Genomic DNA, 42231 nt, shown 5'->3' on the forward strand with positions numbered 1-42231 from the left:
CCCGCCAGGACCGGAAGGTAGCAACGGTAGTAGATCTATGATGTGCCGGAGCTTTGCTGGTAGGGTTGCCACCAGATTTATAATTATAAAATTTATCTATTCTCTCTTTATTTTTCAATCTTAATTTCTATTGTTTTCTATTCCTTTTAATCTTTACTTTACTTTCAATCTTCTATTCAGAGCTGCTTTCGTGGATGCCTATATTGTTTGGAATATTGAAATTCAATCATAAAAATAAACTATCTTAATTTGAGCTTTTGAAAGCTTTTTGCTGTTTGAGATTAATTGTAATAAGAGAAACTATTTAAGTAGAATGGCAAAGAGGGAAATAAAAATAGCCTAAGCATATTTTTTCACAAATACAAAGGAATTAATCTTCGGCCTTGCGGCTAATCGCTTTCATGATCGCATCCATTTCAAAACCACGATACATCAGAAAACGGATCTGCTTGGCTTTAAGCTTTGGATCTTTCGTCACTTCTGGACCATATTTTCTAAGTTTCAGTTCATAAGCCTGTTGAACCCAGTCCGTTTCTTTCAGTTCTTCACTGATCAGGGCAGTATCGATCTTTTTGCTTTTCAGCTTCATTTTAATCTGATTAGGGCCTTTGCCTTTACGCTTTTGGCTCGACAACATGATTTCAGCGACACGCTGGTCACTTTGATAGTTTTCTCTAGATAGCTCTTCAACCAAAGTGACCACTTCATTTCGATCTTCTGCATAAAGCGCCAGTTTCTCAATGAGTTCAGCTTTGGAATATTCCTTGCGAGTCAGTACAGCAAAGGCATAAGAACGCAAACGGGTGCCGGTTAGACCGGGTTTCTTTTGCTCTTTATCGGAGTTACCAAATAAGCTGTCTTCCGGATCAAATTCTGGCAAAGCCTGTGACTCAACAGGTGCAGGAGTGACTGAATCTTCAGCATCACCAAACTGCTGTTTAATCGCGTCATAGTCCAAAAGTTTGCTGAATTTTGCGTCTGACATATTGATCTCGATTAAAATATCCACTCCATAATAACAAAAACGCCCCGTAGGGCGCTCTGTTATGACGTTCAAGGATTATGCATCCAGAAAGTCTGCTGGTTCTTCTTCGTCTTTATCTTCGACTACTTTGCCTGTAGTAAGCAGTTGCTCACGGATCAGTTTTTCAATAGTATCCGCCAGCTCTTTGTGTTCTTCAAGATAACGGATGGTATTATTCTTACCTTGGCCAATCTTGTCGCCTTGATATGAATACCAAGCACCCGCTTTTTGAACGATTTCTTGCTGTACTGCAAGGTCAATCAGTTCACCAAGATGGTTAACACCTTTGCCATACAGAATCTGGAACAGAGCTTCTCTGAATGGAGGTGCCATTTTGTTTTTCACAACTTTGACTTTAGTTTCAGAACCTACAATCTCGTCGCCTTCTTTTACCTGACCAATACGGCGGATATCCAGACGTACAGAAGCGTAGAATTTAAGTGCATTACCACCAGTAGTCGTTTCTGGGCTACCGAACATTACACCAATCTTCATACGGATCTGGTTAATGAAAATCACCATACAGTTTGAACGCTTGGCATTACCGGTAATTTTACGCAGTGCCTGGCTCATCAAACGTGCTTGCAGACCCATATGTGAGTCACCCATTTCGCCTTCAATCTCGGCGCGAGGCGTCAATGCAGCAACAGAGTCGACTACGATCAGGTCAATCGCACCAGAGCGTACCAGCATGTCAGCGATTTCAAGTGCCTGTTCACCATTGTCTGGCTGAGAAACCAGCAGGTTATCAATATCTACACCGAGTTTACGGGCATATTGAGGATCAAGCGCGTGCTCGGCATCGATGAATGCACATGTACCGCCAGCTTTTTGACATTCAGCAATCGCTTGCAATGTCATTGTGGTCTTACCTGAAGATTCAGGACCATAAATCTCGATAATACGGCCTTTCGGTAAACCACCAATACCGAGTGCGATATCAAGCGTTAAAGAACCTGTAGATACAGCTTCAACTGCTTGCACGGTATTGTCACCAAGACGCATCACTGTGTTTTTACCAAACTGTTTTTCAATCTGGCTTAAGGCAGCGTTGAGCGCCTTGTTTTTATTCTCATCCATCTTACAACCTCAATACGATGTCACAAACTTAGTACTCAAGTGGATGTCTTACATTAGAGCTTCGTTCCACAGGAATATAGTGACAGAAATTTCCCTTGTGTTCTATAAAATCCAGCAGTGTTACGACACATGCTGACGCTTAAATTTAATCATCATTATATGACCAATGTTGATCAAAGTTCTGACTATTTTCATTCTTGAATCGACTGATGTCTCGACGATCTTTTTTGCTTGGCCGATGATCGGGACGCGCTAGATTATGCAACTTTCTTTGTGATGCAATCAATTCCCGGCGAGCGATACTGACTTCAGTTTCTTCATACAGTTTCTGTGCCACAGGTGCAGGACCACGAACATCAGAAAGTTCTTTTACAACTACGGTTTTTTTGTCGATACCTTGCTGAATCGTCAACTCCATACCCACACGGACTTCGCGAGATACTTTTACACGCTCACCATTATGATGGACTTTACCGCCCTCAATAGCATTCTTGGCAATGGAACGGGTTTTAAAAAAACGTGCCGCCCACAGCCATTTATCTATACGCATGCCTACCGCATCTTCGGGTAAAGACGATTTACGCATATTGCTTGTTTACCTCAGACTGATTTAAATGAGTGATTAAATCTGTTAATTGGTGCAGCATCGGGTAATTGCAAGTCTGGCGTGCAACTTTACTGGAAGAAGGTTGCTGGATGCAGAACAGGTTCTGGATGCCATAAGCCTTGGCGCCATTCAGGACTTTTTCGGTATCATCAATAAAATAGACCTGCTCAGGATCAAAGGGGTGCAAAGCATTCAGACCTTGCCAGAATTCTACAAATTCCTTGGCATGTCCAATGCTTTCCGAGCTGACAATGACATTGAAATAATCTTTGAGATTCAGATGATCCAGTTTGAAGGCCAGGCCGGCACAGTCGGCATTGGTGGCAAGCCAGATCGGATAGCCATTATTTTTAAGATAATCGAGTAATTCCAGGCAATAAGGGCGTAAGCTAACTTTATCTTTATGCTCAATTTGCATGGCCAGAACATCGACTTCGACTTTAGCCGTCCAGAAGCGAGAAGAGTACCAGTTTAGGGTATGATTATGTTGCTGATAGAATGCATAAAGCGTTTCGCGGCTCTGTTCCAGACTACAGCCATGTGTTTCAGCATAGCGGACCGGTAATAACTCGTTCCAGATGAAATCATCGTAGGCAAGATCAAGTAAAGTTCCGTCCATATCAAAAATGACAGGCGGTTTTTCTGAGCAATTCGACATATAAGGTTTTCTATGTTTAAAGCGACAATAGCACCACAAGATCCGATGATTTTGCAGTTTGTACCCATTTTGACACAGGCCTGTGAAATTTTGCGAGAAGAATATCAGCGTTATTGTTCGGGTGCTGCGTTTGATATTGTCAAGAAAAGTGATGATTCTCCTGTGACCCAGGCAGACTATCGGGTGAATAGTTATTTGACCCAGGCTTTGGCGGAAATTTCAGAATTACCTTTATTGTCAGAAGAGGGGCAGCAGGATCAGCGTCATGCCTGGACAGACTTCTGGTTGCTTGACCCTCTGGATGGCACCAAAGAGTTTCTGCACCAGCGTCCAGAATTCACGATTAACCTGAGTCTGGTCAGAGGTAGTCTGACAACTTTTGCGATTCTGGCGATTCCTGCACAGCAGCTAATTTATTTCTGTCCTGAAGAAGGCTTACCTATTAAATGCGATATTCAGAATCAGGCATGGTTTGGCTATGAAGCAGCTACCGATCATCAGGATGTCTTTGTCGGTCTGAGTCAGAGCAGTCAGCAAAAACCAAAATATGTCGAGTATCTACAAAGTCTGGCTAAACTTAGCGCGTACACCGAGTTCAAGGCAGGAAGTGCTTATAAATTCTGCATGATTCTTGAAGACCGGGTAGATATTTATCCTCGTTTCCATCCAACCTCTGAGTGGGATACCAGTGCCGGTCAATGCATGCTTGAGCGGATTGGTGGAGGGTTGATTGATCTCGAAGGCCGGCCATTCATCTATAACCAACGCAAGACCTTACTGAATGGCGGGTTTATCGCCTATAAGAATGAGGCCATGAAACTATTGGCTTTACAGGCATTGGCAGACATGCAAGACAATGATTGAGCTCATAGCCGTTCATGGTATAGTGAGGAAGATTCCGTTGATAGATCAGTTGGCAAGATTGTGGCATTAAAACTGCTTCCACTAAGTATGCTCAGTGCAATAGATTTATTGCCTGATACCAAGACACCTGTGACTCTGTTTACGCGGCATTCTCTGCGTGAAGATGTCGCTGGTCAGGGGCTGGCAGGTTATGATTTGCAGTTGACGCCGCAAGGACGTGATCTGGCACAGGAATGGGGCGCTTATCTGGTCAATCAGACAGATCGGCATATTCAGCATTGTATATCGAGTCCGATTCAGCGCTGCGTAGATACCGCAGCATTGATGATCGAAGGGGCAGATGCAACGGATAAAGCACCGCATACCCATAAGATTGAAATCGTGGAACAGGGTTTGCTAGTTGAGCCAGGCAGCTTTGTACTGGATATTCAAAAAGCAGGGCCATATTTCAAAAAGCAGGGGGCATTGGGCTTTATTAATAGCTTCGTCAACAATGCCTTGCCCGGAATGAAACATCCAATTAATGGTGTAGTGGATGTACTGGAATTGATTTATAACACTCATCCGAAAACGCCGTATGGACTCAGTCTGGCGGTCAGTCATGACACCATTCTGGCAGCGATGATTGCAGTGATGTCTGGGCATCAGGAAGTCAGCCGTGAAGACTGGCCGAAAATGATGGAAGGTCTGTTTGTCTGGTTTGAGGGCGATGTATTTGAGGAATCTAAACTAAAATGGATCTGGCGGGGCAAAGTGCATGAGCTGGATATTTCCCAATTTCAGAATGCCGAATTAAAGGTAAATAAATAATTCAAAGGCTCAATCATTTAGGTTGAGCTTTTTTACATTTATCGTATGAAAGTGAAATAGAGTAACGATGAAATATCACTATGCTGATATTTAAACCAATTTGGGAAGCATAGGAGTCATCATGAAAATAATCACAATTTTAAGTCTGGTCGTTATGCTGGGATTAACTGCCTGTCAGCGTGATACAGACAATGCGCAGCAAGATCAGACCACAACACCTCATTCTATGGATAAGGATGAATAATGTATTCTATTTTTATTTAAGTAAAAGATTTCTATAACTAGGATTGGAAAAAATTCTGGTATTTATCATTCTTTATTGTTGAATTGGTATTAAATTTCAGGCACAAAAAAAGCCCTAAAAGGGCTTCTTTTGATTTGCGATTAGTTAGAAGCTAATGCTTTAACTTGCGCGTTCAAACGGCTCTTATGACGAGCTGCTTTATTTTTATGGATGATACCTTTGTCAGCCATACGGTCGATTACTGGAACAGCTTTTTTGTAAGCTTCAGTAGCAACAGCATAGTCGCCAGCAGCAATAGCAGCTACTGTACGTTTAAGATATGTACGAACCATAGAACGCAAGCTTGCGTTGTGTTTGCGTGCTTTAACGTTTTGACGAGCACGTTTTTTTGCTTGAGCAGAGTTTGCCACTCGTGCACTCCTTGAAATAGATTGGTCTGGGCGGGCTGAAACTCAACTGAAAACCACATCAGAAGAACTATCACCAGCCCGTAAACAAGTGCCATATTTTGAGGAAACTATGGGCTTAAGTCAAGTCTTGACATGCTTTGACAACATTTTAGTTGCAGAAAAATTATAAAGAAAACGTTAGATTAGTATCTAAGCAGGGAGATCGTACAAAAAATGACTAAAACCATTACATATCCTATCGTGATTGGCGCTACAGGCTTGGTCGGAAAGACTTTGGTACAACAGCTGGTAAATGAACCAAGTTGTAAGCGTATTAGCGTCATCGTGCGTAAACATCAACCAGAATTTGAACAATGGCACAAGGTCAAACAGGTGGTCGTTGAGGACTTTTTAATGCTCAATGATCAGGATGTCAGTGGCCATACCCATGCCTTTAGCTGTCTGGGTACCACGCTAAAGAAAGCCGGCTCCAAAGAAGCTTTTTATAATACCGATTACACCATCAACGCCCATTTTGCCGAACTGGTGCAGCAAACGGATGCTCATTATCTGTTGATTAGTGCGATGGGTGCCAATTCAAAATCCAGACTGTTCTATAACCGGGTAAAGGGTGAATTAGAGGATTATATCCAGACCTTGTCTCTGGAGCGTATCAGCTTGTTCCGACCCTCTTTGTTGATTGGTGAGCGAGATCATCAGCGTTTACTGGAAGACGCGGCACAGAACCTGTTTGACAAGTTTTCGCATTTCATCCCCGATTCTTTTAAATACAAGCCAGTGACAGCAGAGCAGGTGGCTCATACTATGGTATATGCAGCGCTGAATCAGACTGTGAAATTTGAAATTTATGATAATTTAGCCATACAAAAAATGAAATGAGGGTAAAAAATCGTGTCCAGCGTACCATTTGTAACTTGTGACCTGCTTGATGATAATCCGGATAAAAACCTGCAGGTGGTCACCCCATGCCTGGATGGCAAATTCTTTAGAAGCTATGGTGCACGTAAAAGCTTTGGCGGCCAGATTGTGACCGTAAAATGCTTTGAAGATAACTCTCGCGTTAAAGAGTTATTAGCGACAGATGGTACCGGCAAGGTTCTGGTCGTAGATGGTGGCGCTTCTATGCGCTGCGCATTAATGGGTGACCTGATTGCTGAATCTGCGGTGAAAAACCACTGGAATGGTGTGATTATTTACGGCTGTGTCCGTGATGTCGATGCGATTGCTGAGCTTGATCTTGGTGTACATGCTTTGGCTTCTATTCCTCAAAAGAGCAACCGCAAGGGAATTGGTGAAGTTGATGTGCCGCTTTATTTTGGTGGCGTGACCTTTAAATCAGGTGAATACGTTTATGCCGATAACAACGGCATTATCTTGTCCAAAGAACAACTGGTGGACTAATTCCGGTTATTGAAAATATACAAAAACAAGCTATACCATGGAAGTCAGGCAGTTTAGATTGCTGCTTTCACGGTTTGAAAATAATAAAGAGGACAGACGATATGTTAGGCCATCAGATTAAAGTAGCACAGGCATTGGCATCCGCATTTCTGGAAGGTGGACGTGGTACCACTGGAACACCATTTCCGAATCAGCCTGAAAAGCCTCTCAAGCTTTATGAATATGAAGGATCGCCATTCTGTCGTCGTGTCCGTGAGGTCATGACTTTACTGAATCTCGATTATGAAGTGTATCCGTGCCCACGAGGCGGTAAACGCTTTCGTCCTGAAGTGAAACAGCAGGGTGGCAAACTTCAGTTTCCATTTTTAGTAGATGAAAATACCGGAGATAAGCTATACGAATCTCAGGATATTATTCATCACCTGTTTAAGCATTATGGCAAGACAGGTAAGACTCCAGCCAAATATTCAAATTATCCAAAAGTGCCGGTTGCTGCCATTGCAGGTACGATGGTGAATGGTCTACGTGGTGGCATGGCTAAACCGTTGTCGAAGAATAGCCCTGCGCCTGAACAGCTTCTTGAGCTGTGGGGCTTTGAAGCCAGTCCATATACCCGTATTGTCCGTGGCGTATTGTCTGAACTGGAAATCCCTTACATCTATCATAATGTGGCAAAAGAACGTTGGCAGGATCAAGGTCTGGCAAAACTGCGTTTAAAACCGGGGAAATATGAACCTTTACCGGGTGGTAAGCGTGAACAGGTCTTAAAAGTAATGGGAGATAATATTCAGGTTCCTTATCTCGTTGACCCAAATACCAATACAAAAATGTTTGAGTCCAAAGATATTGTGGGGTATTTGAAGCAGCAATATGGTCCTGAGAAGAAAAGCAAAAAATAAACTGCTCCTAATATTTGGAAGATAAAAAATTGCCATCTGAAAATAGATGGCATTTTTATGGTTTATAAATTTAAATTTTCCAAGAACAAGAACTCTGCTTTCAAAATTATTCATACTTAGAGCTACTCACAATAAAGTTAAAAAAACTCATGATTTTTCTTCTTTTTTTGTTTATATTTTAGGGTCTGTTGACACTTACTGTTCATAATTAACCCTATAACGGTAGCCATAAAAATATACAGGCTAAGGCAACAGAACTTTGATAATTTCTTTTGAGCTTGTCATATCGAGTAGCTATTCCTCTAAATTGCTTTAATCTACAAAACATATTTTCAACTAAATGCCTGATTTTATATAAATACCAGTCCATATGGTCATTGTTTGATTGGCTATTCGTTTTCTTTGGTATATTCGCTTTTGTCCCTGTTTTTCTGATCTGTTCACGCAGTGGTTCTGAATCATAGCCTTTATCTGCGCAGACCACTTTTCTCTCTTTTAAGTCTAATGTTGATATTAAATCAGGTGCAACTTTGACGTCATGTGTGGTTCCATCGGTAATCATGAAATCAACAGGATTGCCATTTGCATCAACAATCAAATGTATTTTTGAGGAGTTTCCTCCTACACTTTTAGAAATGGATTGATTCGCTATACCGGCAGAATGTTGATGAGCACGTACATGAGAGCCATCAATAAAAATCCACTCCATATCGGGGCATGAGGCTAGTAATTTGAATAATCTAAGTAACTTACCGCTGCTTGACCAACGATTAAAACGTTTGAAAATAGAGTTTGAATGACCAAAACAAGAAGGAATATCTCGCCACGGACAACCTGTCCTAATTCTATAGAGAATAGCTTCAATAAAATTGCGTAAATTTGAGTTGTGGTGAATGGATAAATTACGCAGAATAACTTTCAACTTTTGCCAGTGTTGATCTGTCAGCATGGTACGAGGCATAGCGAATAGTAAAATTGGGTTTGGCGATTTGATTTTACTACTTCGCTATTTTTTTAAGCTAAAAGTGTCAACACACCCTAATTTCAATGGGGTAATAAGAATAACGATAAGGGGTGTGCTTATGACAGCACAAGACGCCGTACTACCGGTACCTGTATTAATTGTTGAAGACGAATATGTCATTCAGTGCCGTTTAAAAAATATTTTGAAGGATCTGGGATATAGTGATGAGGTATTGCTGTTCGCCAATAATGTCAGGGAAGCCGAATATCTTCTGCAACAAGAACCGTTCTGTTTAGCACTGATTGATCTTGGACTGCCAGATGGAAATGGCATTTCCATTATTGAAAAAATACATGAGCTCGGTTCACAAACCTTAATACTAGTGGTATCTGCCTGGAGCACTCAGAATAGCTTGTTAAAAGCAATTAAGGCGGGGGCAACCGGTTATGTACTCAAGGAACGCGATGATACAGAAGTAAGTCTGGCAATTCGTAGTATTTTGCGTGGCGGTGCACCCATTGATCCTTTTATTGCACGGGAAATTCTCAAGCAGATTTCCAGTTCAGAGCCATCTTCCTCTTTGGAGCAGATCGTACTTGATCCTGAACAGGAAAGCTTGACTCAACGGGAAAAAGAAATTCTTTCATTGGTGGCACAGGGGCTCAGCAATCGTGAAATTGCTGATGAACTCTGCGTGTCACGTTATACCGTTGAAAGTCATATCAAGCATATTTACCGCAAACTCTCTGTTAGCAAGCGGACCAAAGCAGTCAGCACCGCCCGGCATTTAGGTATTCTTTAGTGCGAATGCTGTCTGTTAGCAAGATGTTTGGGCAAAGACTAAGGCTCTTCGCTCTATTAATGATAGGGAGCTGGCTGAGCCTATTCTCTTGCATCAGCTTGGCACAGAATAATTTTCAGATTAACGAGCTTTGTCAGGTGAACATTGAACAGCAACAAAAAGTTCAAGTCCCAAGTCATCTCGAAATTCCGGATGCGGGCTGGCAACCTGTGACATTACCGGATAACTGGAAAAATAACTGGCCGAAATATAATGGGGGTGCCTGGTATAAAATTCGCTGGGGTTGGTCTTGTCAGGACAATATACGTCTCGCTGAACCCATTGTTTTTGGTATTGATTATCTGAACTCTGCTGGAGCTGTTTTCCTGAATGATGATCTGCTGTGGTCGGATCAAAACCTGCAAGAGCCTTTGTCTAAAAGCTGGAATGTACCACGTTACTGGATTTTGCCCATTGCGGGCTTGAAGCAGACAGACAATGAACTGCTGATTTATGTACGAGGCTATAGTTTCCAAGGTGCAGGGCTTGGCAGAATTGAATTTCACAACATCATGGCCAATGACCAGCATTACTCAAAAAAGATCTGGGATCGCCGTACGCTCTTTCAGATCAATATGATTCTATCCGGTACGATTGGAGTCATTAGCCTGATTATCTGGCTATTCCGACGTTCAGAAACCACTTTTGGCTGGCTGGCGTTGAGTTCATTATTGTGGATTCTGTTTATCTCTAATGTATTAACCACAGAGAATTTTCCTTTTCCCTCCAGTATATGGGCCGGTAAAGCCAATCTGATTTTCTTTATCCTCTATATGCACTGTTTTTGTCTGTATCTAATTCGGTTCTTGAAGCAGAAATTTCAGCGTTTGGAGCGGGGACTTATCGGGGTGACTGCTTTATTCAGTCTATTCATCATAGCCAGTTCTTTAGATCATTTAGAAGCAGTGCTCAGTGTTGCTTTTGTCTGCTATGTGCTGCTTTATATTAGTTGTGTCATCTATGTTAGCTACTGGGCAATTAAAACTCGAAATGGCGAATATCTGTTTCTGATGCTTTGTCTGTGGGGAATTTTGCTGTGTGTCATTATAGATCTGATCATTCTGGGTCAAACGGCGGTTAGTGAATTCTCACCTTTATCACCTTATACATCACCGATTATTATCCTGTTTGTCGTGCTAATTATGGGGACACGACTGAATCGTAATATTAAAAAAATCGAAAAATTTAATACGCAGCTGGAATCCAAAGTACGGCAAGTCAGTGCAGATCTAAATAAAAGCCTGAGTGATCAGCATAAACTGGAACTGGATAATGTGCGTTTGCAGGAACGGATTAATCTTTCACATGAACTGCATGATGGACTGGGTGGTTCGATTGTACGTTCCATGATTCTGGTGGATCAAAGCACCGAAAACATTTCCAATCGACAGTTTTTATCTATGCTGAAGCTGCTTAGGGATGACCTGCGTCAAATCATCGATAGCGGTTCTTCTATTGACAATAAAGTGCCTGAAACGCCAGTGATCTGGATTGCGCCAGTACGGTACCGCTTTACCCAGTTGTTGGAAGAAATGGATATTGCCGTAGAATGGTCATTTCCTAAAGTCTGGCAGCGTGAACCTACGGCTTTGCAATGTCTGACCCTGATTCGTGTGGTAGAAGAAAGCTTGACCAATATTATCAAGCATAGTCAGGCCACAAAAGTGAGTGTGAGTATGGAATATACACAACCACATCAATTGACTTTAAAAATTCAGGACAATGGGGTTGGTTTTAATCCAGAGATGGTGCAGAAAAACGGCATGAGTATTGGTATGCGTAGTATGAAAATGCGCATTGAACGTATGGGTGGAATGCTGGATATTCAGTCTGCGAAAGGTAATACCTGCGTACACGTGGTGATGGAACTCTATCAGCCTTAATCATCTCAAAATTATCCAGACATAAAAAAGGAGGACCATATGATCCTCCTTTTTTTATAGATTTAAATGACCAAGATATAAAAACTTACTCTTCTTCAGCCGGTGGCACTAGCATCAGTACAGAATCATTCAATAGCTCAGCAACATCCTCCAGCATATCTTCGTCAGCGAAATCTTCATCCAGTAAGACACGCTCACCATCAGCAATCTGCTTCAGTTTTGCGGTAAATGCTTCAGAAATACAGATTCCTTCACCATTGGCCCAGAACAAGGTTTCACCGTCTTCTTTTGTATAGAGCAGGCGTGAAGCGGGTTCGAGCATCAGGCTATAGCCTTGATCAAGTGCTTCTTCCAGATCGCCTGTACCAATTTCTTCGGCTTCTGGGATATTCTCTTCATATTTTGGTTCTGACATCAGGCTCATGATGGCGTCTTCAAGCACATTGGAGTTATGCAACTGCTCCATAATTTTGCCTTTCAGATATTCAAGTTCATTGCCTGTGACTTCACCCGCAGCACTAATTTGATCACGAATAATGTCAGTCAATGGATTGCGTAAGACTTCATTTTCCGAAAATTTATCGCCTACACGGTCCATCATGTCACTGACATTTGGCATACGGAAACCAAAAGAGAAAGTCAGACAGTCATCTTCTGCTACGCCGTAATGAGACAGACCGGGTGGAACATACAGCAAATCACCGGGTGCAAGAACTTCATCAAAATGCACATCCATTTCTGGCAATAATTTTAATGGCTGTCCCGGTACAAGTTCGGTCTCGGCATCACACATTTGCCCCAGTTGCCAGCGGCGATGACCATAGCCTTGAACCAGAAAAACATCATAAAAGTCGAAATGTTGACCGACTGAACCGCCTTGAGGCGCATAAGACACCATGATGTCATCACGACGCCATTGAGGGATAAAGGCAAATTTTTTCCAGAGTTCAGACAGATCGAAAGAATAGTGATCCACAGCCTGAACCAGTAAAGTCCAGAGCTTAGGCATCTTCTGGAAATCAGCTTTTAATAAAGGAGATGTCTTTACCGACCACTGATTTGGATCACGATCTTTCTGCTTGATCAGACGTGCAGTGACATTTTCTTCAAGTGCCAGCTCCATCACATCATCAGGTTCTAGCAGGCCTGCGATTTCAGGCATGGCATTACGTACCAGCAGCGGTTTTTTCTGCCAGTATTCGGCAAGGAATTGTTCAGCGGTAATACCGCCTAAAACGTCTAGAGATAGGGACATAAATAAAGCCTAAAATAAAGGAGATTAAGGAACTAAAATCTTTAGCTCACGCAGAATATTGCATAGCTGAATCATCGGCATACCCATCAGGGTAGTTTGATCCTGCCCAATCATGGTTTCAAACAGGCTAATACCTAGGCTTTCACATTTAAAACTACCGGCACAATGCAGGGGCTGTTCGATCTCTACATAACGCTCAATTTCTGCTTGAGATAATTTACGGAATTTGACTTTATAGTGTTCCACCAGCGTACGTTCAAAACCGGTTGATTTCTGCTGAACGCTGAGCGCCGTACTGAAATACACAATCTTGTCCGAATTGGCCTGCAGCTGGCGAATGGCCTTTTCTATTGTTAAAGGCTTACCCATAAAGATATCTGGTGCGCCTTCACGCCAGGCTACCTGATCAGAACCAATTACAATCGCATCAGGATGTAGCTCAGCGACATGACGAGCTTTTTCAAAAGCTAGGCGTTTAGCTAATTCATCCGCATGATTTTCACCTTGGGGTGATTCATCTATGTCCGGGACGACCGATACGTAATCAAGACGTAGACGGTTCATCAGTTCTTTACGGGTCTGGCTTGAAGAAGCCAAGATGATTTTTGCGGTATTCATTAGACAGCGTATTCTTCTAAAATATGGAGAGGAACATAAGCAAGGACAGCTTTGTGACAGGCTTGCAGCTTGATCGGTGGTGCTTGTCCAGCTTCATAAGCTTCTACCCAGCGTGTGACGCAGATACACCAGAAATCACCAGGTTGCAGTCCAGGAAATCCCAGTTCTGGTAACGGTGTAATCAGGTCATTGCCCACTTTCTGGGAAAAATTCAGAAATTCAGACGTCATCTGTGCACAGACAGTGTGCTGTCCCAGATCGGTAGGTGCGGTATGGCAAAAGCCATTACGGAAATACCCAGTAATGGGATCAAAACAACAGCTTGCCAAAGGCTCGCCCAGAACATTGAGACGGTTAAGATTAGGATCAGGATGTATCGACATAGGTACTGAATCTGGAAGAAGCTTTTTTCTATCATAACAAAACTTTGGCATTCATAATGTTTTCTGCAAAAGATGCTAACCTTTTTCTGCATAATCATTTAAAATCGCCTCGTTTTTAATATCTATAAAGAGAGCTCTACAATGAACTTTCAGCGTATGACTGACCTTGACCTGACGGGTAAACGTGTTCTGATCCGTGAAGATTTAAATGTACCGGTTAAAAATGGTGTAATCACTAGCGATGCGCGTCTACGTGCTGCATTACCAACAATTAAAGCTGCAGTAGAAAAGGGCGCGGCTGTCATGGTGTATTCTCACCTTGGTCGTCCAGTTGAAAGTGAGCCGAAGGCTGAACAGTCTCTTGCACCTGTAGCAGCTTATCTGACTGAAGCATTGGGTCAGGAAGTAAAACTTTTCACAGACTATCTAAATGGTGTTGAAGTTCAGCCGGGTCAAGTAGTTTTACTGGAAAATTGCCGTTTCAACATAGGTGAAAAGAAAAATAATCCTGAACTTGCAGCAAAATATGCAGCCCTTTGTGACGTATTCGTGATGGATGCGTTCGGTACTGCACACCGTGCAGAAGCATCAACTGAAGGTGTCGCTCGTTTAGCTAAAGTAGCAGCAGCAGGTCCTTTATTGGCGGCTGAACTGGATGCATTAGGTCGTGCATTGAAAACACCTGAAAAACCAATGGTTGCGATCGTTGCGGGTTCCAAGGTTTCAACTAAATTAGACGTATTGACTTCACTTTCTGATATCTGTGATCAATTGATCGTAGGTGGTGGTATCGCGAATACTTTCCTTGCAGCTGCTGGCTACAATGTAGGTAAATCACTGTGTGAAAGTGATTTGATCGACACAGCTAAAGCAATTGCAGCAAAAGTTTCTGTTCCGCTTCCAACGGACGTTGTGGTTGCTGATGCATCTGAAATCAACTTTGATGACTTCCTAGGTTCATTGGCTGCTGCTAAAGCGGTTGTGAAAAAAGTTGAAGATGTTGCTGACAACGATATGATCCTTGATGTAGGTCCAGAAACTGCAAAAGCATTTGCTGAAATTTTGAAAACGTCTAAAACGATTCTTTGGAATGGTCCAGTGGGCGTATTTGAAGTCGATCAATTCGGTGAAGGCACGAAAACTCTATCGTTAGCGATTGCTGAATCGGAAGGTTTCTCGATTGCAGGTGGTGGTGACACGCTTGCTGCGATTGATAAATACGACGTTGCTGACAAAATTGGCTATATCTCTACAGGTGGCGGTGCATTCCTTGAATTTGTCGAAGGCAAAACCCTTCCTGCAGTTGCGGTACTCCTAGAACGCGCTTAATTGCATGTTTTAGCCTAAAAAAGCTGGCCAAGTGCCAGCTTTTTTATGTCATTTTTTTGACAGCAGAAACTTACCATTCATGGCTCCGTCATTAAAATGCAATAAATCTGTCATAAGATGCAGACATTAAATCACCAAATGACGAGATTACGTGATGAAAAAACAGTTAACTTTAGCGGCATTATTGGCAGCATCATTGGCACTGACTGCATGTGCGAAACAGGAAAATGCCCCAGCAGCTGAAGCAGAAGCTTCGGCAGCCGTTGCAGATGAGACTGTAACGCCAGAACAGCAAGCAGCGATTGATGCAATTGATCAGCCGGTTCTAGATGAAAAAAATACCGACATTCCTGCTGAAATTGCGAATGCTCCGGCAGATGCAGCGACTGCAGACGATTCAGTCGCAGCAACTTCGGAAGCTGTGGCACCTTAATTAGGTCAATGTGAGAAAAAATCCCTGCAAATGCAGGGATTTTTTTTAAATAGTGTTATTTGTTGCTGAATTGAAACCTTTGTGCATGTAGAATATGTGGCATTCACTGGGAGGATATTATGGCTCTTATTTCATTGCGCCAGCTCTTGGATCACGCCGGCGAACATGCTTATGGCGTACCAGCATTTAACGTAAACAACTTAGAACAAATGCGTGCCATTATGTTGGCAGCAGACCAAACAAATTCACCTGTAATCGTACAGGCATCTGCGGGTGCACGTAAGTACGCAGGTGCACCGTTCTTGCGTCATCTGATTTTGGCAGCAATCGAAGAATGGCCACACATTCCAGTGGTAATGCATCAAGACCACGGTACCAGCCCTGACGTATGTCAACGTTCTATCCAGTTAGGCTTCTCATCAGTGATGATGGATGGTTCTTTGGGTGAAGACGGTAAAACACCAACTTCATATGAATACAACGTCGATGTCACTCGCCGTACGGTACAAATGGCGCATGCGTGTGGCGTTTCTGTTGAAGGTGAAATTGGTTGTTTGGGTAGCCTTGAAACAGGTATGGCAGGCGAAGAAGATGGTGTAGGCGCGGAAGGCGTACTTGACCATTCTCAACTGCTAACCTCAGTTGAAGAAGCTCGTCAATTCGTTGCAGATACCAATGTTGACGCATTAGCCATTGCAGTGGGTACTTCTCACGGTGCATACAAGTTTACTCGTCCACCTACAGGCGATATTCTTGCAATTGACCGCATTAAAGAAATTCACGAGGCACTGCCAAATACTCACCTTGTAATGCATGGTTCTAGCTCTGTGCCACAAGAATGGCTGGCTGTGATTAACCAGTATGGCGGTGACATCAAAGAAACTTATGGTGTTCCTGTTGAGCAACTGGTTGAAGCGATCAAGCATGGTGTTCGTAAAATCAACATTGATACTGACTTGCGTCTGGCATCAACTGGTGCAATGCGCCGTATGATGGCTGAAAAACCAAGTGAATTCGATCCACGTAAATTCTTCAGCGCAACTGTAGATGCAATGAAGCAAATCTGTATCGACCGTTACGAAGCATTTGGTACTGCAGGTAATGCAGACAAGATTCGTCCAATCTCTTTAGAGAAAATGGTTGAGCGTTATAAATAATTCCTTGTGAATAATTTATAAAAAGAGCCCACAGCGAATGTGGGCTTTTTTATATATAAATAAAGATGAAGAACAAGAGCAGCATATGGAACTGATTTTTATTGCAGCATTATGTAGTGTTGCAGTCTCAATACTCTTAAAAATTGCTAAAAATAGAGGTTTGAGTCCAATCCACATGATCAGCTGGAATTATGTCACAGCTAGCGTATTGTGTTTTTTCTGGTTCAAGCCAGACATCCAGCATATTTCCATAAGTCAGACTCCATGGCTACTGATTCTGGCCCTCGGTGTTTTATTACCGAGTGTTTTCCTGTTTCTGGCCAAGTCATTACAAACAGCAGGGATCTTAAAAACTGAAATTGCCCAGCGATTATCGGTTGTACTATCACTGGCCGCTGCTTATTTCATTTTTCAGGAACAATTTAACCAGCTCAAGATGCTGGGTATTGTCTTAGGCATAAGTTCCGTACTGTGCATTCTATTCTCACACCGTCAGGCATCAGAAAGCTCCAGGCAGGGAATGTTTTTTCTGGGTCTGGTGTGGTTTGGTTATGCACTGATTGATGTCTTGTTGAAATATACCACCAGCCTTGGTCTACAATTTGCTGTGGCACTGAACTTGATGTTTATCTGCGCCATGATTCTGTCGATGATCTATCTGCTGCTGCAATATCGTCATCTGGGTTCTGGCAAGGATATTGGTTTCGGTCTGTTATTGGGTGCGCTGAACTTTGCCAATATCGCTTTTTACGTCAAAGCACACATGATGCTCAAAGATACGCCAGCGATTGTATTCGCGGGCATGAATATTCTGGTGGTGATTTTTGGTGTGATTGCAGGTTTGCTCATCTTTAAAGAACGACTCAAACCTGCAAGTATGATCGGGCTGATTCTAGGCGTGATTAGTGTTGTCTGCCTAGCATATGCAATGTCTGTTTAACATAGGAAGATGCAAATTCAAGCGGATAACGTAACAGGTCTTCTTTTTCAGCCCGTCCAAGCAATAAGCCTGCCTGTTTGCAGTCTGGACAATGCGGATAACGATGCTGGGCATTAGCATAGTGATGTAAATAGATCTTATCGCAGTGTTTGCATTCGAATTTTAAAGAGTTGGATGGTAAAACAGACATGGGTACCTCTAATTGTTATTCTAGTTGGATGTTTGGAGAATAAAGCAAAAATTAGGCCCAAATTGACAAGAAAAGGGGCACTAGGCCCCTTTTATAACATAAAATGCTTACAGTTTGGTGAAAATATCTTCGGCTTGCAGACGAGATTTAGGAAGTTTTGCATTGAAATCGTTTTCACTGCGATAACCTAAAGTAAGCAGTACTGATGGAATCAGGCCTTGTTCAGCTAACTGTAATTCCTCACTCAGAATGTCTTCATCAAAACCACCAATCGGTGTGGCATCAATACCTTCACTTCCTGCAGCCAGTAAGATCTGTCCCAATGCAATAAAGGTCTGGTTTTCTGCCCAGCGCTGAATATCGCCTTTTTCATTACGATAATAATGTACATAGCCGGTACGGGTATTCTTTTGACCTTCTTTGGCGCTCTCATCTTTAAAACGACCACTGAGATCATCACGATTTAACAGGTTGTTTAGATGTAACTCGTCAATATCGGCTTTGGTACAAAATAAAATGGTATGTGAAGAATCCAGCACTTTGGGTGCATTGTAGGCATAAGTTCCAACTAGTGCTTTGGCAATACGCTGTTTAGCGGCATCATTGTCGGCAATAAAAAAATGCCAGGGCTGGATATTAATCGAAGATGGCGTCAGGCGTAAGATTTCTAATAAACGTTCAAATTGTTCTGCTGGAACCTTCTTGTTAGGGTCATAAGCTTTAGTGGTATAACGGGTTTGAGCGATCTTGAGTAAATCCATTGATGGACTCCAATCTTTTGATAAGGCGTTTAGAAATATGCTTTAGGCATCTAGATTTTTCTCATCAAAAGATTATTACAATAAAAACATCATCGGCAAAGTCTATATTTATATAATCTTGAGTGAAATTTTATGAAAAACTAAGAGTTAAATCAGATAAAAAGCAAGCTTTTGTATATTGGCAGTTTCTGGTAACAGGAGTTTAATAAGAACTTCAGGCAATAGCATGCAAGATAGGTGGGCCGATGCAATATACCAATTACTTTAAACGTAAATTAAAGACGCAGCAGCAAATTGGCTTGTGGGTCGGACTGGCTGACGCGTATGGAACAGAAATTGCGGCAAATGCGGGCTATGACTGGCTCTTGATTGATGGTGAGCATGCCCCAAGCGATTTAAGAACAACGCTCTCTCAATTACAGAGTATCGCTGCTTATCCATCTCAAGCTGTAGTACGCCCACCAATCGGCAGTGTACAACTGATCAAGCAGTTACTCGATATTGGCGCACAGACCTTATTGATTCCTATGGTAGAAACTGTGGAGCAGGCCGAATTAATGGTCAAAGCAGTCCGCTATCCCCCAGAAGGAATTCGTGGCGTGGGCGCTGCACTGGCACGTGCGACTCGCTGGAACAGTATCCCGAATTATTACCAGACTGCTCATGAAAATATCTGTTTGTTAATTCAGATTGAATCGGTGACAGGTCTGGAAAATCTGGATGAAATCCTCAAGATTGAGGGGATTGATGGTGTATTTATTGGAGCGGTAGATCTTTCAGCGACTATGGGCTATCAGGGGAATCCGAACCATCCTGAAGTACAAAAAGCAGTAGTAGACGCTATTCAGCGGATTCGTGCATCAGGTAAGGCTGCTGGAATTTTATCGACTCAGCATGAAGCTACTCAGAAATATCTGGAGCTTGGAACTGAGTTCGTTGCAGTAGGTGTTGATACCAGTGTTCTGATGAATTCGCTTCGTGAACTTTTGGTAAAATATAAACCTGATGCTGAAGTCATCAAGTCAGAAGGCGGTTATTGATTATAAAAATATCAGAGAGTCGTAAATTGTGGTTTCTCAATATTGATTACTTACATAGAAGATATTTTATAAAAGCTCTGATTTGTCAGAGCTTTTTTATTTACTTTAGCTATAGTAGTTTAAAAAATAAGATGGGTGGGATTGTAAAATGAAACCAGAAGAAATTGATGTATTTTTTGAGCAGCAAAAACAGATCCATGAGCAAAAAAACAACAACGTTATCATTTAGGGCAACGTATCTTATTCGTCTTTAATGCTGACTTATACATTGCTTAGTGGATATCTGGCAGTTTTAAACTTTCTTGATTCAGGTGATTTGATCTCTGGCTTTAGTATCATGATGTTGATCGGTTTGTTTTATATGTTGAAATACTTCTTTACTGGACATTCAGATAGGCGAAAAAGCATCTGAAAAATACTACTCTTGACATATGTCATTACAATGTAATTTTGCTATTTGGTCAAAAAAGAGTTATAAGATAATTACTTTAAAGCGAATACTGTTTTCGCCGGTTTATTTTTAGCTGATTGTGATACACGAAAGACAGGTTTTCCTGTTAAAAAAACTCTAGCAAACCCAGAAATAAGATTTATTTTTAGTCTATAGCTCTCCTTGTTTAATCACAAAAAGCTCATATTATGAGTGAATATTTTGAAAAATTTAAATACATGGTCTATCGCGACCGCCATTAATGGTTGTGAAATTCAAGTCAAAGTTGTACCAATGCAACGTCAGCAAAATACCATCAATGGTATGATTATGGTCAATGTGGGCAAGATGATTGAACTTGAAAATGGTGAACAATATCCATTTAATCTGGATGGTAAAAGTTTCTATACTGGTTTTAACCAGTTATACCGTTTAAGTTAAATAAAATATAAAAAGCAACTGCTCGCAGTTGCTTTTTTTATGGGTAATACCAGATTTTTAGCTGAATGTTATGAATATCAATATCAGAGCTGCTCAGCTCTAAAATCTCAGCATAATCAGCTTTCCAATCTCCTAAAACAATTCTTTTTTTACCATTTACATCATGGATTGCAGCGCGGTGAGTATGTCCATGAATCAGCGCATCTGCTTCTTTGAGTGCTGCTTCTACCGCAGATGGGTTTACATCCATAACTTCATAGCTTTTCAATTGCTGTGCTTCATGGCTTTTCTTGCGGAAACCATTAGCGAGTCTGGTACGGAAACTTAAAGGCATTTTTCTTAAAAAGCTTAACATCCAGGGATGACGGATGACTTTTCTAAAACGCTGATAGGAAACATCATCGGTACAGAGTGCATCACCATGTTCGATCCGATATCGGAGTGAACCTATATTTAAGCTGGTCATTTCAGGTAAAAGCTGTCCGGAAAATTGATCCAGAAAATCTTGGCCTAAGGCAAAGTCACGGTTACCGATGAGAAAATAGATCTGATTGCCGGCTTGATTAAACTGTTTTAAAGCACTGACGATTTCATCCAGCCAGGGAGCAGTGTAGTCATCTCCAATCCAGGCATTGAACCAGTCGCCCAAAATATACAGTTGGGTATTTTTATGCTGATAAGCTGCCAATAAATCTAAAAACCCCCGAACGAGTCGAGGGTGATCAGGTGACAAATGTAAATCTGAGATAAACAGATAGGTCACGAATCTTTTCCTTATTTTTTAATCCCTCCCGACCTCCCTTTCTTGCGCTTCGTTTTAAAAGCAATGTTTTAAAACTTACTCAGGGAGGAGAAAAACCATCTTTAAAAATGGTGGTTCCCTCCTTTATTAAAGGAGGGTTAGGGAGGATTTAAAATTACTCAGAAATGATTTTTGCAGATTCGATCACAACGTTCTCTAGAGGAACGTCAGCGTGATAGCCACGGTTGCCAGTACGAACGCCTTTGATTGCATCAACAACGTCCATACCTTCAACCACTTTACCAAATACGGCATAACCCCAACCTTGTGCAGTTTTGCCAGTGTGGTTAAGGAAAGAGTTGTTTTTCACGTTAATGAAGAACTGAGCAGAAGCAGAGTGAGGTGCTTGAGTGCGTGCCATTGCAATGGTACCTACATCGTTGCTTAAACCGTTGTCAGCTTCGTTTTCAATCGCATCACGCGTTGCTTTTTCTTTGAAGTTTTCATCCATGCCGCCGCCTTGGATCATGAAACCATCAATAACGCGGTGGAAAATTACGCCGTCATAAAAACCGTCACGTACATATTGCAAGAAGTTAGCTACTGTTTTAGGTGCTTTTTCAGCATTTAATTCAAGAACAATACGACCTTTATTGGTGTTTAATTCGACTTGAGGAAAACTCATTGTGTAATCTCCTAATCATGGACTAATGCCATGGTTTTTTCTGAATGAAGGAAGCATAAGCAAACTACAATCGACAAGGCAAGCAAAAACATAATTTTCTTTGTTAAAAACATAAAAATCGTATCTTATTTATGCATTGATTTACAAAGTCATTTCTTCGAGATCATTCGTATTCATAAAGCTTGTCTGACCTTAAGAGCATGCACTGATCTGCTGGCTCAGTCAAAAGCGGATATTTTACGATTTGGTAAGCTATTGTATTTTCCAATTTGAAAATGAACGAATTGAAATCAAATACCTAAGTTAACGGTTGAGAGATCATTCACCTATAGTTAAACTAAAGAACCTTTATTTAGTGAATACAGTTAGACCGCGTGAGCTACTGCATATTCATTAATCCCTTTTTAACTTTAGAAGTGAATGATTAATCATGAAGCCAAATGATGTTGTGACGTCTCTGCCCGACAACCCGACCCAAAATAAGAATGCAGTCGATTCAGCGCAGCAGCAGGAACAACAACCAGGCTTAGACTTTGTACGTCAGGTGATTACTGACGATCTAGCGGCTGGCCGTACCCAGCAAGTGGTCACCCGTTTCCCGCCTGAACCAAATGGTTATTTGCATATTGGTCATGTAAAAGCGATCTGCCTGAATTTCGGTATTGCTGAAGAATTTGATGGCCTGTGCAACCTGCGTTTTGATGATACCAACCCGGATGCAGAAGAGCAGGAATATGTGGATGGTATTGCCAATGATGTGAAATGGCTGGGCTTCCAGTGGAATGGTGAACCACGCTATGCATCAAGTTATTTTGACCAGTTATATGCATGGGCAATTCAACTGATTGAACAGGGCGATGCCTATGTGGATCTGCAAACTCCGGAAGAGATCAAGCTGAACCGCGGTAACTTCGTAGAGCCAGGTAAAAACTCGCCACAACGCGATGCGACTGTGGAAGAAAACCTTGAGCGTTTCGAGAAAATGCGCATTGGTGAATATGCTGAAGGCGAAGCGGTATTGCGTGCCAAGATTGATATGAATTCTCCAAATGTGCATATGCGTGATCCAATCCTGTATCGTATTCTGCATACTGCGCATCACCAGACTGGCGATAAATGGAAAATTTATCCAATGTACGACTATGCGCATCCATTATCAGATGCGATTGAAGGCATTACGCATTCACTTTGTACACTGGAATTCCAGGATCACCGTCCATTCTACGACTGGGTGGTGGAAAAAGTTAAATCGCCATCAGTTCCACGTCAATACGAATCTAGCCGTCTGAATGTTGATTACACCATCACTTCTAAACGTAAGCTGCGCAAGCTGGTTGAAGGCGGTTATGTTAACGGGTGGGATGATCCACGTATGCCGACTGTTGTCGGTATGCGCCGTCGTGGTTTCACGCCTGAAGGTCTGCGTGATTTCTGTAAGCGTGTAGGAGTATCTAAAGTCGATGGTAGTATCGTTGATGTAGCAATGCTTGAATATTGCATCCGTCAATCTTTAGAAAATACTGCAGCTCGCGGTATGGCAGTATTGAATCCACTGAAAGTAACTTTGACCAATTTGCCAGCGGATATGGATCTGACTCATTCACGCCATCCAAACGTGGATATGGGCGAACGTATTATTCCGCTCACTTCAGAAATCTATATCGACCATAAAGACTTTGAAGAAGAGCCACCTAAAGGCTTCAAACGCCTAATCCCGAGTGGGGAAGTGCGTCTTCGTCATGCTTATGTCATCAAATGTGATGAAGTGATTAAAGATGCGAACGGTGAAGTGGTTGAATTGAAATGCTCAATCGATCCTGAAACTTTAGGTAAAAATCCTGAAGGCCGTAAAGTAAAAGGTGTAGTTCACTGGGTATCTGCAACCAAAGGTATTCCTGCCGAAGTTCGCATTTACGATCGTCTGTTCACTGAATCTGATCCAGAAACTGGTGATGACTTCCTGGCGAATCTGAACCCTGAATCATTGAAAGTGGTTCAAGCAGTTATTGAGCCTGCGCTGGCTGAGGCAAAACCGGAAGATCGTTTCCAGTTTGAACGTGAAGGCTATTTCGTAGCGGATCAATATGATCATTCAAGCGACAAACCAGTGTTCAACCGTATTCTAGATTTGAAAGACAGCTTTAAACCTGGCAAATAATTTAAGCTAAATCCCTAAAAAGCCCAACTCCGGTTGGGCTTTTTCAATCGTGGCAGGAAAGAATGAATGATTGTTCGTGATAAAAGTAATAGCTTTAGTCTGCTGTTTGCATGGCATGGCACAATTTTGCCTAAAGTTCTGCCTGCCTTGGGGTTGGTAATTTTTCTTTCAGGCTTGCTGGTCTATCTGCGTCAGGCGCATTTTTTTAGCTTTCCTGCAGTACCAGCCATTGGCTTTACCATCTTCGGGGTGATTCTGTCGATTTTTCTCAGCTTTCGTAACACTGCCTGTTATGACCGTTGGTGGGAAGGGCGCAAGCTGTGGGGAGCGCTGATTGCTACCACACGTCATTTATGTCGTGATACTTACGTCCTTGATGATCAGTCACGTGAAATCTTGCTGTATCGTATGATGCTGTTTACTCACTTATTACGTGACCGTTTAAGACAGCAACAGCAAAGTATTCAGCATTACCAGGCGCACACTGGTTTTGATGCTGCTGCATTTGAACAATTGTCCACGTATATCAATGCATCACAATGGGTACTGGAACAGATCCAGAAAGATTTGGTTTTGCTCTATAAACAGGGCAAAATCACAGACATTATTTATAACAATTTGAATCAGCATACAGTGGCTTTGGGTGATATACAGGCGGGTTGTGACCGGATCTTGTCGACGCCGTTACCATTTTCCTATTCAGTGCTATTGCATCGTGCTGTTTATTCTTTCTGTTTTATCCTGCCATTTAGTCTGGAAGCCAGTCTTGGTTTATGGACACCGATTCTAGTTGGCCTGATTGCCTATATGTTGTTAGGGCTAGATGAACTGAGTGCGGAACTGGAAGAGCCTTTCGGATTTCAGGATAATGATCTGCCTTTAGATTCTATTGTGAGATTGATCGAACGTGAAACCCTGAGTTCTTTAGGACAAGAATTACCTGAAGCAATTAAAGCTCAAAAAGCTTATTTAACTTAGGTTTGAACAGGTTTTATTGAAAAGTTAATTATTAAATAAATCAAATGAAAGTCATCTTATTTTAAATAGCTGTCTTAAAAAATTTAATAGCAAGAAACTAAAACCTTAACGATGTTTTAAATGATTGCCAAGATCTGAGCTATTGTTTTTAACCTGCTCATGTAGCTCACGATATTGCTCTAAACGTTGTTTAGCCTTGTCACGTAGCTTTTTCTTGATATAGAGAGCTAGGGCGAAACAGGTGGTCGTCAAGGTCAGGAAAAGGCTATTCATAAAGCTCATCATGGAGCTGATATAACCGATCGTCGTTAGGCGATTCATCATCTGAATGACTTGTGGGCTGCTTTCTACACCAGTGATTGCCCAAGTACAGAGATGTTCACAATTATTGATAATCAAGTGATAGTTATTTTCATGCATTCTGGAACGCATACGACGAACCACTTTACGGCCTTTGTATTTTGCTGAAGCATAGTACTGGATCTGAATCGGTTTGCCGTTACTGAATTTCTCAATTGAGGTAATTTCAATTGGATGCTTCTTAAATAAATGTGCAAAACCGGAGTAGTGGATGACACGACCACGCCCGGCATAAATCCCGTGATGAGTATAACCGAAATGTTTAACCATAAGATGCGCACCTATGGGAAACCGTTTAGTTCGCTGCATGTAAAGATTAAGCCATTTAATAACAAGTGTATTTTAAACAGCAAGTGTACTGTTTTTTTGTGAATTAATCGATGTTTTAGGACTTAATTCTATTCAGAATTCGTTGTCTAGACAGTCATCCTTAAATTTCTCGAACCTTATAAATGCTGTATGTGAACTGATTTGGACCGATCTACAATTATAATGCCTAAATAGCCTAAGCAAATATGAAAAGTCATTTATCTGCATATTTGAAAAGAAATAAAGATATAGGCACTTAGATTTAGATATAAGGAGTAGGTTCCATCTAATGAAGAGCAAAGAGGAGTAGGCAAAAATCCAAATGATAGATATAAAAAAAGCATTGGCGTACGCAAATGCTTTTTATCAAGACCTAAGCTGCTTATTGCAGCGGCAGGTGTTGAAGTTCATTGAGTTCTTTACGGCTATAACCGCGAGAAGCTAGAACTTTTTTGATTCCGATAATGATATCTTCATCAGTTGCTTTAGACAGTGCTTCAAGGAGCTGTTCATTTGTCTTGCAAGAGCAATCATTTTCAACACAAGCAATCTGGTTCTTGTGTTCATTTTGTTGTTCATCTGAAAACAACTTCTGCCAGAAACTCATAGAGCCTTCATACACAACCTAACATAGGGTGAAATATATCCAATTTAATAAATAAAGCAATAGGACCTATGTGATAAAAGCAGCAGTCAGTATTTCAAATTTTCGATTGCAGAAGACATTTTGAACGATATTATTTGATTGAAACAAGATAATTCATGCATAAGTTACTAATTTTATGTATAAAAATAGAGCTAACAAAAGCTCCATTTATGTAACAAAAAAATAAATTGAAACAATATTTTTAGCGTTTTTCCAGCAGTACGCCTGACTCTACATGGTGGGTATAAGGGAACTGGTCGAACAGGGCAAACTTGGTAATTTTATGGGTTTGGGAAAGTTGTTTCAGATTGTCATATAATGTGTCCGGATTGCAAGAAATGTAGATGATTCGTTCAAAGCGCTGTAGCAGTTTCAGTGTTTCATCATCGATCCCTGCACGTGGCGGATCAACAAATACCGTATCAAAGTCATAAGTTGACAGATCAATATTGGCTTCTTGCAGACGGCGGAAAGTACGTTCACCATTAAAAGCTTGCGTAAATTCTTCAGCAGATAGACGTGCTACCTGAATATTGTCGATACCGTTCTGTTCGATATTCCATTCAGCTGCATAGACAGATGACTTGGCCAATTCAGTCGCCAATGCACGACGGAAGCGGGTGGAGAGTGGCAGGGTAAAGTTACCATTGCCACAATACAGCTCTAAGAGATCTTTATCAGATTGCTGCGCGGCATTACATGCCCATTCCAGCATTTTCTGGCAGACTTGCGCATTCGGCTGGGTGAAGCTGCTTTCGATCTGTTTGTACTGATATTTACGGTCAAATACAGTGAGTTCTTCTACGACAAACTCATCGCTCAAGACAAATTTCTGGCCACGGCTACGACCAATCAGCTTGATCTTCAATTTTTCAGCCAGTGCTTTAGCTGCAGGTTCCCAGCTTTCATCCAGCTTGCGGTGATAGATCAGGGAAACCAGTACTTCACCTTTGAGTGTTGCTAGAAAGTGGACTTCAAATAGGCGATGGCCCAGAGTTGCATCGGCTTTGAAAGCTTCTAGCAATTGCGGCATTAAGTCATTAATACTGCGGTCAGCCACAGGGAATTCATCAATACGGATCACTTTTTTGTTATTGTTCTCATCACGCTCAAACATGGCATAGAACAGGTCATCTTCAGTATGCCAGATCCGGAATTCAGCACGCATGCGATAGTACTGTTCAGGCGACTCAAATACTTCAAGGGCAGGTGGTTGATATTCGGCAAATTGCGCGCTAATGCGTTCAACTTTGGCATCCAGTTGTTGCTGATAAGATGAGGTCATATGCAGTAAAAAATCGCAAATATTTTGAAAGCCAAGATGGTAGCAAAAAATTGCTGTTCTGCCTAAGACTATTCAGGGAAACAGGCTTGAAAAGCAGTTAAAAAAAGGCCAAATCTGCAAAGGGGAGAGATTTGGCCGTAAGAGGAAAGGAATTAAAATAATCTCAGTACTAAAGCTTTTTACAGGTCTGACATGGTCATGAGGCTGGCATTGCCACCTGCAGCTGCGGTATTGATACTGATTGCACGTTCAATTACGAAACGTTCGACTGGAATATCATAATTTCCAGAGCTTAAATGCGTGATACCTACAATTGATCCTTGTCGTCTTGCGATACGTTGCTGCAAATCCATCAATGCAGAGGTCTCGCCATGATGCAGTACAGCCTCAAAATCACCTGATTCAATATCCTTGATAACTTTAATGGCTTTCACCACACTCGCGGGCATACTTTGCAGATACTTGAGTATAAAAGTATTGTCTGCCAGTACAGCTGGGCGGCTACCCACCGATAAAATTGCCAAGATTTGCTGAATCTGATCTACATCATTGTCTGCTAGAGAGAGCACACTCTCACGCGGCAAGATCATGTACTGGTTTTCTTCACCTGTTGGACCTTGCAGGCTAAAGCTGTGCCCAGTTGTGATTTTAGCTGGAGTGGTTAAGGAAATACTTGGGAAAGTTTTATATACCCAGGCTTTAAATTCCTGTAGCAATGGATTTTCAAGCGTTGTCTGAGCAGAATTCATCGCATAAGGTTGAGCTAACTTTTTCTCAGATACCTGATGCATTAAACGGTAAATATAAAGTGGACCACCGGCTTTTGGACCAGTGCCGGATAGACCTTCACCACCAAAGGGCTGTACCCCAACGACTGCACCGACAATATTACGGTTAATATACAGGTTGCCGACATGTGCTTTCGAGATCACAGTCTGCATGGTTTCATCGATCCGGGTATGTAGTCCCATAGTCAGGCCATAACCCTTACTGTTGATCTGATCTAGCAACTGTGGCAGTTGGCCAGCTTTATAGCTAATCAAATGTAACACCGGACCAAAAACTTCACGTTCCAGATCATTCAGGTTTGGCAGTTCAATTAAAGTAGGCGGAATGAAGGTGCCTTGAGCCAGTTCAGAAGCATCCTGATTAAACATCAATTGATGGACTTTATGGCCTTTGCTGCGCATCTGATCAATATGCTTCTGAATGTTCTGCTGGGCTTCGGCATCAATGACCGGACCAATATCAGTTTTGAGCAGAACTGGATTGCCAACACGCAACTGCTGCATGGCACCTTTTAACATATGGCGTACAGTGTCCAGATTATCTTCCTGTACACACAATACACGCAGGGCGGAACAACGCTGACCAGCACTATCATAAGCAGAGTTGACCACATCCAGCACTACCTGTTCGGTCAATGCAGATGAATCCACAATCATGGCATTCTGGCCACCAGTTTCGGCAATCAGGGTTACACTTTCACCAAACTGGTTTAACCGTTTGGCTACAGTTCTTTGCAGAATTTTTGCTACTTCGGTAGAACCGGTAAACATGATGCCTTGAATGCGGGAGTCTTGGCTCAGCTGGGCACCAATGGTTTCACCACGGCCGGGCAACAGTTGCAATACATCTTGTGGAATGCCAGCTTCCCAGAGAATTTGTACAGCTTGGGCAGCAATTAGCGGGGTCTGCTCAGCCGGTTTGGCAATCACAGTATTGCCCGCTACTAATGCCGCAGAAATCTGGCCGGTGAAAATCGCCAGCGGGAAGTTCCAAGGGCTGATACACAGTACGGTACCTAAAGGCTGGATATGGACATTGCCAGGTAAATCTGACATCTGGCCAGCATAATAACGCAGGAAGTCAATCGCTTCACGTACTTCAGCAATGGCATTGGCATAGGTTTTACCAGCTTCACGCGATAGCAGAACCATCAGGGGCAGCAGGCGTTGCTGCATCAGCTCGGCGGCTTTATTCAGACAGGCGGCACGTTCATTCTTTGGCAGATTGGCCCAGAAATGTTGTGCATTGGCAGCTTGGATCAGGGCAATTTCTGCCTGTTCAGTCGTTGCTTCATAAACGGTACCGACGATATCCTGATGCTGGGCTGGATTGATTACGTGTACAGTATTACTTGTATCTGGCTCTGAAAAAGCTGTGCCCATTGCTGCTGCCTGGAACTGGGTATTAGCCAGACTTGCTGCAACTTCATTTAAAACACTGAGTTCCGCGTCATTGGCTAGATCTAGTCCAGATGAATTGATACGTGTGCCATAAAGATCTTGAGGATAGGGAATATGAGGATGTTTGGCACCCAATACATTTTCTTGTTGAGCGGTCTTTATAATTGTCTGACGAGGATTTTCGATCAGATCTTCAACTTTTAAGCTCTTGTCCGCGATCCGGTTCACGAAAGAAGTATTGGCACCATTTTCCAGCAGACGGCGTACCAGATAGGCCAATAGGGTTTCATGATTGCCGACCGGGGCATAGATACGACATGGAATGCCGAGCTTACCAGCCGCTTTGTCACCGACCACATTTTCATATAGCGGTTCACCCATGCCGTGCAGGCACTGGAACTCGTATTGACCGGCATAGTAACGTTCCGGGTTGGCAAGTTGGTAAATGGTGGCCACAGTCTGTGCATTGTGAGTAGCAAATTGCGGGTAGATATAATCGGGTTCTGCCAGCAGTTTACGTGCGCAGGCAATATAGGACAGGTCAGTATGTACCTTGCGGGTAAATACCGGATAATCCGCCATACCTTCGATCTGGGCTTTTTTGATCTCGCTGTCCCAATACGCACCTTTGACCAGACGGATCATCAGGCGTTTCTGGCTGCGTTTAGCCAGATCGATAATATAATCCACTACATAGAAGCAGCGTTTCTGGTAGGCTTGAATCACAAAACCGATGCCTTTCCAGTTATTGAGTTCAGGTTCAAAACACAAGCGTTCTAAAAGCTCTAGGGAAATTTCCAAACGCTCAGTTTCTTCGGCATCAATATTCAGGCCGATATTATAGTTTTTCGCCAGAACTGCCAGATTCAGAACTTTGCTATACAGTTCATCATTCACGCGATCCATTTGCGAGCGCTGATAACGTGGATGCAGTGCAGACAGTTTGATGGAAATACCGGGACCGTTATAAACATCCTTATCTGTTGATGCCTTGCCGATGGCATGAATCGCATCCTGATAATCTTGATAATAGCGTTCTGCATCCGGATCGGTCAGCGCTGCTTCGCCGAGCATGTCATAAGAATATTGGAACCCTTTTTCTTCTAGACGTTCAGCATTTTTCAGGGCTTCATCAATGGTTTCGCCAGTCACAAACTGTTCGCCCATCATACGCATCGCCACATCGACCGCCTTGCGGATAATGCCACGGCCACTGCGTGCCAAAAGGCCAGTTAACAGATTTGACAGGCTTTTCTGTTGTGGGGTTTCCATCAGCTTTCCGGTCAGCATCAGTCCCCAGGCCGCAGCATTGACAAACATCAGCTGGCTTTGCCCAAGATGTTCTTTCCAGTTGCCCTGATTGATCTTGTCACGAATTAACAGGTCGCGGGTCGCCGTATCCGGAATACGCAGCAAAGCTTCTGCCAGACACATCAATGCGATACCTTCCTGAGAAGACAGCGAAAATTCCTGTAATAGCCCTTGCACAATGCCGGCCTTGCCACCTGAACCTTTACGTTCACGCAAGGAATGCGCCAGATCAAAAGCCAGGCTTTGGATTTTGTCCGTCAGTTCAGAGGAAATTTCACTATGTTCCAGCAGGGTTTCCACGCACTCGGATTCTGCACGTCGCCATGCAGAATTAATGCGCTGTTCATATTCATTTTTATCCTTAAATTCAGCAATATAATTCGATTGCTGTAGGGCATTCGAGTGCGAATTTGGGCGTAGGATGGTGGACATAGTGACTTCCTGTACTGCGTCAAACGGTTCTTTGAGTTGAATGAGTTTTAATCTATAATCCCAAAATAATTGACGAATATCTCACTATAGTTTGTATCATTTTTAGAGAATAATTCTAATGAATAGCTCATATGTAAGCCTTGACCGAATAGATATTCGTATTCTTGATTTGCTGCAATCTGAATCGAAAATTTCCAATATCAAACTGGCAGAAATGGTGAACCTGTCACCAACAGCAGTACTGGCACGGGTGCAGAAATTGACCAAGGAAGGATTTATTCTCGGTTATGAAGCCCGTCTGAATCCGGTCAAGCTGAATAACGGTTTTGTAGTTTTTGTCGAGATACTGCTGGATAAAACTACACCGAATGTACTGGAAGAATTTTCTGAAGCAGTGCAGCATATTCCGGATATTGTGGAATGTCATATGATCAGTGGTGGCTTTGATTTTGTAGTGAAAATCCGCTGTGCGAATATGGATGAATTCCGTAAAATTTCCGGAGATATTCTGTGGCAGTTGCCGGGCGTAAAAGAAACCCGCAGTTATCCGGTGATGGAAGTAATTAAGGAAACCCAGCAGATCAAGCTGAAAGTACCTGCCAAAGCTAAAGTATAAAATGCTGATAAAACAAAAGGGACATAAAGTCCCTTTTAGTTTTTGAAATAGAAAGACTATTTCTTCATTTCTGCCATTTCTTTTTGATATTCGGCTTTCGCCAGTTCAAAACGATTGACTACATCGTGGTTTGGCGCTTTATCCAATAGACTCACAATCACAATACTTAGCGCTGCCAGAATAAAACCTGGAATAATCTCATATAGACCGGTATCACCCATATAATTTTTCCAGGCAATTACGGTTACAGCACCGACAACCATTCCGACAATCGCGCCGTTGAGGGTCATGCGTTTCCAGAACAATGAGAAAATGATCAGTGGACCAAAGGCAGCACCAAAGCCAGCCCAGGCATAAGCCACCAGACCTAGAACTTTACTGTTTGGATTGATGGCCAATGAAATTGCAATCAAGGCAATCACAATCACCATGCCACGACCGACCCAGATCAGTTCTTTTTGCGAAGCATTTTTACGTAGGAAACCCTTATATAAATCTTCAGTCAGGGTAGTCGAGCAGACCAGTAACTGGCAGCTCAATGTACTCATAATCGCAGCCAGAATTGCCGCTAATATGATGCCTGCAATCCAAGGGTTAAACAGGATTTTGGTCAATTCCATAAACACGGTTTCAGGATTCTGGTTGACGATTGCAGCAGCAGGAAGGTCAGGATTTGCTGCAAAATAAGCAATCCCGATATAGCCCGCCGACATTGCACCCACCAGACACAGAATCATCCAGGTCATGCCGATCCGGCGTGAAGTAGGAATAGTTTTGACCGAATCTGCCGCCATAAAGCGCACCAGAATATGTGGCTGACCAAAATAGCCTAAGCCCCAAGCCAAGCTAGAAATAATCGCGACAAAACTTAGGCCTTCCAGCATATTGGATGCATGTGGACGGGCAGTTTCCAGTAGGGTGCCCACCTGTTGAGCGTTATCACCCAATGCCAGATAGGTAATGATGGGTGTAATAAGCAACGCAAAGATCATTAAGCCAGCCTGAAAGGTATCGGTCCAACTGATTGCCAGGAAGCCGCCAATACACACATACAGAATCGTGGCCACTGCACCGAGCCAAAGTGCTGTCGTGTAATCCCAGCCAAACAGGCTTTCGAACAGACGCGCACCTGCGACCATGCCGGAAGCACAGTAAATTGCAAAGAACACCAGAATCACAATGGCTGATAGTAAGCGTAAGATTCGTTTCTTATCCGCAAAACGGCTGGTGAAATAATCAGGCAGGGTCAGAGCATTGTTCTGAAATTCAGTATGGGCACGCAGACGGCCAGCTACCAGTAACCAGTTCAGCCAGGCGCCAATAATCAGGCCAATCGCAATCCAGACTTCTGACAGACCGGAAAAATAGATGGCTCCGGGTAAGCCCATCAGCAGCCAGCCACTCATGTCGGATGCACCTGCGGAAAGCGCAGTCACTACACTGCCCAGACTTCGCCCACCCAGAATATATTCATCAAAATTGGACGTCGCACGATAGGCATATAAACCGATCCCAATCATGGCGACGATATAAAACATAAAAGTAATCAGTGTTGGGTTAAGCGAGCTCATAGGCAGAGTATCCTTAAATTTTGAACATCATCATCCGGGATGATTTTTGAACTGCATTCACAGGGCAGTGATTCAAACATGGTTTAAAAATTACACTCTGTAACAGTTGAGCAGCCTTTGTGTATATTTTATGTAAATTAAGAATTTTCTCATATAAATGAAGAATTAGTAGAGGGTTATAAAATACAAAGTTACACATGGTTTTGAATAAAAATAAATAATTTTAATAAACAGTTAAATTCATTGAACTTTTGTATTTTAATTACACAATTTTACAAAAATAACAACAATCTCGAATTAGACATATTTTGTTTCAAATCCTGCTTAAATCACTTCTATTTGTTTTTAGGGCCTCTCTTCATAGTGAATGAATGCCATTCTGAATGGTGCATCATTGCTAAGAGTAATATGACATGGACAATATGTTGCAAATAGAATCAAGTCGAATTGAACAGGATTTATTGGGGAAAAAACAAATTCCCCAGCACAGCTATTATGGTATTCATACTTTGCGTGCGATTGAGAATTTTCAGATCTCAGGTCTGGCAGTAGGTCAGCAAGCACACTTTATTCGCGCATTGGCGCAAGTTAAAAAAGCAGCAGCACAAACGAATTTACATTTTCAGAAAATATCAGAACAACAAAGTAGTGCTATTCAACAAGCCTGTGATGAATTGATTCATCAACCTCAGGACTGGCAGGAGGCATTTCCGCTTGATCCTTATCAGGGTGGAGCTGGTACTTCTATCAATATGAATGCGAATGAGGTTATTGCAAATCGGGCGCTAGAATTGCTCGGGCATCGTAAAGGCGATTACCATATCCTGCATCCAAATGATCATGTGAATACTTCACAATCAACCAATGATGTCTATCCCACGGCACTACGTCTAGCGACTTATACACGTCTGGATGAACTGCTTCATGTACAAAAATCGTTGATTGATACTTTATATAGCAAGGCATCAGAGTTTCAGTATGTGATCAAGATGGGGCGTACCCAGTTACAGGATGCGGTTCCAATGACCCTGGAACAGGAATTCCGTGCTTTCGCAACCTTATTAAAAGAAGACCTGAAGCTGATTGAGCAAATACGTCAGTTATTGCTGGAAGTAAATTTGGGTGCAACCGCCATTGGAACCGGCGTGAATACTCCAGATGGTTATGCCAAACATGCAGTACACACTTTAGCGAAAATTACTGGCCTACCTTTAAAAGGCGCGGAAGATTATGTCGAAGCGACCAGCGATTGTGGCGTGTTTATTATTCTGTCCAGTAGTCTGAAACGTCTGGCTGTTAAGTTGTCCAAAATCTGTAATGACTTGCGTCTTTTAAGTTCTGGCCCGCGTACCGGTCTGGCGGAAATCCGTTTGCCAGAATTACAGGCGGGTTCTTCTATCATGCCAGCTAAGGTCAATCCGGTTATTCCAGAAGTAGTCAATCAGATTGCGTTTCGTGTGATTGGTAATGACCTGACTGTGACAATGGCAGCAGAAGCAGGGCAATTACAGCTTAATGTTATGGAGCCGGTCATTGCAGTATCCTTAAATGAATCCATCCAATTATTAACTCAAGGTATGCAGACCCTACAACAAAAATGTATTGCCGGGATTCAGGCCAATGAACAGAACTGTTTAAATGCAGTGATGCGCAGTATCGGGATTATCACCTTACTGGAACCACTTTTAGGTCATGCCACTTGTGATGAAATTGGCAAGCAATGTATTCGTGAAAATAAAACTGTACCCGAAGTGGTGCTGGAACTGGGTTTGTTAAGTGAAATTCAGCTGGATGAAATTTTTGCCTTTGAAAATCTGGTTTCAGAAGTCCCAATGATGAATCAATGGGAACAGGTATCCTGAAAGTTTAAGGATGAGCCGAATATAGATTTGTGCTGATTTTAACCATTTGCCTCAAATCCCGTCTGTGGGTTTGGGGCATTTTCATCTAGACTATATCGATGACACAATGAATTGAGTGCATAGCATGTTTGATAAAATCAGCAACTTATTTAAATCAAATAAACCTGATCCGGCTCAGATTTTTCTGGAAGAGAATCATATCCAATATGTAGAAGGGATCGGCTATATTGTGGATGGGATTAATTTAAATGAGGAGCTGGGCGAGCGGCTGGAATATTTGTCTAACCGACGCATGAAAACTTTTGATGATTTAAAAGCGCTATATTCAACTGCAATGATCATTAATGAAAAAATTGATCTGGAAATTGCCAATCAGCGTTTTAATGCAAGATTAGGAAATACTGAAGAAAACCTGCTGCAATTCAAAGCAATTGTGAAAAAGTTGAATGACTATTATCGTAACTTTTTACGTGATAAAAAATAACTGAATCATAGGCTGATTTTATCCTATGCAGTCAATCTGTAACGACTGCATAAAAATAACGAAATAGCACCAGATCATCGTGATAGTATAAGCTTCATGTTGTTTAGACTTTAAAGCTATATACATGTTCCAACAAGAAATTTCCCAACTTAATTTAACAAAGCTCAAGGCAGGCGAGAAACGCTGGTTAGGCAATCTGCAAGGCTCGTCTACTGCATTATTGCTGAAAGAAATTATCAAGCAGCAGCAATCGCGCCTATTTGTTATTGTTGCACGTAATAACCAGCATTTGGGTCAACTGGAAAGCGAACTGGAATTTTATGGGATTAAACCAACCATATTTCCAGATTGGGAAATTTTGCCTTATGACCGTCTGTCACCGCATCAGGATATCGTTTCTGAACGTCTGGCAATTTTATCTAATATGCCTCAAAGTGGCGTATTGTTGCTGGCAGCTTCTACATTGGCACAGCGTGTTGCACCTACTTCATGGGTGCTGGGTGAACACTTCGATATTCGAGTTGGACAAAAGCTGGATCTGGAACAGCAAAAGAAAAAACTGATTCAGGCTGGTTATCATCTGGTCGATACCGTTTATGACCATGGTGAATTTGCAGTTCGCGGTAGCATTATCGATATATATGCTTCAGGTCAGGATGCACCGATCCGGATTGACCTGTTCGATGACGAAATTGAGACCCTGAAATTTTTTGATCCGGAAACCCAGCGTACTACGCAAACTCTAGAACAATTTACGGTATTACCCGCACAAGAATTTCCCCTTAAGGAAGGTCGTGCTACTTTCCGTGACCGTTATGCAGAATTTTTCCCGACAGCTAATCCAAAGAAAAATCCAATTTATCAGGATGTGATGGATGGCATTGCTTCACCTGGAATTGAGTTCTACCTGCCTTTATTCTTTAGTCATGAAGCGATGCAAGGGCAAAGTACCTTGATTTCGTATTTACCAAAGAATGGCATTGTCATTACAGATAAGGCATTGGAGCAGAGTTTAGAACAGTTCTGGCAGGACGTAACTCGCCGTTATGAAGATCGCCGCCATAATATTGATCAGCCGATTCTGCCGCCTGAAGCACTGTTCTGTCCGACCAATCAGCTTTTAGAACAGCTAAATCAGTTTAGTCGCATCATTGCGGCACAAGAAGCTTTTGATGAGAAAGCCGGCGTGATTAATCTGGATACCCAGTTACCACCACGCTTGCCTGTTGATCCAAAACGTGAAAAGCCCTTTACCGAAGTCAAAAAATATATTGATGCGGCCAATCATCCGGTTTTACTGGTCGCTGAAAGTGCCGGTCGGCGTGAAACCTTAAAAGATGCGCTGCGTCCAAGTCTGGGTGATATTCCGACCGTAGAAAACTTTGATGCTTTTGTTGAATCTCTGCATGCGATTGCGATTACCAGTGCACCATTAGAACGTGGTCTGGTTCTGACAAATCGGATCAGTGTGATCTCGGAAAATCAGCTCTATGAACATCGTGTAGTTCAACGTCGTCGCAAGCGTCAGCAGGAAGTGTCAGAAGAATTCCTGATCCGCAGTCTGACCGAGCTGAGCATTGGTGCGCCAGTGGTACACATTGATTATGGTGTAGGACGTTATGCAGGCTTAATTACTTTAAGTATTGATGATCAGGATCATGAATTTCTGCAACTGGATTATGCAGAAGGTGCCAAAGTCTACGTGCCGGTGACTAATCTACATCTGATCAGCCGCTATAGTGGCGGTGATCCAGATCTGGCACCTTTACATAAACTGGGTACGGATGCCTGGAATAAAGCCAAACGTAAGGCTTTGGAACAGATTCATGATGTCGCAGCCGAGTTATTACATATCCAGGTACGTCGTTCATCTAAGCCGGGGATCAGTTTTGAAGTTGATCAAAGTCTGTATATGCAGTTTGCCAGCGGCTTTGCCTATGAAGAAACACCAGATCAGGCCAATGCGATTGAAGCCACGCTATATGATATGCAACTGGCCAAACCAATGGACCGTCTGGTCTGTGGTGATGTCGGGTTTGGTAAAACTGAAGTCGCCATGCGTGCAGCCTTTGTCGCAGTACAGAATAATCGCCAGGTTGCGGTATTAGTACCCACTACTTTGCTGGCACAGCAGCATTATGAATCTTTTAAAGACCGTTTTGCAGATTGGCCTGTACGTATTGAAGTACTTTCCCGTTTCGGCTCTTCTAAAGCTCATACCAAAACCATTGAAGACCTAGCAGATGGCAAAGTCGATATTGTCATCGGCACCCATAAGCTTTTACAGGAAAATGTCCAGTTCCATAATCTGGGACTGATGATTGTCGATGAAGAACACCGTTTCGGGGTGCGTGATAAGGAACGTATTAAGGCTTTGCGTGCCGATGTTGATATGCTGACCCTAACAGCAACGCCAATTCCACGTACACTGAATATGGCCTTTAGTGGTATGCGTGATCTGTCGATTATCGCGACGCCACCAGCACGCCGTCTGGCTGTGAAAACTTTTGTGCAGGAACATACCAGCGACACCATTCGAGAGGCAATTCTGCGTGAATTACTGCGTGGTGGTCAGGTCTATTTCCTGCATAATGAAGTCGATACCATTGAACGTGCTGCAGAAAATATCCGGAATCTGGTGCCGGAAGCACGTGTCATTGTGGCACATGGGCAAATGCGTGAACGTGAGCTTGAGCAGGTCATGCAGCAGTTCTATCACAAGGAATACAATGTCCTGGTGTGCTCGACTATTATTGAGACCGGGATTGATGTGCCGAATGCCAATACGATTATCATTGAGCGGGCAGACAAGCTCGGTCTTGCACAGTTACACCAGTTGCGTGGTCGGGTTGGGCGTTCGCATCACCAGGCTTATGCCTATCTGTTAGTGCCATCCCTAAAAGCCTTGAAAGGCGATGCAGAAAAACGGCTGGAAGCAATTCAGCGTGCCTCTACGCTGGGTGCGGGCTTTATGCTGGCCACCGAAGATCTGGAAATTCGCGGTGCAGGTGAACTTTTAGGCGAGCAGCAAAGTGGTTCGATGCAGGCGATCGGTTATAGCCTGTATATGGAAATGCTGGAAAAGGCAACTAAAGCGATTCAAAAAGGTAAAACGCCGAATTTTGATGCGCCATTGTCTTTAACTGCAGAAATCAACCTGCATATGCCAGCCCTGATTCCGGACGATTATTTGGGTGATGTACATCAGCGTCTGCTGTTTTATAAACGCATCAGTAATACCGATACTCAGGAAAAACTTGATAATATCCGTATGGAACTGATTGACCGTTTTGGTATTCCGCCGCAACCGGTGAAACAGTTATTTGCGGTGCATCAACTACGTCTTAAAGCTGAGCAATTGGGCATCACCAAAATTGACATCGGTGGGCAGGGCGGCCATATCGAGTTTGCACCAGATACGCCAGTTCAGGCTATGAGTATTATCCAGATGATGCAGAAACATCCGACATATTTCAGGATGGAAGGCGGCCAGCGATTAAAAGTGATGGTGATGCTAGAAGATTATCAAAAACGAATCCAGTTCATCAGCGATTTACTGGATAGCCTATTAAAAGAGCTAAATTAATATTTTTAGATTTCATGGAATATGAATATTCACACTATATTTCATTTTTATACATATAGTGTGAATATTAGCTTGTTTTCTTATGAAATTATTTAAGCTAATAGTTTGCCGTTTTGTCCTTCACAATTCATACAAAATTGCCCTAAAGCGCCCGCTTACAATACTCAGCCGCAATTGTATATGGTAGTATTAGCCATCATTCTAATTTTGCATCATTTATAAAGATATGTTTAGTTTGCATCCACAACTTGCTCAAGATACGTTTTTTGTAGGCGACTTTCCTTTATCAACATGTCGTTTGATGAATGATATGCAATTTCCGTGGTTGATTCTGGTTCCGCGTGTACCAGGCATTACCGAGTTATATGAATTGAGCCAAGCTGACCAAGAGCAGTTTTTACGTGAATCAAGCTGGTTATCTAGCCAGTTAGCGCGTGTATTCCGTGCCGACAAAATGAATGTCGCAGCTTTGGGCAATATGGTGCCACAACTGCATTTTCATCATGTGGTGCGTTATCAAAACGATGTAGCATGGCCTAAGCCGGTATGGGGTACTCCAGCAGTTCCTTATAGCAGTGAAGTATTAGCACATATGCGTCAAACCTTGATGCTAGCTTTACGCGGTCAAGGGGATATGCCATTTGACTGGCGTATGGACTAAGCGTTGATATACATTTTATGGTCCATTCAGGATTCTGGACTTTAAGAGAGTAATTGAGTGCAATTAGACGACTGGATTCATCAGGAACCGAAACAGTTTGAATATTTCCATCGGATGATGGGATATATCATGCTGTCTCTGGTTCTGATCGTCTATCACTACACAGAACCAGACACCAATTACCAGATTTTTGTTCCATTATTTCTGGCATTGGTCTTAGTGATCACACCGAAATTATCCCGGTGGATGATTTATAAATACGACTATAATTTAAAACGTAATTTCTTCTTTGTTCTAGATGTGATTATCGTATCGGTTGTACTTGCAGCTGTGCATCTGGATCTGGTGTTGTCCCTGCTGGCAGTGGTCACATTGCTGTATACTGCCATTAATAACAAGATTTCATTCATGATGGTGTCACTGGCTGGCCTGATTGGCACGATGATCTTTTATCTGTCTACCATTGGCATTTTTGGATTTACCAGCTATTTCAGTCCAACCAGTACCGAACTCACCGTACTAGGTTTCATCTGTCTGATTACTTATTTTGGTGTTGGAAATTTCTATCAAAGCGGTCGTATGCAATATATTACCCAGAAGAAAAACCATTATTTCGACCAGATGAACCGTTATATGGAATTCTCCAATCAGCTCAGCCGTTATGCGCCAGTGCAGTTATGGCAATCCATCATGAAAGGCGAATCTGAAGCTAAGATCGAATACAAACGTAAAAAACTCACGATTTTCTTTTCGGATATTCAGGGATTTACAGAGCTTTCTGAAACTCTGATTCCGGATGACCTGGCTTTCCTGCTGAATGACTATTTAAGTCATATGACTGAAATCGCCAAGAAATATGAAGCAACAGTCGATAAGTTTATGGGTGATGCCATCCTGATCTTCTTTGGCGATCCGCATTCAGATGGTGTAGAGCAGGATGCTAAAAACTGTCTGGAAATGGCAATTTCAATGCGTCAGCAAATGAAATTGTTACGCGAACGCTGGATCAAAATGGGTTATCCGCCATTACATATCCGTATGGGGATTTCAACCGGTTATTGCCACGTGGGGAACTATGGCGCCAATCACCGTATGGCCTATACGATTGTTGGTCGTGATGCCAATCTGGCTGCACGCTTACAAAGTGCTGCGGAAGTTGATGAAATCCTGATTTCTGAAGATACCCATAACCTGATCAAAAATGACTATCTATGTGCACCTAAAGAGCCAATTTTCCTGAAAGGGATTAAGGCGCCGGTTCGCACTTGGCAAGTGATGGAAAAATATGCCTTCCAGAAAGTTGAATATCAACGCTGGTTTGATTATGAATATAAAGGTTTCCATTTACTGTTAAATCTGGATGAAGTGCAAAACTATGATTACCCAGAGTTGCTGCATGTGCTGGAGAAAATGATTAAACGCATTCAAACCCAGCAGCAACTGACCAACTCTCAAGGAATTGTGAAATTAAAACTTGAAGATGAAGTGATTGAGCCTTTATCTACTGATGAAGCATTTCGAGCAGCTGAACGATCAAAAGTCATCTAATTTTTATGATTTAAATAAATAGGGTGTGTTGACACTTTTAGCTTAAAAAAATAGCGAAGTAGTAAAATCAAATCGCCAAACCCAATTTTACTATTCGCTATGCCTCGTACCATGCTGACAGATCAACACTGGCAAAAGTTGAAAGT

Annotated in this window: 40 protein-coding genes and 1 other RNA gene (1 of these 41 cut by a window edge); 23 read left to right on the plus strand and 18 right to left on the minus strand. The window is 42.4% G+C overall.

The annotated features are described in order from the left end of the window. Nucleotides 1-65, plus strand: an RNA gene (ffs, locus tag ACEWB7_RS05485) — signal recognition particle sRNA small type (it extends 32 nt beyond the left edge of the window). Nucleotides 66-370: 305 nt separating this feature from the next. Here the strand turns inward: ffs and ACEWB7_RS05490 are convergent. The 4 genes from ACEWB7_RS05490 to ACEWB7_RS05505 all read right to left on the minus strand — a co-directional run bounded on the left by ACEWB7_RS05490 (nucleotide 371) and on the right by ACEWB7_RS05505 (nucleotide 3369). Beyond that, nucleotides 371-985 (minus strand): regulatory protein RecX, encoded by a 615-nt coding sequence (locus tag ACEWB7_RS05490; RefSeq protein WP_312317050.1) that lies wholly within the window; start codon nucleotides 983-985, stop codon nucleotides 371-373. A gap of 75 nt (nucleotides 986-1060) precedes the next feature. Beyond that, nucleotides 1061-2104 carry a recombinase RecA gene (recA, locus tag ACEWB7_RS05495; RefSeq protein WP_004786150.1) on the minus strand — a complete coding sequence of 348 codons (1044 nt, stop codon included), beginning with the start codon at nucleotides 2102-2104 and terminating at the stop codon, nucleotides 1061-1063. Nucleotides 2105-2249: 145 nt separating this feature from the next. Next, on the minus strand, nucleotides 2250-2690 hold the full coding sequence (locus ACEWB7_RS05500) for an RNA-binding S4 domain-containing protein (RefSeq protein ID WP_004786147.1): 441 nt from the start codon (nucleotides 2688-2690) through the stop codon (nucleotides 2250-2252). Next, on the minus strand, nucleotides 2683-3369 hold the full coding sequence (locus ACEWB7_RS05505) for an HAD hydrolase-like protein (protein WP_004786146.1): 687 nt from the start codon (nucleotides 3367-3369) through the stop codon (nucleotides 2683-2685). Before ACEWB7_RS05505 ends, ACEWB7_RS05500 begins: the two co-directional genes overlap by 8 nt. A gap of 12 nt (nucleotides 3370-3381) precedes the next feature. Here ACEWB7_RS05505 and ACEWB7_RS05510 point away from each other — a divergent pair, with 12 nt between their 5' ends. The 3 genes from ACEWB7_RS05510 to ACEWB7_RS05520 all read left to right on the plus strand — a co-directional run bounded on the left by ACEWB7_RS05510 (nucleotide 3382) and on the right by ACEWB7_RS05520 (nucleotide 5287). After that, nucleotides 3382-4233 carry a 3'(2'),5'-bisphosphate nucleotidase CysQ gene (locus ACEWB7_RS05510; RefSeq protein ID WP_411580482.1) on the plus strand — a complete coding sequence of 284 codons (852 nt, stop codon included), beginning with the start codon at nucleotides 3382-3384 and terminating at the stop codon, nucleotides 4231-4233. A 60-nt stretch (nucleotides 4234-4293) separates the two neighbouring features. Further along, nucleotides 4294-5043 carry a histidine phosphatase family protein gene (locus tag ACEWB7_RS05515; RefSeq protein ID WP_312317054.1) on the plus strand — a complete coding sequence of 250 codons (750 nt, stop codon included), beginning with the start codon at nucleotides 4294-4296 and terminating at the stop codon, nucleotides 5041-5043. A 121-nt stretch (nucleotides 5044-5164) separates the two neighbouring features. Continuing rightward, nucleotides 5165-5287: a hypothetical protein gene (locus ACEWB7_RS05520; protein ID WP_004786141.1), complete on the plus strand. Its 123-nt coding sequence runs from the start codon at nucleotides 5165-5167 to the stop codon at nucleotides 5285-5287. Between the two features lie 140 nt (nucleotides 5288-5427). Here the strand turns inward: ACEWB7_RS05520 and rpsT are convergent, their stop codons facing one another. Continuing rightward, nucleotides 5428-5697: a 30S ribosomal protein S20 gene (rpsT, locus tag ACEWB7_RS05525; RefSeq protein WP_004786139.1), complete on the minus strand. Its 270-nt coding sequence runs from the start codon at nucleotides 5695-5697 to the stop codon at nucleotides 5428-5430. Nucleotides 5698-5910: 213 nt separating this feature from the next. Between rpsT and ACEWB7_RS05530 the strand changes: the two genes are divergently transcribed. The 3 genes from ACEWB7_RS05530 (at nucleotide 5911) to ACEWB7_RS05540 (ending at nucleotide 7997) form a co-directional block, all read left to right on the plus strand. Further along, complete coding sequence (locus tag ACEWB7_RS05530) at nucleotides 5911-6576, plus strand: NAD-dependent epimerase/dehydratase family protein (RefSeq protein ID WP_034702612.1); 666 nt, start codon at nucleotides 5911-5913, stop codon at nucleotides 6574-6576. Between the two features lie 12 nt (nucleotides 6577-6588). Further along, the gene (rraA, locus tag ACEWB7_RS05535) at nucleotides 6589-7098 is read left to right on the plus strand and encodes a ribonuclease E activity regulator RraA (RefSeq protein ID WP_104426194.1); all 510 of its coding nucleotides are present in this window, start codon (nucleotides 6589-6591) and stop codon (nucleotides 7096-7098) included. A gap of 101 nt (nucleotides 7099-7199) precedes the next feature. Further along, nucleotides 7200-7997 (plus strand): glutathione S-transferase N-terminal domain-containing protein, encoded by a 798-nt coding sequence (locus ACEWB7_RS05540; RefSeq protein ID WP_312317057.1) that lies wholly within the window; start codon nucleotides 7200-7202, stop codon nucleotides 7995-7997. Between the two features lie 214 nt (nucleotides 7998-8211). Here the strand turns inward: ACEWB7_RS05540 and ACEWB7_RS05545 are convergent, their stop codons facing one another. Then, on the minus strand, nucleotides 8212-8958 hold the full coding sequence (locus ACEWB7_RS05545; protein WP_411580483.1) for an IS5-like element ISAba31 family transposase: 747 nt from the start codon (nucleotides 8956-8958) through the stop codon (nucleotides 8212-8214). 121 nt (nucleotides 8959-9079) lie between these two features. Between ACEWB7_RS05545 and ACEWB7_RS05550 the strand changes: the two genes are divergently transcribed. Beyond that, complete coding sequence (locus tag ACEWB7_RS05550) at nucleotides 9080-9763, plus strand: response regulator transcription factor (RefSeq protein WP_312318181.1); 684 nt, start codon at nucleotides 9080-9082, stop codon at nucleotides 9761-9763. 59 nt (nucleotides 9764-9822) lie between these two features. Then, a complete protein-coding gene (locus ACEWB7_RS05555; RefSeq protein WP_312318183.1) occupies nucleotides 9823-11685 on the plus strand; it encodes an ATP-binding protein in 1863 nt (620 codons plus the stop codon). An 85-nt stretch (nucleotides 11686-11770) separates the two neighbouring features. Here ACEWB7_RS05555 and ACEWB7_RS05560 read toward each other — a convergent pair whose 3' ends face one another. From ACEWB7_RS05560 to ACEWB7_RS05570, 3 genes are read right to left on the minus strand one after another with little or no spacing between them, the layout of a single operon-like run. Then, entirely contained in the window at nucleotides 11771-12940 is a 1170-nt protein-coding gene (locus ACEWB7_RS05560) for a cupin domain-containing protein (protein ID WP_312318185.1), read from the minus strand. A gap of 24 nt (nucleotides 12941-12964) precedes the next feature. Next, a complete protein-coding gene (locus ACEWB7_RS05565) occupies nucleotides 12965-13558 on the minus strand; it encodes a Maf family protein (protein WP_214001307.1) in 594 nt (197 codons plus the stop codon). Continuing rightward, nucleotides 13558-13941 (minus strand): DUF2237 family protein, encoded by a 384-nt coding sequence (locus tag ACEWB7_RS05570; protein ID WP_034170328.1) that lies wholly within the window; start codon nucleotides 13939-13941, stop codon nucleotides 13558-13560. The genes ACEWB7_RS05565 and ACEWB7_RS05570 overlap by 1 nt, the downstream gene beginning before the upstream one ends. 141 nt (nucleotides 13942-14082) lie before the next feature. On the opposite strand from ACEWB7_RS05570, the gene ACEWB7_RS05575 reads away from it, so the two are divergent. From ACEWB7_RS05575 to ACEWB7_RS05590, 4 genes are all read left to right on the plus strand, one after another. Next, nucleotides 14083-15270 (plus strand): phosphoglycerate kinase, encoded by a 1188-nt coding sequence (locus ACEWB7_RS05575; RefSeq protein WP_411580484.1) that lies wholly within the window; start codon nucleotides 14083-14085, stop codon nucleotides 15268-15270. A gap of 154 nt (nucleotides 15271-15424) precedes the next feature. Continuing rightward, on the plus strand, nucleotides 15425-15703 hold the full coding sequence (locus tag ACEWB7_RS05580) for a hypothetical protein (protein ID WP_004786119.1): 279 nt from the start codon (nucleotides 15425-15427) through the stop codon (nucleotides 15701-15703). A gap of 119 nt (nucleotides 15704-15822) precedes the next feature. Beyond that, complete coding sequence (gene fba, locus ACEWB7_RS05585) at nucleotides 15823-16860, plus strand: class II fructose-bisphosphate aldolase (protein WP_004786117.1); 1038 nt, start codon at nucleotides 15823-15825, stop codon at nucleotides 16858-16860. A gap of 85 nt (nucleotides 16861-16945) precedes the next feature. After that, nucleotides 16946-17800: a DMT family transporter gene (locus ACEWB7_RS05590; protein ID WP_312318224.1), complete on the plus strand. Its 855-nt coding sequence runs from the start codon at nucleotides 16946-16948 to the stop codon at nucleotides 17798-17800. On the opposite strand, the gene ACEWB7_RS05595 is transcribed toward ACEWB7_RS05590, so the two are convergent. Together ACEWB7_RS05595 and nfsB are read right to left on the minus strand one after the other, a co-directional pair. Further along, nucleotides 17763-17990, minus strand: a complete 228-nt coding sequence (locus ACEWB7_RS05595) for a hypothetical protein (protein ID WP_312318193.1) — start codon at nucleotides 17988-17990, stop codon at nucleotides 17763-17765. The two genes, ACEWB7_RS05590 and ACEWB7_RS05595, sit on opposite strands and share 38 nt — an antisense overlap. 107 nt (nucleotides 17991-18097) lie before the next feature. Next, nucleotides 18098-18751 carry an oxygen-insensitive NAD(P)H nitroreductase gene (gene nfsB, locus ACEWB7_RS05600; protein WP_104426186.1) on the minus strand — a complete coding sequence of 218 codons (654 nt, stop codon included), beginning with the start codon at nucleotides 18749-18751 and terminating at the stop codon, nucleotides 18098-18100. Between the two features lie 245 nt (nucleotides 18752-18996). Here nfsB and hpaI point away from each other — a divergent pair, with 245 nt between their 5' ends. After that, nucleotides 18997-19791 carry a 4-hydroxy-2-oxoheptanedioate aldolase gene (hpaI, locus tag ACEWB7_RS05605; RefSeq protein WP_312318196.1) on the plus strand — a complete coding sequence of 265 codons (795 nt, stop codon included), beginning with the start codon at nucleotides 18997-18999 and terminating at the stop codon, nucleotides 19789-19791. A gap of 652 nt (nucleotides 19792-20443) precedes the next feature. Continuing rightward, on the plus strand, nucleotides 20444-20662 hold the full coding sequence (locus tag ACEWB7_RS05610; RefSeq protein ID WP_004786100.1) for a hypothetical protein: 219 nt from the start codon (nucleotides 20444-20446) through the stop codon (nucleotides 20660-20662). A gap of 37 nt (nucleotides 20663-20699) precedes the next feature. On the opposite strand, the gene ACEWB7_RS05615 is transcribed toward ACEWB7_RS05610, so the two are convergent. Then, on the minus strand, nucleotides 20700-21425 hold the full coding sequence (locus ACEWB7_RS05615; RefSeq protein ID WP_291360470.1) for a UDP-2,3-diacylglucosamine diphosphatase: 726 nt from the start codon (nucleotides 21423-21425) through the stop codon (nucleotides 20700-20702). 154 nt (nucleotides 21426-21579) lie between these two features. After that, nucleotides 21580-22089, minus strand: coding sequence for a peptidylprolyl isomerase (locus ACEWB7_RS05620; protein WP_004786097.1), 510 nt, complete (start codon nucleotides 22087-22089; stop codon nucleotides 21580-21582). A gap of 430 nt (nucleotides 22090-22519) precedes the next feature. Between ACEWB7_RS05620 and ACEWB7_RS05625 the strand changes: the two genes are divergently transcribed. Together ACEWB7_RS05625 and ACEWB7_RS05630 are read left to right on the plus strand one after the other, a co-directional pair. Then, a complete protein-coding gene (locus ACEWB7_RS05625; protein ID WP_312318202.1) occupies nucleotides 22520-24247 on the plus strand; it encodes a glutamine--tRNA ligase/YqeY domain fusion protein in 1728 nt (575 codons plus the stop codon). Between the two features lie 66 nt (nucleotides 24248-24313). Further along, nucleotides 24314-25225: a bestrophin family protein gene (locus ACEWB7_RS05630; protein ID WP_312318205.1), complete on the plus strand. Its 912-nt coding sequence runs from the start codon at nucleotides 24314-24316 to the stop codon at nucleotides 25223-25225. Between the two features lie 105 nt (nucleotides 25226-25330). Here ACEWB7_RS05630 and ACEWB7_RS05635 read toward each other — a convergent pair whose 3' ends face one another. The 4 genes from ACEWB7_RS05635 to putA form a co-directional block, all read right to left on the minus strand. Continuing rightward, nucleotides 25331-25894, minus strand: coding sequence for a lecithin retinol acyltransferase family protein (locus ACEWB7_RS05635; protein WP_180014967.1), 564 nt, complete (start codon nucleotides 25892-25894; stop codon nucleotides 25331-25333). A gap of 382 nt (nucleotides 25895-26276) precedes the next feature. Beyond that, nucleotides 26277-26501: a hypothetical protein gene (locus tag ACEWB7_RS05640; protein WP_004786091.1), complete on the minus strand. Its 225-nt coding sequence runs from the start codon at nucleotides 26499-26501 to the stop codon at nucleotides 26277-26279. A gap of 241 nt (nucleotides 26502-26742) precedes the next feature. After that, nucleotides 26743-27825, minus strand: a complete 1083-nt coding sequence (gene trmA / locus ACEWB7_RS05645; RefSeq protein WP_312318211.1) for a tRNA (uridine(54)-C5)-methyltransferase TrmA — start codon at nucleotides 27823-27825, stop codon at nucleotides 26743-26745. A 179-nt stretch (nucleotides 27826-28004) separates the two neighbouring features. Next, a complete protein-coding gene (gene putA / locus ACEWB7_RS05650; protein WP_312318213.1) occupies nucleotides 28005-31757 on the minus strand; it encodes a trifunctional transcriptional regulator/proline dehydrogenase/L-glutamate gamma-semialdehyde dehydrogenase in 3753 nt (1250 codons plus the stop codon). Nucleotides 31758-31875: 118 nt separating this feature from the next. Here putA and ACEWB7_RS05655 point away from each other — a divergent pair, with 118 nt between their 5' ends. Further along, nucleotides 31876-32373 (plus strand): Lrp/AsnC ligand binding domain-containing protein, encoded by a 498-nt coding sequence (locus tag ACEWB7_RS05655; RefSeq protein WP_163166200.1) that lies wholly within the window; start codon nucleotides 31876-31878, stop codon nucleotides 32371-32373. Between the two features lie 56 nt (nucleotides 32374-32429). Here the strand turns inward: ACEWB7_RS05655 and putP are convergent, their stop codons facing one another. Then, entirely contained in the window at nucleotides 32430-33944 is a 1515-nt protein-coding gene (gene putP, locus ACEWB7_RS05660) for a sodium/proline symporter PutP (RefSeq protein WP_411580486.1), read from the minus strand. Nucleotides 33945-34357: 413 nt separating this feature from the next. On the opposite strand from putP, the gene aspA reads away from it, so the two are divergent. The 5 genes from aspA to ACEWB7_RS05685 all read left to right on the plus strand — a co-directional run bounded on the left by aspA (nucleotide 34358) and on the right by ACEWB7_RS05685 (nucleotide 42085). Then, nucleotides 34358-35806: an aspartate ammonia-lyase gene (aspA, locus tag ACEWB7_RS05665; RefSeq protein WP_411580488.1), complete on the plus strand. Its 1449-nt coding sequence runs from the start codon at nucleotides 34358-34360 to the stop codon at nucleotides 35804-35806. 124 nt (nucleotides 35807-35930) lie between these two features. Further along, nucleotides 35931-36290: a hypothetical protein gene (locus ACEWB7_RS05670; protein ID WP_034702570.1), complete on the plus strand. Its 360-nt coding sequence runs from the start codon at nucleotides 35931-35933 to the stop codon at nucleotides 36288-36290. 124 nt (nucleotides 36291-36414) lie between these two features. Further along, nucleotides 36415-39876, plus strand: coding sequence for a transcription-repair coupling factor (gene mfd / locus ACEWB7_RS05675; protein WP_312318218.1), 3462 nt, complete (start codon nucleotides 36415-36417; stop codon nucleotides 39874-39876). A gap of 226 nt (nucleotides 39877-40102) precedes the next feature. Beyond that, a complete protein-coding gene (locus tag ACEWB7_RS05680; protein ID WP_004786072.1) occupies nucleotides 40103-40537 on the plus strand; it encodes an HIT domain-containing protein in 435 nt (144 codons plus the stop codon). 57 nt (nucleotides 40538-40594) lie between these two features. Continuing rightward, nucleotides 40595-42085 carry an adenylate/guanylate cyclase domain-containing protein gene (locus ACEWB7_RS05685; RefSeq protein WP_312318221.1) on the plus strand — a complete coding sequence of 497 codons (1491 nt, stop codon included), beginning with the start codon at nucleotides 40595-40597 and terminating at the stop codon, nucleotides 42083-42085. Nucleotides 42086-42231: the final 146 nt, after the last annotated feature.

Source organism: Acinetobacter sp. NIOH-H-8, from assembly GCF_046635365.1.
In the GTDB taxonomy this organism is placed as follows: domain Bacteria; phylum Pseudomonadota; class Gammaproteobacteria; order Pseudomonadales; family Moraxellaceae; genus Acinetobacter.

Coding starts and splice junctions, on each gene's coding strand:
- ACEWB7_RS05490 (WP_312317050.1), bottom strand. CDS start 985: ATGTCAGACGCAAAATTCAGCAAACTTTTGGACTATGACGCGATTAAA.
- recA (WP_004786150.1), bottom strand. CDS start 2,104: ATGGATGAGAATAAAAACAAGGCGCTCAACGCTGCCTTAAGCCAGATT.
- ACEWB7_RS05500 (WP_004786147.1), bottom strand. CDS start 2,690: ATGCGTAAATCGTCTTTACCCGAAGATGCGGTAGGCATGCGTATAGAT.
- ACEWB7_RS05505 (WP_004786146.1), bottom strand. CDS start 3,369: ATGTCGAATTGCTCAGAAAAACCGCCTGTCATTTTTGATATGGACGGA.
- ACEWB7_RS05510 (WP_411580482.1), top strand. CDS start 3,382: ATGTTTAAAGCGACAATAGCACCACAAGATCCGATGATTTTGCAGTTT.
- ACEWB7_RS05520 (WP_004786141.1), top strand. CDS start 5,165: ATGAAAATAATCACAATTTTAAGTCTGGTCGTTATGCTGGGATTAACT.
- ACEWB7_RS05530 (WP_034702612.1), top strand. CDS start 5,911: ATGACTAAAACCATTACATATCCTATCGTGATTGGCGCTACAGGCTTG.
- ACEWB7_RS05540 (WP_312317057.1), top strand. CDS start 7,200: ATGTTAGGCCATCAGATTAAAGTAGCACAGGCATTGGCATCCGCATTT.
- ACEWB7_RS05545 (WP_411580483.1), bottom strand. CDS start 8,958: ATGCCTCGTACCATGCTGACAGATCAACACTGGCAAAAGTTGAAAGTT.
- ACEWB7_RS05550 (WP_312318181.1), top strand. CDS start 9,080: ATGACAGCACAAGACGCCGTACTACCGGTACCTGTATTAATTGTTGAA.
- ACEWB7_RS05555 (WP_312318183.1), top strand. CDS start 9,823: ATGATAGGGAGCTGGCTGAGCCTATTCTCTTGCATCAGCTTGGCACAG.
- ACEWB7_RS05560 (WP_312318185.1), bottom strand. CDS start 12,940: ATGTCCCTATCTCTAGACGTTTTAGGCGGTATTACCGCTGAACAATTC.
- ACEWB7_RS05565 (WP_214001307.1), bottom strand. CDS start 13,558: ATGAATACCGCAAAAATCATCTTGGCTTCTTCAAGCCAGACCCGTAAA.
- ACEWB7_RS05570 (WP_034170328.1), bottom strand. CDS start 13,941: ATGTCGATACATCCTGATCCTAATCTTAACCGTCTCAATGTTCTGGGC.
- ACEWB7_RS05575 (WP_411580484.1), top strand. CDS start 14,083: ATGAACTTTCAGCGTATGACTGACCTTGACCTGACGGGTAAACGTGTT.
- ACEWB7_RS05580 (WP_004786119.1), top strand. CDS start 15,425: ATGAAAAAACAGTTAACTTTAGCGGCATTATTGGCAGCATCATTGGCA.
- fba (WP_004786117.1), top strand. CDS start 15,823: ATGGCTCTTATTTCATTGCGCCAGCTCTTGGATCACGCCGGCGAACAT.
- ACEWB7_RS05590 (WP_312318224.1), top strand. CDS start 16,946: ATGGAACTGATTTTTATTGCAGCATTATGTAGTGTTGCAGTCTCAATA.
- ACEWB7_RS05595 (WP_312318193.1), bottom strand. CDS start 17,990: ATGTCTGTTTTACCATCCAACTCTTTAAAATTCGAATGCAAACACTGC.
- nfsB (WP_104426186.1), bottom strand. CDS start 18,751: ATGGATTTACTCAAGATCGCTCAAACCCGTTATACCACTAAAGCTTAT.
- hpaI (WP_312318196.1), top strand. CDS start 18,997: ATGCAATATACCAATTACTTTAAACGTAAATTAAAGACGCAGCAGCAA.
- ACEWB7_RS05620 (WP_004786097.1), bottom strand. CDS start 22,089: ATGAGTTTTCCTCAAGTCGAATTAAACACCAATAAAGGTCGTATTGTT.
- ACEWB7_RS05625 (WP_312318202.1), top strand. CDS start 22,520: ATGAAGCCAAATGATGTTGTGACGTCTCTGCCCGACAACCCGACCCAA.
- ACEWB7_RS05630 (WP_312318205.1), top strand. CDS start 24,314: ATGATTGTTCGTGATAAAAGTAATAGCTTTAGTCTGCTGTTTGCATGG.
- ACEWB7_RS05635 (WP_180014967.1), bottom strand. CDS start 25,894: ATGCAGCGAACTAAACGGTTTCCCATAGGTGCGCATCTTATGGTTAAA.
- ACEWB7_RS05640 (WP_004786091.1), bottom strand. CDS start 26,501: ATGAGTTTCTGGCAGAAGTTGTTTTCAGATGAACAACAAAATGAACAC.
- trmA (WP_312318211.1), bottom strand. CDS start 27,825: ATGACCTCATCTTATCAGCAACAACTGGATGCCAAAGTTGAACGCATT.
- putA (WP_312318213.1), bottom strand. CDS start 31,757: ATGTCCACCATCCTACGCCCAAATTCGCACTCGAATGCCCTACAGCAA.
- ACEWB7_RS05655 (WP_163166200.1), top strand. CDS start 31,876: ATGAATAGCTCATATGTAAGCCTTGACCGAATAGATATTCGTATTCTT.
- putP (WP_411580486.1), bottom strand. CDS start 33,944: ATGAGCTCGCTTAACCCAACACTGATTACTTTTATGTTTTATATCGTC.
- aspA (WP_411580488.1), top strand. CDS start 34,358: ATGGACAATATGTTGCAAATAGAATCAAGTCGAATTGAACAGGATTTA.
- ACEWB7_RS05670 (WP_034702570.1), top strand. CDS start 35,931: ATGTTTGATAAAATCAGCAACTTATTTAAATCAAATAAACCTGATCCG.
- mfd (WP_312318218.1), top strand. CDS start 36,415: ATGTTCCAACAAGAAATTTCCCAACTTAATTTAACAAAGCTCAAGGCA.
- ACEWB7_RS05680 (WP_004786072.1), top strand. CDS start 40,103: ATGTTTAGTTTGCATCCACAACTTGCTCAAGATACGTTTTTTGTAGGC.